Annotated in this window: 37 protein-coding genes, 2 tRNA genes, 3 rRNA genes and 1 other RNA gene (1 of these 43 running past the window's edge); 19 read left to right on the top strand and 24 right to left on the bottom strand. The window is 41.4% G+C overall.

Annotated elements, in window-relative coordinates; translation table 11 throughout:
* Positions 1 to 711, bottom strand: partial view of an A/G-specific adenine glycosylase gene (gene mutY, locus DWW91_RS17325; protein WP_122328437.1) — the 5' portion only. Its footprint begins 429 nt before the window's first position; only the first 711 of its 1,140 coding nucleotides appear in the window; it begins with the start codon at positions 709 to 711; its stop codon lies beyond the left edge, outside the window.
* A 134-nt stretch (positions 712 to 845) separates the two neighbouring features.
* Here mutY and DWW91_RS17320 point away from each other — a divergent pair, with 134 nt between their 5' ends.
* A complete protein-coding gene (locus tag DWW91_RS17320; protein WP_005636204.1) occupies positions 846 to 1,118 on the top strand; it encodes an HU family DNA-binding protein in 273 nt (90 codons plus the stop codon).
* Between the two features lie 224 nt (positions 1,119 to 1,342).
* Positions 1,343 to 2,917 (top strand): Rne/Rng family ribonuclease, encoded by a 1,575-nt coding sequence (locus DWW91_RS17315; RefSeq protein WP_007653739.1) that lies wholly within the window; start codon positions 1,343 to 1,345, stop codon positions 2,915 to 2,917.
* 49 nt (positions 2,918 to 2,966) lie between these two features.
* Here DWW91_RS17315 and DWW91_RS17310 read toward each other — a convergent pair whose 3' ends face one another.
* Complete coding sequence (locus tag DWW91_RS17310) at positions 2,967 to 3,545, bottom strand: RNA polymerase sigma-70 factor (protein ID WP_122328436.1); 579 nt, start codon at positions 3,543 to 3,545, stop codon at positions 2,967 to 2,969.
* Positions 3,546 to 3,843: 298 nt separating this feature from the next.
* Here DWW91_RS17310 and DWW91_RS17305 point away from each other — a divergent pair, with 298 nt between their 5' ends.
* The 5 genes from DWW91_RS17305 (at position 3,844) to DWW91_RS17285 (ending at position 13,083) form a co-directional block, all read left to right on the top strand.
* Positions 3,844 to 4,734: a FecR family protein gene (locus tag DWW91_RS17305; RefSeq protein ID WP_010800332.1), complete on the top strand. Its 891-nt coding sequence runs from the start codon at positions 3,844 to 3,846 to the stop codon at positions 4,732 to 4,734.
* Positions 4,735 to 4,908: 174 nt separating this feature from the next.
* A complete protein-coding gene (locus DWW91_RS17300; RefSeq protein ID WP_122328435.1) occupies positions 4,909 to 8,259 on the top strand; it encodes a SusC/RagA family TonB-linked outer membrane protein in 3,351 nt (1,116 codons plus the stop codon).
* Positions 8,260 to 8,271: 12 nt separating this feature from the next.
* Positions 8,272 to 9,819: a SusD/RagB family nutrient-binding outer membrane lipoprotein gene (locus tag DWW91_RS17295; RefSeq protein WP_046147776.1), complete on the top strand. Its 1,548-nt coding sequence runs from the start codon at positions 8,272 to 8,274 to the stop codon at positions 9,817 to 9,819.
* 58 nt (positions 9,820 to 9,877) lie between these two features.
* Positions 9,878 to 11,047, top strand: coding sequence for an alkaline phosphatase family protein (locus DWW91_RS17290; RefSeq protein WP_233584514.1), 1,170 nt, complete (start codon positions 9,878 to 9,880; stop codon positions 11,045 to 11,047).
* 899 nt (positions 11,048 to 11,946) lie between these two features.
* Positions 11,947 to 13,083, top strand: coding sequence for an ATP-binding protein (locus DWW91_RS17285; RefSeq protein ID WP_122328433.1), 1,137 nt, complete (start codon positions 11,947 to 11,949; stop codon positions 13,081 to 13,083).
* 50 nt (positions 13,084 to 13,133) lie between these two features.
* Here DWW91_RS17285 and DWW91_RS17280 read toward each other — a convergent pair whose 3' ends face one another.
* Positions 13,134 to 14,528, bottom strand: coding sequence for a putative oxidoreductase C-terminal domain-containing protein (locus DWW91_RS17280; RefSeq protein WP_122328432.1), 1,395 nt, complete (start codon positions 14,526 to 14,528; stop codon positions 13,134 to 13,136).
* A gap of 246 nt (positions 14,529 to 14,774) precedes the next feature.
* Between DWW91_RS17280 and dnaK the strand changes: the two genes are divergently transcribed.
* A complete protein-coding gene (gene dnaK, locus DWW91_RS17275) occupies positions 14,775 to 16,691 on the top strand; it encodes a molecular chaperone DnaK (RefSeq protein ID WP_007653744.1) in 1,917 nt (638 codons plus the stop codon).
* Between the two features lie 166 nt (positions 16,692 to 16,857).
* Here the strand turns inward: dnaK and DWW91_RS17270 are convergent, their stop codons facing one another.
* Genes DWW91_RS17270 through DWW91_RS17260 form a run of 3 tightly spaced genes read right to left on the bottom strand, consistent with a single transcriptional unit; the run spans position 16,858 to position 18,485 of the window.
* The gene (locus tag DWW91_RS17270) at positions 16,858 to 17,640 is read right to left on the bottom strand and encodes an amidohydrolase (RefSeq protein WP_007653745.1); all 783 of its coding nucleotides are present in this window, start codon (positions 17,638 to 17,640) and stop codon (positions 16,858 to 16,860) included.
* A gap of 9 nt (positions 17,641 to 17,649) precedes the next feature.
* Complete coding sequence (locus tag DWW91_RS17265) at positions 17,650 to 18,195, bottom strand: lysophospholipid acyltransferase family protein (RefSeq protein ID WP_046147772.1); 546 nt, start codon at positions 18,193 to 18,195, stop codon at positions 17,650 to 17,652.
* Positions 18,195 to 18,485, bottom strand: coding sequence for a hypothetical protein (locus DWW91_RS17260; protein ID WP_007653753.1), 291 nt, complete (start codon positions 18,483 to 18,485; stop codon positions 18,195 to 18,197). Before DWW91_RS17260 ends, DWW91_RS17265 begins: the two co-directional genes overlap by 1 nt.
* Positions 18,486 to 18,611: 126 nt before the next feature.
* On the opposite strand from DWW91_RS17260, the gene DWW91_RS17255 reads away from it, so the two are divergent.
* Both DWW91_RS17255 and glgP read left to right on the top strand, forming a co-directional pair.
* Positions 18,612 to 20,270: a glycosyltransferase gene (locus DWW91_RS17255; RefSeq protein WP_007653756.1), complete on the top strand. Its 1,659-nt coding sequence runs from the start codon at positions 18,612 to 18,614 to the stop codon at positions 20,268 to 20,270.
* 88 nt (positions 20,271 to 20,358) lie between these two features.
* The gene (glgP, locus tag DWW91_RS17250) at positions 20,359 to 22,929 is read left to right on the top strand and encodes an alpha-glucan family phosphorylase (protein WP_010800339.1); all 2,571 of its coding nucleotides are present in this window, start codon (positions 20,359 to 20,361) and stop codon (positions 22,927 to 22,929) included.
* Between the two features lie 66 nt (positions 22,930 to 22,995).
* Here the strand turns inward: glgP and DWW91_RS17245 are convergent, their stop codons facing one another.
* Together DWW91_RS17245 and DWW91_RS17240 are read right to left on the bottom strand one after the other, a co-directional pair.
* Positions 22,996 to 24,621, bottom strand: coding sequence for a RagB/SusD family nutrient uptake outer membrane protein (locus DWW91_RS17245; RefSeq protein WP_122328431.1), 1,626 nt, complete (start codon positions 24,619 to 24,621; stop codon positions 22,996 to 22,998).
* Between the two features lie 12 nt (positions 24,622 to 24,633).
* Positions 24,634 to 27,300 carry a SusC/RagA family TonB-linked outer membrane protein gene (locus DWW91_RS17240; protein WP_233584517.1) on the bottom strand — a complete coding sequence of 889 codons (2,667 nt, stop codon included), beginning with the start codon at positions 27,298 to 27,300 and terminating at the stop codon, positions 24,634 to 24,636.
* 572 nt (positions 27,301 to 27,872) lie between these two features.
* Here DWW91_RS17240 and mdh point away from each other — a divergent pair.
* Positions 27,873 to 28,814: a malate dehydrogenase gene (mdh, locus tag DWW91_RS17235; protein WP_007653761.1), complete on the top strand. Its 942-nt coding sequence runs from the start codon at positions 27,873 to 27,875 to the stop codon at positions 28,812 to 28,814.
* A 189-nt stretch (positions 28,815 to 29,003) separates the two neighbouring features.
* Positions 29,004 to 29,489: a GNAT family N-acetyltransferase gene (locus tag DWW91_RS17230; RefSeq protein WP_007653762.1), complete on the top strand. Its 486-nt coding sequence runs from the start codon at positions 29,004 to 29,006 to the stop codon at positions 29,487 to 29,489.
* Here DWW91_RS17230 and DWW91_RS17225 read toward each other — a convergent pair whose 3' ends face one another.
* Together DWW91_RS17225 and DWW91_RS17220 are read right to left on the bottom strand one after the other, a co-directional pair.
* Positions 29,490 to 30,191 carry a response regulator transcription factor gene (locus DWW91_RS17225; RefSeq protein WP_010800342.1) on the bottom strand — a complete coding sequence of 234 codons (702 nt, stop codon included), beginning with the start codon at positions 30,189 to 30,191 and terminating at the stop codon, positions 29,490 to 29,492.
* A complete protein-coding gene (locus DWW91_RS17220) occupies positions 30,185 to 31,267 on the bottom strand; it encodes a sensor histidine kinase KdpD (RefSeq protein ID WP_224264474.1) in 1,083 nt (360 codons plus the stop codon). The genes DWW91_RS17225 and DWW91_RS17220 overlap by 7 nt, the downstream gene beginning before the upstream one ends.
* Before the next feature lie 197 nt (positions 31,268 to 31,464).
* Between DWW91_RS17220 and DWW91_RS17215 the strand changes: the two genes are divergently transcribed.
* Positions 31,465 to 32,241: a hypothetical protein gene (locus DWW91_RS17215; RefSeq protein ID WP_122328430.1), complete on the top strand. Its 777-nt coding sequence runs from the start codon at positions 31,465 to 31,467 to the stop codon at positions 32,239 to 32,241.
* A gap of 866 nt (positions 32,242 to 33,107) precedes the next feature.
* Positions 33,108 to 35,642: an O-antigen ligase family protein gene (locus DWW91_RS28135; protein WP_370449592.1), complete on the top strand. Its 2,535-nt coding sequence runs from the start codon at positions 33,108 to 33,110 to the stop codon at positions 35,640 to 35,642.
* An 894-nt stretch (positions 35,643 to 36,536) separates the two neighbouring features.
* On the opposite strand, the gene lpxA is transcribed toward DWW91_RS28135, so the two are convergent.
* Genes lpxA through DWW91_RS17175 form a run of 4 tightly spaced genes read right to left on the bottom strand, consistent with a single transcriptional unit; the run spans position 36,537 to position 43,214 of the window.
* Positions 36,537 to 37,307, bottom strand: a complete 771-nt coding sequence (gene lpxA / locus DWW91_RS17190; RefSeq protein WP_007653781.1) for an acyl-ACP--UDP-N-acetylglucosamine O-acyltransferase — start codon at positions 37,305 to 37,307, stop codon at positions 36,537 to 36,539.
* Positions 37,308 to 37,330: 23 nt separating this feature from the next.
* The gene (locus tag DWW91_RS17185) at positions 37,331 to 38,716 is read right to left on the bottom strand and encodes an efflux transporter outer membrane subunit (protein WP_044215243.1); all 1,386 of its coding nucleotides are present in this window, start codon (positions 38,714 to 38,716) and stop codon (positions 37,331 to 37,333) included.
* Positions 38,717 to 38,727: 11 nt separating this feature from the next.
* Positions 38,728 to 41,943, bottom strand: coding sequence for an efflux RND transporter permease subunit (locus DWW91_RS17180; protein WP_007653785.1), 3,216 nt, complete (start codon positions 41,941 to 41,943; stop codon positions 38,728 to 38,730).
* A gap of 59 nt (positions 41,944 to 42,002) precedes the next feature.
* Positions 42,003 to 43,214 carry an efflux RND transporter periplasmic adaptor subunit gene (locus DWW91_RS17175; protein WP_007653786.1) on the bottom strand — a complete coding sequence of 404 codons (1,212 nt, stop codon included), beginning with the start codon at positions 43,212 to 43,214 and terminating at the stop codon, positions 42,003 to 42,005.
* 325 nt (positions 43,215 to 43,539) lie between these two features.
* On the opposite strand from DWW91_RS17175, the gene DWW91_RS17170 reads away from it, so the two are divergent.
* The 5 genes from DWW91_RS17170 to DWW91_RS17150 all read left to right on the top strand — a co-directional run bounded on the left by DWW91_RS17170 (position 43,540) and on the right by DWW91_RS17150 (position 48,586).
* Positions 43,540 to 44,172, top strand: a complete 633-nt coding sequence (locus DWW91_RS17170) for a glycerophosphoryl diester phosphodiesterase membrane domain-containing protein (RefSeq protein WP_007653788.1) — start codon at positions 43,540 to 43,542, stop codon at positions 44,170 to 44,172.
* A gap of 76 nt (positions 44,173 to 44,248) precedes the next feature.
* Positions 44,249 to 45,310: a LacI family DNA-binding transcriptional regulator gene (locus tag DWW91_RS17165; protein WP_007653795.1), complete on the top strand. Its 1,062-nt coding sequence runs from the start codon at positions 44,249 to 44,251 to the stop codon at positions 45,308 to 45,310.
* A 132-nt stretch (positions 45,311 to 45,442) separates the two neighbouring features.
* Complete coding sequence (locus DWW91_RS17160; RefSeq protein WP_007653797.1) at positions 45,443 to 46,255, top strand: SDR family oxidoreductase; 813 nt, start codon at positions 45,443 to 45,445, stop codon at positions 46,253 to 46,255.
* A gap of 103 nt (positions 46,256 to 46,358) precedes the next feature.
* On the top strand, positions 46,359 to 47,534 hold the full coding sequence (gene uxuA / locus DWW91_RS17155; protein WP_007653799.1) for a mannonate dehydratase: 1,176 nt from the start codon (positions 46,359 to 46,361) through the stop codon (positions 47,532 to 47,534).
* Between the two features lie 203 nt (positions 47,535 to 47,737).
* Entirely contained in the window at positions 47,738 to 48,586 is an 849-nt protein-coding gene (locus DWW91_RS17150) for a M23 family metallopeptidase (RefSeq protein ID WP_224265793.1), read from the top strand.
* A 65-nt stretch (positions 48,587 to 48,651) separates the two neighbouring features.
* Here the strand turns inward: DWW91_RS17150 and DWW91_RS17145 are convergent, their stop codons facing one another.
* From DWW91_RS17145 to DWW91_RS17100, 10 genes are all read right to left on the bottom strand, one after another.
* Positions 48,652 to 48,939 (bottom strand): hypothetical protein, encoded by a 288-nt coding sequence (locus DWW91_RS17145; protein ID WP_010800349.1) that lies wholly within the window; start codon positions 48,937 to 48,939, stop codon positions 48,652 to 48,654.
* A gap of 13 nt (positions 48,940 to 48,952) precedes the next feature.
* Entirely contained in the window at positions 48,953 to 49,120 is a 168-nt protein-coding gene (locus DWW91_RS28130) for a hypothetical protein (RefSeq protein ID WP_233584512.1), read from the bottom strand.
* 273 nt (positions 49,121 to 49,393) lie between these two features.
* Positions 49,394 to 49,794: a transfer-messenger RNA gene (gene ssrA / locus DWW91_RS17135) on the bottom strand.
* A 60-nt stretch (positions 49,795 to 49,854) separates the two neighbouring features.
* Complete coding sequence (locus tag DWW91_RS17130; protein WP_010800351.1) at positions 49,855 to 50,736, bottom strand: alpha/beta hydrolase; 882 nt, start codon at positions 50,734 to 50,736, stop codon at positions 49,855 to 49,857.
* Positions 50,737 to 50,769: 33 nt separating this feature from the next.
* The gene (locus DWW91_RS17125) at positions 50,770 to 52,329 is read right to left on the bottom strand and encodes an arylsulfatase (protein WP_007653809.1); all 1,560 of its coding nucleotides are present in this window, start codon (positions 52,327 to 52,329) and stop codon (positions 50,770 to 50,772) included.
* A 160-nt stretch (positions 52,330 to 52,489) separates the two neighbouring features.
* A 5S ribosomal RNA gene (rrf, locus tag DWW91_RS17120) occupies positions 52,490 to 52,600 on the bottom strand.
* A 104-nt stretch (positions 52,601 to 52,704) separates the two neighbouring features.
* A 23S ribosomal RNA gene (locus DWW91_RS17115) occupies positions 52,705 to 55,582 on the bottom strand.
* Positions 55,583 to 55,713: 131 nt separating this feature from the next.
* Positions 55,714 to 55,787: transfer RNA gene (locus DWW91_RS17110), tRNA-Ala, on the bottom strand.
* A 23-nt stretch (positions 55,788 to 55,810) separates the two neighbouring features.
* Positions 55,811 to 55,884 (bottom strand) — tRNA-Ile (locus tag DWW91_RS17105).
* Between the two features lie 147 nt (positions 55,885 to 56,031).
* Positions 56,032 to 57,558, bottom strand: a 16S ribosomal RNA gene (locus tag DWW91_RS17100).
* The 16S, 23S and 5S rRNA genes sit together here with 2 tRNA genes alongside, the layout of an rRNA operon.
* Between the last annotated feature and the right edge of the window lie 113 nt (positions 57,559 to 57,671).

Raw genomic sequence — 57,671 nt, 5'->3', positions numbered from 1 at the left:
CACATTACCCGAAGCATAGGCCATACAACGTTCCTTCAACGGGCAAACTTCACAATCCGGATTCTGAGGAACACATTGCAAGGCCCCGAACTCCATAACCGCCTGGTTATGCGTCCCCGCATATTTGGGATTCATCACAAGAGCGGTCAATTCCGCAAACTGTTTCTTTCCCAGTGTACTATCAATTGGCGTGTCGACCGCATACAGCCGGGATAAGACACGGTACACATTCCCGTCGACAACCGGATAAGGCTTATTCCATACGAAAGACACAATGGCAGCAGCCGTATATTCACCGATACCTTTCAAAGACAATATCTCTTTATATTCCCGAGGGAAAACGCCGCCAAACTGTTCCATGATACTCTTTGCGGCAGCATGCAGGTTACGGGCACGGCTATAATAACCCAACCCCTGCCAATATTTCAGCACCTCGTCCTCTTCCGCCGCTGCCAGGGAAGCGACATCCGGGAAGCGTTCGGTGAACCTGTAAAAATAGTCCATCCCCTGAGCGACACGGGTTTGTTGAAGGATAATTTCCGATATCCAGATTATATACGGGTCGGACGATTCCCGCCAGGGCAGCATCCTCTTATTCGTTTTATACCAGGCCAGCAAAATATGGCTGACTTCCAATTCGTTTTCCATTTGCGTTAAAATGTCCTGTTTTTGTAGTTTTGAAACTCTCAACTCGTTGATTAATGCAAACATACACAGATATAATGAATTGTAAGGAATCTTTTTTATTAAAAAATGGCGGGCAATTCTTTTCCCACTTAAATAAAAAGCTATATATTTGCATTCCAAAAAATTAATAGGTCCAAATCATTAATTAATTTATAGACATGACTAAAGCAGATATTGTTAGCGAGATTTCAAAAAGTACCGGTATCGATAAGCAGACGGTATTGAATAGCGTAGAATCTTTCATGGACATCGTGAAAAGTTCGTTATCTCAGGGTGAAAACGTTTATCTGAGAGGATTCGGAAGTTTCGTTATTAAGAAGAGAGCCCAGAAAACTGCTCGTAATATTTCAAAAAATACTACGATCATCATTCCGGAGCATAACATCCCTTCATTCAAGCCGGCTAAAACTTTCCTGAACGAAGTTAAGTAATTAGTAATTATAGTTTAATTTAAAATTTAGAAACAATGCCTAGCGGAAAGAAAAGAAAAAGACATAAAATGTCTACGCACAAGCGCAAAAAGAGACTGAAAAAGAATAGACATAAAAAGAAATAAGTCTATTGAGAAACTCTAAAGAACAAACTTAATAAGTGACCTTTTAAGTTTGTTCTTTGCGTATTTAGAAAGGTCTGAATTAAAAAACCCTCTTATTAAGTGATAAGTGAATTAGTAGTTGATGTACAACCCAAAGAGGTATCTATTGCCGTATTGGAAGACAAAAACCTTGTGGAACTCCAGAAGGAGGCCCGCAATGTCTCGTTTGCCGTAGGCGATATTTATCTTGGCAAAGTAAAAAAACTGATGCCGGGTTTGAACGCTGCTTTTATCGACGTAGGGTACAAAAAGGACGCATTTCTTCATTATCTGGACTTAGGTCCTAACTTCAACACCCAACAAAAGTTCCTTAAACAAGCACTTGGCGACCCTAAAAAGATGCCCGCCATTTCAAAAGTACAGATACTTCCGGAGATTGAAAAGGACGGAAGCATCAGTAACGTGCTTAAAGTAGGACAAGAGGTGTTGGTACAGATTGCCAAAGAGCCGATCTCAACAAAGGGTCCGCGACTGACTTCCGAGCTGTCATTTGCCGGAAGATACATCGTATTGATACCATTTGCCGATAAGGTCTCTGTCTCCACAAAAATCAAGTCGAGCGAAGAACGTGCCCGTTTGCGGCAGTTGATTCAGAGCATCAAGCCGAAAAATTTCAGCGTGATCGTACGTACTTCTTCCGAAGGAAAACGTGTTGCTGAACTCGACCATGAATTAAAGACATTAGTGAAACGATGGGAAGATAACATCGTCAAAGTTCCCAAACTGAAAGTGCCGTCGATTGTATATGAAGAAACGGCACGTACGGTAGCTTTGCTCCGCGACATCTTCAACCCGTCTTTCCAGAACATTTACGTAAACGATGCGGATGTTTATCATAACATACGCGATTATGTCAGCCTGATCGCTCCCGGAAGGGAAGAGATCGTACAGCGATATACCGGCGAATTACCTATCTTCGACAATTTCGGTATCACGAAACAAGTTAAATCGCTGTTCGGACGTACGGTTACGTATAAAAGTGGAGCTTACCTGATTATCGAGCATACCGAGGCCATGCACGTGATAGATGTGAACAGCGGCAACCGTTCCAAAGGGAGCGACGCCCAGGAGAAAACAGCTATCGACGTAAACACAGCCGCCGCCGACGAAATTGCACGCCAGCTTCGTCTCCGTGATATGGGCGGTATTATTGTGGTCGACTTCATCGACATGGCGGAGGCCGCCAATCGACAGAAGTTGTTTGAACACATGACTAAAGCGATGGCAAGCGACCGGGCCAAACACAACATCCTGCCTTTAAGTAAGTTTGGTCTGATGCAGATTACCCGCCAGAGGGTACGCCCGGCAATGGATGTGGATACAACAGAATCGTGTCCTACCTGTTTCGGCACAGGGACAATCAAACCTTCGATCCTATTTACCGACAATCTGGAAGGTAAGATCGATTGTTTAGTGAATAAGCATAATGTAAAGAAATTCGCCCTGCACGTACATCCCTACGTGGCAGCATTCGTAAACAAGGGGCTTTATCCCCTCAGTATGAAATGGAAACTAAAATACTCAATGGGTATGAAAGTCATTCCTAACCAAAGTCTGGGTTTTCTGGAATACAAGTTTATTGATTCCGACAAGAACGAACTCGACATGATGGAAGAAAAGGAAATGAAAAAATAAAAAATCCCCGGAGCGATACAGGCTTCGGGGATTTTTATGATCTTCCGGATTAAAAGAAAAGAAACAAAAAAAACTTCACCTGTTTATATTGCCGGTTTACATATTCTGCAATACGTTCATAAGCTTTAGCAATATGTATATTCACTGTCTTCTCACTAATTCCTAATACATCGGCAATTTCCCGATTCTTTAATTTATCAGAGAGCACAAGACGAAAAACTTCTCTACATTTGGGGGGCAAAGAATCAATAGCCTGTTGGACTAACACTTGATATTCCTCATCCATCAAACTTTTTTCTGGTGTATCCGAATCCGGGATCAGTTCCATTTCATACAAAGAAAAAGAATCTTTTTCCTGCACATACCCTCTTCTTACATAATGTAAAGCCTGATTTTTTACTGATATATACAAATAACGTTCCGGTTCTTTCACATGGGACAACGTTTCCCGCTTTTGCCAAATAACAGTAAAGACATCCAGAACAGCTTCCTCCGCCAGTTCACGAGAATTCAGATAATAAGCGACATGGAACAGACGCCGGGAATAAGTTTCAAATAATAACCGGAACGCTGTTTCATCCCCTCTCACTACACTTTTAAAAAGAGACATGCCACTCTCCTTCTCCATCTCGAATACAGTCTTTTTACAATATATTAGTCAGTAAATGTAATTAAAAATTCTTCAAGATACTACCTAAAGATAAAAAATGTATCTTTTCATGAAAGTATTTTATATGCCACATATGATATACAATACAAAAATACACAACAACCATAGATGTTAGAGTTAAGAAAAAAATGAGCATGTAAATGACTATTTATCGATGAATTTTGAATGCATCCTAAAAAAGTATATTTTTTTCATATCTTGAGTAGGAGTTTTTTACTTTACCTGTCATCTTTATTTACAAAGGTATCGGAATAAGATGAAAAATGAACAAAATAACAAAGAACTCGAATCACTGACAAAGCGTATACATTTTAAGTCTTTGCCATTTGATGAAAAACATATGTTCGATCGTTTAGTAGATAGAGTCAAACGACCTGTTGTCATATCCTATGCTGATAGAGGAAATTCCGCCTGGAAATATTTATCTATAGCTGCATCCATTGCCCTATTAGTGGTTACCAGTATCTTCCTAATAGATAAAGAACCAGAACGAGCACTTGTTTATTATGAAACAACAGCGGTTCCTGATGCTAAAACAAAAATAACATTACCGGATAGTAGCGTCGTATGGTTAAATGCAAATGCCTGTCTACGTTATCCGAGAGAATTCAGTCAGCAAATCCGTCAAGTTGAAATAATAAAAGGAGAAGCATTCTTCGAAGTCCGGAAAGATGAAAAAAGGCCTTTTATCGTTCAGACCGATGGAGTTGGAATCAAAGTATTAGGCACAACATTTAATGTTGATACAGAATCAGACAAAACATTGATTACCCTTCTTACTGGAAAAATCGGACTATACAAAAGTACAAATCAAAATCAAACAGCAGACCAGATACTACAGCCAGGTGAACAAGCGGTATATTTTAAATCGGATAATGACCTAAAGATTTTGACTATACGTCCGGAAAATACAATATCGTGGGTTACAGGAGTATTTGAATTCAAAGACAATTCATTAGAAGATATCATGCAAGAGCTGCAACGAGCTTTCCATGTGAAAATACATATCGAAAACGAAAATCTGAAAAGACAGACTTTCAATGCGAACTTTACGGAAAAAGAAACACTGGAAGAAATATTATCTGTTTTACAGATCTCCGCCCGATATAAAATAGAAAAAAGGAAAGGAGAAATTTTCCTCAAATAAACACAGAATGTTAAACCACAAAAAACAAACAATTATGGATAGCACATGAAAAACACTACTTAATTCAAAGAAACAGATACAAAAGAATTGGGAATGTTGAGACCATTCCCGAATTCTACATTGTTAATCAGCAGATATATACCTGCTAATTTTTAAATTAATACATACAAAATTATGGATAAAATTTCATTTATCAGGCAAAATCAGAAGGATTTTACCTGTAAGGGGCATTATACCTCATCAAAACAGACTTTTAAACACAAAATCAGTGTTACCGGACTTCTTTTACTATTTCTGTTTATCAATATTTCATTTATACATGCACAGACAGTAAAACTCTCCCTGAATAAGCAAAATGCAACATTTGAAGAGATATTCAATGAGATAGAAGAAAAGACCGGATATAAATTCGTTTATAATACTTCCGACATTGATAAAAATGAAAGGATTTCCATCCAAGAAACCAATCTTGATTTAACAGAAATACTGCGGAGTCTACTCCGCAGCAAAAGAAATATTTCTTTTCGCATATCCAATAAACACATTGCTCTATTCAAAGCACAGATCAAAACTATTTCCGGGATAGTTCTTGATGCTCAAGGCCAACAGATTGTAGGAGCTAACATTCTAGTCAAAGGCACTATAAACGGAACCATCACCGACATCAATGGTAAATTCCAGCTGGAAGTTGTCGAAGGTGACGTCTTACTAATATCCTATATCGGTTACAACACACAGGAAATCACTATTAATAAAAAACAGGATCTCTCCATTACTTTAGTAGATGACACGGAATTGTTAGACGAAGTTGTCGTTACTGCTTTAGGCATCAAACGAGAACAAAAGGCACTGGGATACGCAGTTCAGGAAGTGAAAAGCGATCAATTGACTGTTGCCAAAGGAGCAAACGTTGCAACTTCCCTGACAGGAAAAATTGCAGGCTTGAATATTAAGAACAGTACGGAATTTGCTGCAGCCCCAACTTTGACTTTACGTGGAAGCACGCCTTTACTGGTAGTAGACGGAATCCCTCATTATAATGTCTCCATGTCTGATATACCGGCAGATGATATTGAATCCATCAGTGTCTTGAAAGGTTCTACAGCCTCGGCACTTTATGGCTCGAGAGGTGGAGACGGCGCTATTATGGTGACAACCAAAAAAGCACAAAAAGAAGGACTGGATATTTCCGTGAACTCTAATACAATGTTTCATGCTGGTTTTTTAAAATTACCAAAAGTGCAAAACTCATATAGTTCGGGAGGAAGTGGGAAATACGCCCCTGGAGATTATGTATGGGGAGATAAGTTGGATATAGGCCGGGTAGTCAGTCTATATAATCCATCCACCTATGAATGGGAAGACCAACCTTTAACCTCTAAAGGAAAAGATAATTTCAAAAATTTCCTTGAACAGGCATTAGTCACCAACAACAATATCAGCGTTTCGCAAAAAGGAGAGTTCGGTAGTGTACGTGCATCTTTGAACCATGTGTATAATAAAGGACAATATCCGAATTCCAAACAACAGAAACTGACTTTTTCTGTGGGCGGTGTCATGGATTACAAAAAATTTCATTTAGATGCAGAGATCGCTTACAATAAAAATATATTCTCAAATAATAATGGAGCCGGTTATGGAATGGGGAGTTATATGTATAATCTGCTTATTTGGACAGGGGCGGAATATGATATCCGAGATTATCGTAATTACTGGAGAGAAGGAAAAGTGCAGGAAGAACAAAACTGGATGGATGATTGGTGGTATGACAATCCTTACTTTCTGGCCTATGAACGTACCAATCAACGCCATCAAGATCTAACAAATGGAAGTTTGAATATGAGCCTGGAACTGACCGATTGGTTGAAATTGGTTATGCGTGTAGGAGGTGATGCGTTCAGAAATAAATACGTGTTTAAAGAACCTATCAGCACACGAAGCAACCGCAAAGGAGGATATAGCTTGTCAAACTATTCAGGATACAGTACAACCGATGATGTGATGTTATTGGCAAATAAAAAACTGGGAGATTTTACATTAGATGGTTTTCTGGGAGGATCTTTATATTTCAGAGAAAATAATGAACAAAAATCTGCTACCAGCAACGGCTTGAATATGCCCGGCTTTTTTTCATTGAATGCATCCGTAGATCCGGCAACTACATCTTCTTCCGTGACTAAGGAACAAATAAACAGTCTATATGGAAAAATCGGATTTTCCTGGAAAAGCGCTGTTTTTATAGAAGTTACCGGACGTAATGACTGGGCTTCTACTTTGGCAAAATCAGAACGGTCTTATTTCTATCCTTCCATTTCCGGAAGCCTTGTTATATCTGAACTTGCCCCGCTGCCCGAGATTTTCAATTTTTGGAAGATAAGAGGTTCATGGGCACAAACCAAATATCCGACCGGAGTATATGATATAAATTCGACGTATAGCGTTTCACGTAATTACTGGGGTAATACGACTGCCGCTTTTTATCCTTCTACAATTCGTGACGTCTCATTACGTCCCCGTTCTTCCCGATCTTATGAAATAGGTACGGATTTATATTTCTTCAATAACCGATTAAAATTCGACTTGGCTTATTACCATAAACTTCTTTATGATTTACAACGATACGTCGACATGAGCTATGCCAGCGGTTTCTCAAATACATTGATAAATTACGGGGAAGAACAACTAAGCCAGGGAGTTGAATTTACAATCAGCGGCGACATTATCAAAGAAAAAGATTTTTCATGGAATTCTTCATTCAATTGGGCCGCCGATCGGTACTACTATGCAAAAGTTGACGAAAAATATTCGACCCAAAAACCTTGGGTGGCAGCCGGAAAAGATTGGAACTGGCTGGAAATGTATGATTGGGAAAGAACCCCCGAAGGACAGTTGATCCTCTACAACGGAATGCCAAAGGAAAGCATTTACCCCAGTTATGCAGGCAGTTATAACCCCAAATGGATCTGGGGCTGGACAAATACATTCAATTATAAAGATTTTACGTTGAGCTTCTCGTTTGACGGTCGCGTCGGTGGTCATATGTTTGACTACATGAGTTCTCGTTTATGGCATTCCGGGCGGCATATCGATTCTGATAACGAATATCGGTATGATGAAGTGGTAAACGGAAACCATGAAGGGTATATCGCTGAAGGAGTAAAAGTTATTTCCGGAGATGTCAAGTATGATTCTGACGGAAATATACTTGAAGACACTCGTGTTTTTGCTCCGAATGATGTAGCCGTTTCTTATGAAACTTATATGCGTTCTTATAATGGCAGTTCTTCTAAATCGAACTTTAAGAAGAGTAAAACCTTTTTCAAATTAAGGGAATTATCAATCGGCTATCGGTTACCGAAAAAATATTGTACACATATAGTGAAAGGGGCGGAAGCGGCCTTGGTAGGACAAAATCTATTAATATGGGCGAAAGGTTTTAAATTTTCGGATCCGGATGTCGATACAGAAAATATAAACTCGCCGTCTGTACGTTATGTCGGGGTGAATCTAAAGTTGAACTTTTAAAACAGAAATGACATGAAAAAAATAAAATCATATATCAACTGTTGTCTTTTGGTTGTAGTAATATGCATGACTTATAGCTGCAGCAGATTTGATGAAATTAATACGAATCCGGATTCTGCAACTACCGCAACTCCGGGAATGTTGGCTACCGGACAATTGAAAGAGACCTTGAGAATAGGTGGAAAATCTGATCCTAAAGGATATTTTTACGATATGTTCCTCACCAAAATGATCAGTTGGCATGAGGGAGCGGAAGATAGCCGAAAAGTCCAGTATAACCGGATAAACACAACCGGATTTGGAGTATACAATAGCCTGACAAACTGTCTTAAGATGGTAGAATTGGCGTCGGATGTCGATAAGGAGGCTTATCAAGGACTAGCTCTGTTTATTAAAGTATTCAGGCTTTATGACACAACGATGAGTCTGGGAGATATTCCTTATTCGGATGCATTGAAAGGAGAAGAAGGAAATATCAAACCGAAATATGATACCCAAAAAGAAGTATTCGTACAAATGTTGGATGACCTGGATGCTTCGTACACACATTTTTCCAATGCGACTCGTAATTTCGATGGAGATTTCGTGTATGGCGGAGATCCTGAAAAATGGAAAAGAGCTGTATCTGCTTTGCAGTTAAGGATATTGATGAGCTTGTCTAAAAAAGAGAAAGAGGCAGAACTGAACGTTAAACAACGCTTTACGGCAATCGTCTCTCAACAAGTTTTATTTGAGTCAAACGCCGACAATTTCCAGTTAGTTTACGGAACATTATCTTCTCAACTGTATCCTCTTTATCTTTCACGATTCAATTTTTACTCGGGAGTATCTGTAACAATAATAGATACTCTGAAAAAATATCAGGACAATCGTCTTTTCTTTTACTGCAACCCGGCAAAGGCACAAACCAAAGCGGGTATACCCGACGAAGACTGGGATGCTTATTTAGGAATTGACCCATCCCGGGTGTATAGTGAAATATTGGATTTATACACTGCCGATAGCATATCAAATATAAATTCCCGTTTCTTTGAAATAGACAACTGCCAGCCAACAATCCAAATGGGGTATGCTGAATTAAATTTCGTTTTAGCGGAAGCTTGTCTCAGGGGGTGGATTGATGGAGATGCAAACTCTTATTATCATAAGGGGATTGAAGCCAGTATGAATTTCGCCGCTGCTTACACACCTCTCGCTTACAGGCATAATAGAGAAATAACAGACGATTATATTCAGTCTTTCTTAGACAAACCCGAATTACAATTAGGTGCAAAAGAAAGTACTTTTGAAAACGACTTGAATAAAGTCCTCACACAAAAATATCTGGACCTGTTCATGCATAATACTTATACCTGCTATTATGATTTTCGTCGGACCGGATACCCTAAACTTCCCGTTAATCCGTCAACAAACATGAATACCGTTCCGGACAAGATGCCAATGAGATGGAGATATGAACAGCGGGAGTATGATTTTAACCGCGAAAACCTGGAAGAAGCGATTCAACGTCAATATAATGGTAATGACGATTGGAATGAATTAATGTGGATATTAAAATAAAAACAGACTTATGAAACTCAAATGGATAATACTTTTTTGCAGTCTTTCTTTAATATCTATGGCTGCAAAAACAAAAAAAGCTGTGTTTATTATTGTTGATGGTATTCCTGCCGACATGATAGAGCGTCTAAACACACCAGCTATTGACGAAATCGCATCCAAAGGAGCTTATGCCCGAGCTTATACCGGAGGAGAAATTGGAAGTTATTCGCAAACTCCGACAATTTCAGCAATCGGCTATACCAATTTACTTACAGCTACCTGGATGAATAAACATAATGTAGATGGTAATTCGAATTTGAAGCCTAATTACAATTATTGGACGATTTTCCGGATTGCCAAAGAGCAATCTAAACCGTATAAAACGGCAATTTATTCAAGCTGGACAGATAACCGGACAGTCTTGTTGGGAGAAGGAAAGCCGGAAACTAATTATTTGAAGATAGACTTTATATGCGATGGATATGATTTGGATACACTTCGTTTCCCGAAAAAGGAGAAAGACCTGCGCATTTTCGATATCGATGAGTATGTGACGGAACAGGCTGCCAAAGGTATAAGACAGGATGCCGCAGATTTGAGTTGGGTATATCTATGGTATACGGACGATGCAGGCCATATTGAAGGAAACGGACGTTTCTTTGACGATTACACACAGAAAGCAGATGCACAGATCGGCAAGATTTGGGACGCAGTGAAGTATCGGGAAGCCAATTTTAACGAAGACTGGATGATCGTAGTAACGACCGATCATGGTCGTGGCGAGAATGGTCATGGACATGGCGGCCAGTCGAAACGCGAACGGACTACCTGGATATCGACTAACCAACCTGTCAATGAGCGATTTAACACAGAGGGCTTGGCCATCGTCGACATAACCCCTTCCATTTGCCGTTTTATGGAATTTAATATTCCGCAACATGTACAATGGGAACAGGATGGAATCCCGTTTATAGGTCAAGTAGATATCACACAAATGGGTACTTCCCCTTACGACGACTCTGTCACACTTTCTTGGAATTGCCTCAATCCAGACGCAATGGTGGATATTTATGTTTCTTCAACGAACCAATACAAAGAAGGTGGCAAAGATCAATGGAAGAAAATCGCGAGAGTTCCTGCCAAGAAACAGATGTATGTGGTTTCTACCGATCAATTACCGGATTCTCACTATTACAAATTTTTACTGGAAACCCCCAACAATCATTTGAATCGTTGGGTACAATAAATCGGTAAATAAAAGTAGTAGTTTTTTCACATTGAGACACGCGAAATAACAAATTTAAATCCGTGTCTCAATGTCTCTTTTCCTTTGATCTGATTCCCGGCTCTTCTATTTATCGGAATCAGAAAAAGATTAATTATTCAAAATTATCTACCATATCTACAACTTACACTTCAGTCCATTGTTTATCAACTATCTACATAATTGTTGCAGATAAAAAATCATCTACAATTACCAACCTATATCTACCACTATTTTCCGTTTTTACAACTAACAATCGAAAGATCTTCCTGCTCGCCGGATACATCATAAACATTATTCTTCATCGAATACGCTGTTTGAGAGAATCAACCAACCTGTTTCCATTTGTTTCCTGCTGAAGAAACAAGAGTTTATACGACACAAAACTTTTATTTCACCACATAGAAACTTTAATTTTTCAGGTACAAAACAAAAGTTTTTCATGCAATAAACTATTTATTCGTTCCTTATCCTCCACCCATCGTTGCCTGCCAAGAAACAAACGTAAATTCTACTTTCACTCAATAACTAAGAATAATGATGTATATAAATATCAGTCTTCAGGCGAATACTGGCACTTCTTTTCAGAAAAACAAATAAAAAGTTACAAAATAAGCTTATAGTGGTAGATAACTGATATTAGTTGTAGATATATTTTCACCTGCAACCACTATATAATATATTTATTTTCAATTAAATCATAGCATAGTTGTAGATATTGTAGATAATAAATATAATTTATTAGAATAGAAAAGCTATAAATAATAAATTAATGAAATATAGTAAAATCAATATCCGATAAAGTAACTACGTTCCTAAAATATCCCAAGAACATACTTTTATTATAAACATAATAATTACATTTGCAATAAAAAGAAAATATGGATATAGCAGTGACGAATCCTTTTGTCGTAGGAAGGTATATTTCCGACAAGTATTTCTGTGATCGTGAACAAGAAACGGACTTTTTGATTAAACAGATTGAGAATGGCCGCAATGTAGCTCTGATTTCTCCTCGTCGCCTAGGGAAAACAGGGCTGATAAATCACTGTTTCCGTCAGAAACAAATCAAGGAAAGTTATTATACTTTTTTTATTGATATCTATGCAACGACCTCACTGGCTGAATTTGTCTATTTATTGGGAAAATCTATTTATGACGAACTAAAACCTTTGAAAACGTCTTGGAGCGAAAAGTTCTTTCAAATAATAACTTCATTACGCGTTGGATTTAAACTGGATGCATTGACGGGAGAACCCGGCTTCGATATCGGATTGGGAGATATTCAGACGCCACAAATCACACTGGATGAGATTTTCAACTATTTAGAATCAGCAGACAAACCTTGTATTGTGGCGATAGACGAATTTCAGCAAATAGCCGGTTACGAAGAGAAAAATGTCGAGGCTCTGCTACGTACGAAAATTCAGCAATGCAGCCATACCATGTTTATTTTTGCCGGTAGTAAACAACATCTTATGAATAATATGTTCAATTCGCCCTCAAAACCATTCTATCAAAGTTCCATAGGTATGGGATTGAAAGCTATCCCACAAGAAACTTATATCAAGTTTGCAAATCGTATGTTTGAGGAACGTGGGAAACATATTGAAAGGACGGTTACTGAGAAAGTTTATTCGATGTTTGCCGGTTATACCTGGTTCGTTCAAATGATGATGAACGAATTATTTGCCCTGACTGCTCATGGAGAATGGTGTAAAACAGATAAGATCGAAACAGCACGAAAAAATGTTATCCAAACACAAGACAGCCTTTACCGGGAAATATTAGCAAACCTTGCAACCAAGCAAAAACAGGTACTGCAGGCCATAGCTAAAGAACAGGAGGCACAAGGCATAACATCTTCTGCCTTTATTAAGAAATACAATTTACCTTCTGCCAGTTCCGTACAAGCGGCAGTCAAAGGATTGATGGAGAAAAACCTTATCACGCAAACAGATGGTGTTTATCGTGTATACGACTATTTCTTTGCCGATTGGTTGGCTACCGAATATTAAGGAGCGCTGATGACCAAAACAATCTACGCTCCCTAATAGCCTGCCTTCCTTTACTTCTTCGCCTTCGCCATCTCCAACGCATGCGTTGTCACATAATACTTGGCGATCATGTTCGGGACTTCCCAGTCCGGCAATTTTCCGTCCTGCAAATATTGCAGATAATTTTCCATCACCTGTCCGAAATGGGCTTCATGCCCTACCCTGTATGTTGCAGGGATCTGAACTTGCCATACATTATCCGAAACCTTATCCAAAGCAACTCCCGGATATTTATCCGCCACGGTCGACATGGCAGCAGCCAGTTCCTTTTCATAAGCAGCCAGATCGATATCAGGCAATGCCTCGATATATAATTCCGGTTTATATCCCTGCTCCTGTCCCTGACGGATAATCAAGTCGGCCTTACTTCCCTTCATGACAGAGAAATGAGTATCACCACCTCCTTCAGGGAAAGTATAATTCCAGATAACTGAAACTTTGGCCGTTACCCCTTTGATCTTATATACGATATCACCATTACAATATACTTTCAATGTATCGTTCTCCACATCCTTTTTCAGGAAATCAGGATAAGCATCCGTGCCTGTCACCTGCTTAAATTCCTCCGGACTGATTGAAGTTGTCCAACGGTTCGCATCGACCAATTCGATATCTTTTTTATAATCGATGATCTGTTCAGGAAAAGCCTCCCACTGAACGAGATCTACCAGGTGAGTTGTTACATCCACAATACCTTCCCCCTGCTGAGTTACATCAAAATACCACACTGGACGGGTCAGTGGTTTGTTATCCACCAGCTTAAACAAATGATGCACACTTTCCTTTACGATAGCCGGCTCGTCGGGAGAACCTTTCAGCTGTTCACCATATATCGCCGGAATTGTTGAAAGCTCACGCTGTAACATCGTTGTAATCTCATTCCTTTCAGTCATAATGTCATACAACAGGACGTTCTTTTGCCTAGCAATATCAAAACACTCTTCCAGTAATTTAAAATTCTGGCTATTGATTGCCATAGGCTTGTCAGACAGCACATTGATACCGGCTTCCAGTGTCTTCTTTATATATTCTGTCTTCTTACCGTTGTTACCGGCCTGAATCATGACATTACCCTTCTTCTCGGCAAGCATTTTTTCAAGATAATCGGTACCTGTATAAACAATTTCATTCCACAGTGTCGGATTCTCCGCACGAGTGTTAAATCCTTCGATACGCTTCAGGTGTTCGTTTACATCGAAACCTGTGGGAGCGTACACATAAACATCCTTGGAAACTTGTGGATAAGAGACTTTTTGTACCAGTGCTGCATGAAAATGTCCGGGATCGAGCGTTATCAGTTTCACCTCGCCCGGTGCGCCGGTAAACCCTTCTGCGTGTTCCTTCTTAGAGGAACACGCCGTTCCCAATAAAAGTGTAGCCATGGTAAAAACAAGATAGTTTTTCATTTTATATACGATTTAATTAATAATATTCTCCACCTTCGGTCTAAAATTATACAAGAATCACTTCTATGCCACAAAGATAAAAATATATCGTTTTAACATCTGCCGTATTGTCATTATTTCTGACAGCAAAAACAATTCGGAACCGTTCATTGTTACTTTGGCATACGTTTTGTATACTAATTGGTGCAACTCGACAAGAGAAAAAGCAAAGACGAAAAATAATAACAATTAAAATAGTAGAAAATTATGGGAAAAATTATTGGTATCGACTTAGGAACAACCAACTCATGTGTTGCCGTACTGGAAGGTAACGAACCGGTTGTTATTGCAAACAGCGAAGGTAAAAGAACGACTCCTTCAATCGTTGCATTCGTTGAAGGCGGCGAACGTAAAGTTGGTGATCCCGCAAAACGTCAGGCTATCACCAATCCGGAAAAAACTATATTTTCTATCAAACGTTTCATGGGTGAAACTTACGACCAGGTTCAGAAAGAAATCAACCGCGTACCTTATAAGGTAGTACGTGGCGATAACAACACTCCGCGTGTGGATATCGAAGGCCGTCTGTACACTCCGCAGGAAATTTCAGCAATGGTTCTTCAGAAGATGAAGAAGACTGCTGAAGATTATTTAGGACAGGAAGTAACAGATGCAGTTATCACTGTTCCGGCTTACTTTAGCGATGCTCAGCGTCAGGCTACAAAAGAAGCCGGTGAAATTGCCGGTCTGAATGTTCGCCGTATCGTGAACGAACCGACTGCCGCATCTCTGGCTTATGGTCTTGACAAGACCAACAAAGATATGAAGATCGCCGTATTCGACCTTGGTGGCGGTACATTCGATATTTCAATCCTTGAATTGGGTGACGGTGTATTTGAAGTAAAATCAACAAACGGTGATACTCACCTGGGTGGTGATGACTTCGACCACGTGATTATCGACTGGCTGGCAGAAGAATTCCTTCGTGAAGAAGGCGTTGACCTGCGCAAAGACCCGATGGCTTTGCAACGTTTGAAAGAAGCTGCTGAAAAAGCTAAGATCGAATTGTCAAGCACAACAAGCACAGAAATCAACCTGCCGTATATCATGCCGGTTAACGGTATTCCAAAGCACTTGGTTAAAACATTGACACGTGCTAAATTCGAACAGTTGGCAGACAGCCTGATCCAGGCTTGTATCGAACCGTGCCGTCAGTCATTGAAAGATGCAGGTTTGAGTACTTCCGATATCGACGAAGTAATCCTGGTAGGTGGTTCTACACGTATCCCGGCTGTACAGGCTATCGTTGAAAAATTCTTCGGCAAAGCTCCTTCCAAAGGTGTTAACCCGGATGAAGTAGTAGCTGTAGGTGCTGCAATTCAGGGTGGTGTATTGACCGGTGAAGTAAAAGACGTATTGTTGTTGGATGTTACTCCGCTGTCTCTGGGTATCGAAACAATGGGTGGCGTGATGACTAAGCTGATCGAAGCCAACACAACAATCCCGACTAAGAAATCGGAAACATTTACAACAGCTGTCGACAACCAGCCGTCTGTAGAAATCCATATCCTGCAGGGCGAACGTTCTCTGGCTAAGGATAACAAATCAATCGGCCGTTTCCATCTGGACGGAATACCTGCTGCACAGCGTGGTGTACCTCAGATTGAAGTTACTTTCGATATCGACGCAAACGGTATCCTGAACGTATCTGCAAAAGATAAAGGAACCGGTAAAGTACAGAGCATCCGTATCGAAGCATCCAGTGGTTTGAGCGACGACGAAGTAAAACGCATGAAAGACGAAGCTGCAGCCAATGCTGAAGCCGACAAGAAAGAAAAAGAACGTATCGACAAGCTGAACCAGGCTGACAGTATGATCTTCCAGACTGAAAAACAGTTGAAAGACCTGGGTGACAAACTTCCGGCTGATAAGAAAGCTCCTATCGAAGCGGCATTGAATAAGCTGAAAGAAGCTCACAAGGCTCAGGATATTGCAGGTGTCGATGCTGCCATGACTGAACTGAATACAGTATTCCAGGCTGCAAGCCAGGAAATGTACAATGCTCAGAATGCTCAGGGCGGTGCACAACCGGGACCTGATTTCGGACAGCAACAGGCCAACAACAATGCTGGCGGAGCTAAGGACGGTGGCGTAACAGATGTTGACTTCGAAGAAGTGAAGTAAGATAGATTACATTTTCCACATAAGATGAAGAGCGATTGTCGGATTAATTTCTGGCAGTCGCTTTTTTTTACCAAAACACAACTCACACCCTCTACGTATTTCCTAAAAAGAACGGCTACCAGGTTTCTTCCTGATAGCCGCTCTTTTTTTTCAATAACTCTATGACTCAGAGAATCGAAAAAGCATCTGCATCCTTCCACGCCGGGAATTTAGCACGCAATTCCTCCAAATCACTCTTATTTAATGTACAGGTACGAGTTATTTCCTCCCGTTTGCCGGCATCTGCCAGTTTCTTTCCTTTCGGAGAGAAGATCATGGAATCGCCCCGGTAAGTAAACCCTTTACCATCGATACCCACCCGGTTCACACCGCACACATACGCCATATTTTCAATGGCCCTGGCAGGCAACAATGCTTTCCATACCTTTTTACGGGGTTCAGGCCAGTTTGCTACATATATTAATAGATCATACTCATTATCCACGTTGCGGCTCCACACCGGGAAACGGAGATCATAACAAACCTGCAAACAGATATTCCAGTCTTTATACTTTATTACCGTACGTTTATCGCCAGCGGTGAAATGCTTATCTTCAGCAGCCATCCGGAATAAATGACGTTTATCATAATAATATTCGTCCCCTTCCGGCGTGATAAAGAAAGCACGGTTAAAATATTTTCCGTCTTCTTTCGCAATAAAACTACCGGCGACAGCCAGATTATATTTAGCGGCCCATCCCTTTATAGTCGGGACAGTCGGGCCATCCATCGTATCTGCCAGCTTTTCCACCTCCATGGAAAAACCGGTTGTAAAGGTTTCGGGAAGTACGGCAATATCCGTTTTCCCACTCACACGCCGGAGTAATTCTCCGTAATAACCAAGATTCTCGTCTCTGTCTTCCCAAATGATATGGGATTGAATCATACTGATACGTAAGCTGTCTGCCATAATAGTAAATTAAACTTTTACGAAATTTTCCGGATGACAAGCTGTCACATCCCGGTAACTTTCACGAATTGTACGAATATCCTTTTCTGCATCCCCGGTCGGATAAAACAATCCTTTAAACCCGGCTTCCTTCTTTGCATAATCAAAATAAGCGATCATGATAGGAACCTGTGCCTTTTCAGCAATATAATAAAACCCTTTCTTCCATTCTTCCACCTTTTTACGTGTACCTTCCGGTGTCACAGCCAGCTGAAAAATTTTGCGTTTATTAAACACCTCAACCATCTGGTCGGTTACCGAAGTCCGTTGATGACGGTCGACAGGCACACCACCCAGCCACGAAAACAATATATTGAACGGAAAAAAGAACCATTCTTTTTTGATTAGAAAACTGGCGTTACGCCCTAATGCCGTATAAAACAACTTTCCGACAATAAAATCCCAATTGCTGGTATGCGGGGCAACGCATATCACACATTTAGGCACATCTTCGCCAACTGGTCCCAGTTTCCATCCGGCCATGCGAAGAAGTGCCTTACAGATCGCTTTCTTCATTATTTTTCTTTACTTAGCTCTCCTATTTCGTTAGCAATAGCGTCGACTTCTGTCTGCAAATCAACTCTAAGTTTACGATAATACTCTTTTACCAGTGTTTTGTTGTCTTTGGCATCCGGAGTTCCGGCACGACGGATAAATTCATCCTGCATATCCAGTATCCTTGTCAACAGAACATCAGCTTTATCTCCCTCTACTCCAGGAATAAATAGCTTACAAACTAATACTTCAGAAAACAGTTCACCTGCTACATAGCTGATTTCTTTCTTTAAAATTCTTCTTTTAGCCATAATTTTCGCATTAAAATATCTACAAATCTACAAAATCCTTTATTAAATAACTCACACCGCAGGAAAAAAGATAAAAATAATGTATCTTTGCAGCTTCAAATTCTCTGATTATAAACAAAATCGTTTATGGATACAAAGACAACAACGCCAGAATATCTCTTTGAAAGCAGTTGGGAAGTCTGTAATAAAGTGGGAGGGATCTACACAGTGCTGTCTACAAAAGCGCACACCCTGCAACAGATGTTTAACGATAAAGTGGTATTTATCGGACCTGATGTGTGGGGACCCGCTAACGCTCCGGACTTTATCGAAGATGATGCTCTGTTTGCTGATTGGAAAAAACATGCAAGAACCACTGACAAACTAAAAATGAAAGTCGGACGCTGGAACGTACCTGGTACTCCTCCGGTGGTATTAATCGACTTCAAGCCTTTTTTCAGTGATCGGGACGCTTTCTTTTACTCCATGTGGGAAAACTTCAGGGTAGATTCGATGCACGCTTATGGCGACTATGACGAATCCTGTATTTTTGCCTATGCAGTAGGAAAAGTGATTGAAAGTTTCTACAACTTCTATAATCTTTCCGATAAGAAAGTTACAGCACTGTTCAATGAATGGATGCTGGGTATGGGAGCGCTTTATATCAAAAAGCAAATCCCCGCCATTGCAACCCTGTTCACTACTCATGCTACATCTATCGGCCGTTCCATTGCCGGCAACAACAAAGCATTATATGCTTATATGGACGGATACAACGGCGACCAGATGGCGAAGGAACTGAATATGGAGGCCAAACATTCGCTGGAAAAGCAAACCGCTCACCATGTGGACTGTTTCACGACAGTCAGCGATATCACTGCCCGGGAGTGTAAGCAATTACTGGACAAGGCTCCGGATATTGTTACCCCGAACGGTTTTGAGCCCAACTTCGTTCCCGAAGGAAAAGAATATACCAAGAAACGTGCAGAAGCTCGCAAGACATTGATCAATGTAGCCGAGAAATTACTGGGATGTCCCATCTCTCCGGATGCATTGCTCGTATCGACCAGCGGACGGTATGAATACCGCAACAAAGGGATCGATGTCTTCATCGAAGCCATGAACCGTGTACGCAATTCAGGAGAATTGCAACGTGAAGTCGTTGCCTTCCTGATGGTTCCGGCCTGGGTCCGCGACGCACGCGCCGACCTGAAAGAGGTGATTGAAAAAAATATTCAGACCACCTCTCCCATGCAAATGCCTTTTATTACCCACTGGCTGAATCTGATGGATCAGGACAAGGTATTAAATTATATCTCACACGCAGGATTCACAAATCAGGCTTCCGAAAAACTGAAAATAATATTTGTGCCCTGTTACCTGGACGGACGCGACGGAATCTTTAACAAGCCCTATTACGATCTGCTGATCGGTATGGACGCAACTGTATATCCGTCATACTACGAACCCTGGGGATACACTCCACTGGAAAGTGTTGCCTTTGGCATACCGACAGTAACGACCAATCTGGCCGGCTTCGGCCTTTGGGCGGAAAAAAGTGTCTCCGGCAAAAACATCAGCGAAGGTGTGGCTGTTATTGAACGGACAGACTTCAACTATTTCGATGTTGCTGATGCTATCACTGCTTCAATCCTCTCACTCGTCAAGAAAGACAAAAAAGAAGTTGAAGAAATACGCAAACGCTGTTTTAAACTGGCAAAGCAGGCTGAATGGAGTAAATTCATTGTTTTCTATCAAAAAGCTTTCAGCGACGCATTGGAAGCTGCAACTAAAAGAAACAGTTAAACATAGCTCATAATTAGCAAGATAATTCTATCTTTGCCACAGTTTTTTACATCTTATTAAAAGTTGAATCATTTTAAATCTCACAATAATGAAAATCAAGGCGAATAACGCAAACAGTCCGATCTGGAAGGACGTTTATTCACATTCGATGCTTCCCGAAGCATTACAACCCTTACACGAAATGGCTACTAATTTGTGGTGGGTATGGAATCATGAAGGAGCTAAATTATTTGGAAAAATCGACAAAGACCTTTGGGTATCTACGGAAGGTAACCCGGTGCTTTTACTCCAAAGCTTATCATTCAAACGTATTGAAGAAATCCAGGCCGACAAAGTATTGATGGCCGAAATCCAGGAAGTTTACGCCAGCTACAGAAAATATGTGGACGTAAAACCGGATGCTACTAAACCGTCTGTTGCATATTTCAGTATGGAATACGGACTCACCAACGTGTTGAAAATATACTCCGGTGGTCTGGGTGTTCTGGCAGGTGACTACCTGAAAGAAGCCAGCGACAGTAACATCGATCTGACAGCTGTAGGTTTCCTGTATCGTTACGGATACTTTACACAATCACTGTCTATGGACGGACAGCAGATTGCAAACTACGAACCGCAGAACTTCAACTCTTTACCTCTTTCTCAGGTAATGCAGTCAAACGGCGAACCAATGGTATTGGAAGTACCTTACCCAGGCAGAACCGTATATGCTCATATCTGGAAAGTAAGCGTAGGACGTGTTCCTTTGTATCTGATGGATACAGACATTCCTCAGAACAGTGAATGGGACCGTTCAATCACTCACCAGTTATATGGCGGCGACTGGGAAAACCGTATGAAACAGGAATATCTGTTAGGTATCGGCGGTATCCTGATGCTGGATAAACTGGGTATCAAAAAACAGATCTATCATTGTAACGAAGGCCACGCAGCATTGATCAATGCTCAGCGTCTGGTTAACTATATCCAGAACGACGGACTTACTTTCAATCAGGCATTGGAAGTTGTACGCGCTTCTGCTCTTTATACAGTACATACTCCGGTTCCTGCCGGACACGACTATTTTGACGAAGGCCTGTTCGGTCGCTACATGGGTGAATTCCCCGGTAAGCTGGGTATCAGCTGGCAGGAATTTATCGATATGGGACGCGAAAACCCGGGTTCTAACGAAAAGTTCTCTATGAGTGTATTCGCTTTGAATACTTGCCAGGAAGCAAACGGCGTAAGCTGGTTGCACGGAAAAGTATCACAACGCATGTTTGCTCCGGTATGGAAAGGATATTTCCCGGATGAACTGCATGTAGGATATGTAACTAACGGCGTACACATGCCGACATGGGCTTCTACAGAGTGGAAACGTTTCTTCCACCAGCGTTTCGGTGAAAAATTCTTTGAAGACCAATCCAACAAAAAACTTTGGGAAGCTATCCAGAACGTCAACGATGACGATATCTGGGAACTGCGCAAAACTCTGAAGAATAAACTGATCGAATACATCAAAGGCCAGTACAAACAGAGCTGGTTGAAGAATCAGGGAGACCCTGTAAAGGTTGTTTCTATCCTTGAAAAGATCAACCCGAATGCGTTGCTGATCGGTTTCGGCCGTCGTTTCGCCACTTATAAACGTGCACACTTATTGTTCACAGACCTTGACCGTTTGGCTAAGATCGTAAACAATGAAAAATATCCGATCCAGTTCGTATTTACCGGAAAAGCCCACCCGGCTGACGGCGGCGGACAGGGATTGATCAAACATATCGTAGAAATCTCACGTCGTCCGGAATTCCTGGGTAAGATCATCTTCCTCGAAAACTACGACATGCGTCTGGCACGTCACCTGGTTGCCGGTGTCGACGTTTGGTTGAACACTCCGACTCGTCCGCTGGAAGCATCAGGTACATCCGGTGAAAAAGCAGAGATGAACGGTGTACTGAACTTCTCCGTACTTGACGGATGGTGGTACGAAGGTTATAAAGAAGGCGCTGGTTGGGCATTGACCGACAAGCGTACTTACGAAAACCAGCAGTATCAGGATCAGTTGGATGCCGCTACGATCTACCATATATTGGAAACAGAGATCATCCCGACTTACTATGCTAAAAACAGCAAGGGATACTCTCCCGAATGGATCCAGTATATCAAGAACTCAATGTCTCAGATCGCTCCTGACTATACAATGAAACGTATGTTGGACGACTATATCAGCCGTTTCTACAGCAAACTGGCTAACCGTTCCGCTCATTTGCGTGAAGGTAACTACGCTGAAGCCAAAGCTATCGCAGCATGGAAAGAAGAAGTGGCAGAACATTGGGACAGCTTCCAGGTTGAATCATTCACTTGCAGCAAGGATCTGGCTATCGACGGACCGGTTGTCGGCAAAGAATATTCATTCAATCTGGTAATCGACCGCAAAGACCTTCAGGGAATGCTTGGAGCTGAAGTGGTTGTGACCAAAGAAAACTCGGAAAATCATCAGCTTGAATTGCTTTATACAAAACCGTTCGTGCTGAAGAAAGAAGAAGGTTCTAAACTGTTCTTTGAATTGAAAACAACTCCGAGCGAAGCTGGTGTTCATAAAATGGGCTTCCGTGTTTACCCTGTAAACAAAGAATTGCCTCACCGTATGGACTTTGCTTATGTTCGTTGGATTCAGTTATAATAAACAGTTATAGCAAATATGAAAAAGGATGCTTCCATAACGGGGGCATCCTTTTTTCATATTTATTTAATATCCAGGATTCTGTGTCAGATTTCTATTCAGGGAAAGTATATTTTCGGGAATCGGAAAGACAGTCGTATAACCACTGCTTTCTCCCGGTAACTGCGGACGGCTGCTATAGGTCCGTGTAAAAAGACCAAAACGGACCAGGTCCTGCCTCCTCCACCCTTCCCAGGCAAATTCCAGTTGACGTTCGGCCAGTATATTATTTAAAGTAGCCTGACGGTCCGGCATTCCGACACGGGAACGGACCTGATTCAACTCTGCATCCCCGTTTCCCCCGTTACGGACCAATGCTTCACTTTTCATCAGCAAAACATCGGCATAACGGAACAGCACAATATCATTATCCATCAGCTTCCCGTCTTTAGTCGCCGTTTTATCGATTGCATATTTCTTCATACGGGCACCCGCCACCTTCTCAAACGGTTTGCCGGATATATCCACATCGACCTTCCAGGGCAGATATTCCAACACCTGCCCGGTATCGAGCCGAACGGTATCCCCATTCAGATCAAGCACAACACCGGCAAAATAGCATTTACTGAAACGGACATCGACCGAATCTGTATCATAACCGAAAGTCCGGAGCGCTTCAATTGTAGCGGCAGAGCCATTCTCACCGGATAATCCGTAAGCCTTCGCATGATTATAATGACGGGAGCGAAACAGGTATTGCATCTGGTTCGTATAAAAATTCTTATCCATCGGAATCGTAAAGATATTCTCTACAGAGGTTTCGTTAAATACGGAAAAGTTCTCTTCATAAGTACGTGACAACTGATAACCAAGCGCTGTTATGGAATCGCAATAAGCGATCACGGTTTCCCACGCATTCAACCGTTGACCGCCGACTTCAAAAAACACACTTTTTCCATCCGGCTGACTTCCGGCCGTCCAGTTATTATTTGTGTAAACTTCGGCATTCAAAGCCAGTTTAGCCAACAGAAAATAAGCAACCGGACGTGTCAAACGCCCGTAATAGTCACCGAGCTGGTTACTACGCTCCGCACTTAGCAACGGTGCTGCTTCCTGCAATTCTTTTACCACAAGTTCAAACACTTCCTGCCGGGTACTCTGCTTTACATCTTTCATCGGAGTGGATGACGACAATACAAGCGGAACACGTCCGAACATATCCACCAGGTAATAATAATACATGGCCCGGAAAGCACGCACCTCAGCCATATAAGCCGGGATATACCGGTTGTTCGTCTGCTTATAAAATTCGTCCAGACGTTCCAAAGACTTATTGCTCAACACAATCACCTTATACAAATACTCCCAGGTCGCCCGTATGGCATCACTGCTGACACCCCATTTATGCAGAAACAAACCTTGCCAGAAACCACCGTCATACCAGTCACCGCCACGGGTCGGAAGGATCGCCTCATCCGTCGTAAAGGTATTCAGGTCATATACTCCCCGGTAAGTTCCCTGTAATCCCTGGCTATCGCTGTAACCACCTACATAATTATAAAGCGTTGCAACCGTGTTCAGGTAGACCGAAGTGGCATTATCATAGGCTTCCTCTTCCGAAATTTGATCTCGCGGATTCTCTTCCAGGAACTTACTACAGGAAAGAAAAGTAAAACCGCACAAAATATAGGATAGTAAAACTAACTTCTTCATCACTACTAATTATTAAAATTGAAAACTCAAACCGACCGTATAAGAACGGTAAACCGGATAATTCCGCTTATCGTCTATCCCCAGCGTATTATTCACAATATAACTATTGATCATAGGAGTCAGGCCGGAATAGCCGGTGATCGTTGCCAGATTATTGACAGAACAGGACAACCGCAGGTTCTGCACATATTTCTTCCACTTGCCCAGCGGGACATTCCATCCCACGGTCAGATAGTCAAAGTTGATGTAATCACCTTTCTCCAACCAGTAATCCGTTGCCGTCTGATCCTTTATATTCTGTTCCGGAGCACCTTGCATCACATTGTAATCGGGGAAACTGCCCATATTCATATAAGTAAGGGAAGTCCCGTTGTATATCTTATGCCCGAAGGCTCCGTTTATCTGTAAAGAGACATCGAACTGCTTGTAGCGGAAACTGATATTCGATCCCAGCATCGTCTTGGGAGTCGCCTGTCCGGCAATGTAACGGTCTTCGCCATCTTCCAGATTCACACCATCGCCATTCAGGTCGGCAATCTCATATCTGTAACTACCATCCTCCTGCTGTGTCAGCCCGGTACAATGAGGAAGATAAAAGACACCTAAAGGCTGTCCGACAATCTGATAGACGATATGGTTATAACCTCCGTGGAAACCTGCGCCATTCAGATCGGAGATACTGGTATATTCCGGTGCCGACATCTGTTCGCCTTTGTACATACCGCTCAGGGACAGGAGTTTGTTCTGCTGGAAAGTAACGTTGACATTGATGCTCAATTCCATATCTTTCGTTTGCAAGGGAGTAACGCCGAAACCCAGTTCGACACCGCTATTCCGCATCGAACCGAGGTTTGCCAACAGTTTATTGTAGGCAAAAGGCGGAACGCTCACATCATAAAGATAAAGCATATCGCTGGTCTTCGAATGATAATAATCGACAGTCATCAACAGACGGTTACGGAAGAAACCGACATCTATACCTGCATTCACGGTACGTTTTACTTCCCACTTCAGGTCGGGGTTGGCATTCCGGATTACGCCCATCGTTACCGTCGGACTGCCTCCTACCGATACCACGCCATTGGGTTTCACCAGTTGCAGGGAGTTATAAGAATCGATCGCATCCTGATTACCGGAAAGACCGTAGCCGGCACGCAGTTTCAGATTATTCAGAAAAGTGAACTGTTTCATAAAATCCTCCTCCGTGATTATCCAGGCAGCCGAGACAGAAGGAAAGAACCCCCATTTATTATTCTTGCCGACTTTGGAGGAAGCATCCGCACGGGCATTGACCGTCGCCACATATTTTCCGGCATACATATAGTTGACACGTCCCAGAAAAGAGCTCAACCGTGGGTCTTCATAATAAGAGTTCGTTCCCTCCCAAAGACGTACGGCCCCTGCCTGCAAATTATTATATCCGAATTTATCCGTTGAGAAATTCGTAACAGTCGTATAAAATCCGGTCAGGATATTCTTCTGAGCTTCCGCCAGTCCAAGTGCATCCAGGTGATGCTTTCCCCAATCATTCGAATAACTCAGCAACAGATTACCCAGCAGGTCTTCCATTTTCCTCTCTCCTTTATAGGCTTGTCCGTGCGCCCATACCGTGGTCGGCAGATACTGGGAGTTATCTATTATATTATATGTATAGGAACCGAAGGCTGAAAACTTAACCTGTTTGCTCAGATTGACCGTAAACTTCAGATGGGTATTGAAATGGGCATTCGAATCATCATCTTTCACCTCCAGCCAGGCAAGCGGATTGGTAATCTGACTGGCATTGGTTACCCCGTTCCATGCTCCGGTCTGCTCGTCCCGATGGTTCGGGAATGTCGGATTAAACGCGGCAGCCGAATAGAAAGTCTTCTGGATATCATTCAGATAACGGTTCTTTTGCAGGGAACCGAAGACACCCAGGTCTATCTTCAACCGATCATTGAAAGCACGCTGGGCGATATCCAGTTTAACGGTAAAGTTCTGGAAATCGTTTGTCCGTACCACGCCATCCCGGTCCATAACACCGAGGGAAGCACGATAGTTGGACGTTTCAGAGCCTCCTCCCAAAGCTATATGATGATTCTGCACAATCCCGGTCCGGGTTATTTCATCCGGGAAATTCGTATTATAACCCAGATCCAGTATGTCGATATTACGTTCGGAAGCCACCGCCCGGAAATCGTCTCCCGACAGCATCTTCATATTCTTATAGACAGCCTCCACCCCGAAACTACCATCGTAACTGATACTGAAAGCGCCGCCTTTCCCTTTCTTCGTCGCCACCTCGATCACCCCCGAAGCACCACGCGAACCGTACTGTGCCGTCTCGGAAGCATCTTTCAGGATAGTGAAACTCTCGATATCCGCCGGATAAATGGAACTAAGCGTATTCAGGTCGGAAGAAACGCCATCGATAATGACCAGCGGGTCGTTCCCTCCGGTCAGCGAAGTCGTTCCCCTCACCCGGACAGCACTCAGTGCAGCCGCCCTGTTTGCTCCGGTAGAGATACTGACCCCCGCCGCCTGTCCGCTCAAAGCGTTCAGCGAACTGGAGACAAATCCCTTGTTCATACGTTTTTCGGAAACTTTATCAACAGAACCGGACATGGTCCGCTGATTCCCCGTTGCATATCCAACGGCTATCTCATCATCCAGCCGTATGGAATCAGGCACAACCATCCTGAATGTATCCGTCGGTAACGGAGCGACCTGCGCCTGCCCTTCAATCCCCCGGACAGCTAATAAAAATATCGGAAATATGAATAAAGAAGAATAGAACTTAACCATATGCATATCGATTTAAGATTGTGAACCCCTTTTCAATAAAAACTACCGACCGCAAGCGATTGTTCATAAATATAATAAATGTTTTTAAATCAATGCTTATTTCTGTAATATTACTTGTATTGGCAGGTTCAGAATTAATCAGATATGAATTTAAACTATAACATATCCCCACTGCTATGGGGATATTCCCCCATTGTAATGGGGATTATTCCCCTCCTATAGGGGGAAAATTCCCCACACAAATAAAAAAAGTGGGGAATTTCTTACGATGACTCAAATAGTATCAGAAGCGAGTCCATTCTTTCTAAACAAGCCTTCCCCCTGTCCCCCATTTAGTGATAATTAATAGTCCTCGCAAATAAATTATTTACGGAAATATTTCTTTATTCAGCAATACATTGTACCTTTGTCCTCGTTAAAAAAGAAAGTATTATTATAAGTAATAACATATAAAACTTATTATTATGTCTAAAGTAACAGTTGTTGGCGCCGGTAATGTAGGTGCTACTTGCGCAAATGTTCTTGCCTTCAATGAAGTGGCAGACGAAGTTGTAATGCTTGATGTTAAGGAAGGCGTTTCCGAAGGCAAAGCAATGGATATGATGCAGACAGCTCAGCTGCTGGGTTTCGATACTACAGTTGTAGGTTGCACAAACGACTATGCTCAAACAGCAAATTCTGATGTTGTTGTTATCACTTCAGGTATTCCCCGTAAACCGGGTATGACTCGTGAAGAGTTGATCGGTGTAAACGCTGGTATCGTGAAGAGTGTAGCTCAGAACATCCTGAAATATTCTCCGAATGCAATTATCGTAGTTATCTCTAACCCGATGGATACAATGACTTACCTGTCATTGAAATCTCTGGGCTTGCCGAAAAACCGTATCATCGGTATGGGTGGCGCATTGGATAGCTCTCGTTTCAAATATTTCCTGTCTCAGGCATTAGGATGCAATGCTAACGAAGTAGAAGGTATGGTAATCGGTGGTCACGGTGATACTACAATGATTCCGTTGGCTCGTCTGGCTACTTACAAAGGTATCCCTGTAAGCAAACTGCTGAGTGCTGAAAAATTGCAGGAAGTTGTTGCTTCTACTATGGTTGGTGGTGCTACACTGACAAAACTGTTGGGTACTTCTGCATGGTATGCACCGGGTGCAGCAGGAGCATTCGTTGTTGAATCTATCATCCACAATCAGTGCAAAATGGTTCCTTGTTCAGTTTATCTGGAAGGAGAATACGGCGAATCAGATCTTTGTATCGGCGTTCCTGTTATCCTGGGTAAAAACGGTATCGAAAAGATCGTTGAACTGGAACTGACAGCTGAAGAAAAAGAATTGTTCGCTAAGAGCGCTGCCGCTGTTAAGGGAACAAACGCTGCACTGAAAGAAGTAGGTGCTTTATAATCAAGAAACAAACTCGTTGATTATATAGTAAAGAGGATAGCTCCATAGAGGTTATCCTCTTTTTTTATGAGAATATATATAACTTTGATTTTACCTTTTTTACAGATACATAATACATATCTTTTCCATACCGGAAAAATATGGAGGAGCCTTTATTATTTTATCATTATCTTTACCTCAAAAAGTATTATGATCCGTCCAATGACATTGCATGATATCGCCGAGATCGTTGCGATCTATGCCCACTACGTGAATAACACGGTAATCACCTTCGATACGGAAGTTCCATCCGAAGCGGAAATGCGTCAGCGGCTGGCTCCCGTCATAGAAAACTTTCCGGCATGGGTCTGCGTTGAAGACGGGAAAGTTATCGGTTACTGCTATGCCCACGAATGGAAAACCAAAAAAGCCTACAACACAACCGTAGAAACGACTATCTACCTGCATCCCGACTATCCCGGCAGAGGATACGGCCGGTCATTAATGAACCAACTGATCGAAGACTGCCGCAACCGCTCATTTCATGTGCTGGTTGCCTGCATCACCATCCCCAATGCCCCCAGTGTAAAACTACACGAAAAGCTACACTTCAAACAAGTCTCCAGCTTCCATGAAGTAGGCCGCAAATTCGACCGTTGGCTGGATGTGGCCGACTATGAGCTGATTATTGAGTAATCACTCAACAATTTCTCTTTTGGCAATAGAAAGCATATATCCTATATCCGGCAATGTTTTAATAGCCAGGCTATCATCCACTAGCAAAAGAGTTCTCAATTTCGATATAAAATTATTCAAGCTAGCTTCATAAAGATCACAATCATTCCAAATTTCCTTATAAAAACAATTACGGGAAACCACTTCGCCTTGTTTTTCTATTAACAATAACAATATTTGATATTCAGTTTTACTAAGCTTCTTTATCAGTCTATTGTCAACAAGCAAATCGCGAGTCTCCTTATTCAATTGCAACCTGCCAAAAGGAACCAAGCATGAAGGTCCTGGAAAACAGGCATATTGCCGGATGTAGACAATCAGTTCTTCCATATCAAACGGCTTTTTAATATATACTTTTCCACCAGCCTCTATACCTTGAGCAATCTCATATCCTCTAACATGCGACGAAACAAATAAAATAGGAATTGTAATACCACGGGACTGTATCTCAGAAGCAAACTCAATCCCATTATCTTCCCCCATTTCAACATCCAACACTATTATATCGGGTTCAAAAGAAAGAACTGCATTTACTGCTCCATATAAAGACGATTGAAAAATGGCCTCCATCTCTTCCTCTTTTAAAAAAGACACGATCATATTTCCTAACAAAATATCATCATCGAAAACTATTACTTTTATTTTTTTGTCTGTATTTAGCATGGCAACGTTATAAAAAATGTACAACCTTTCCCCTCTACACTTTGAAAAGCGAGAGAGCCCCCCATATCCTTTATCACCCGAGCTGTATATAACAATCCCAAACCATGCCCCCTAGGCTGATTGTGGTGATCGCCTCTGCAAGATTGGATAAAAAGTTTTTTTGTAAGTTTGGCAGGTATCCCCCATCCCGTGTCTTTTATTGTAATAGTATATTCATCAGAACTGTTTTCAAGAAAAATCTCAATCGCCACATTTTCATCGGAATACTTTAATGAGTTATCCAATAGATTTGTAATGCAATTTCCCAAGTAAAAAGGATCTACATTAACCCATTCGGTTGTCAACTCATTTTCTATTGATAATACAAAATGCTTATCAGAGTAGAGTCTAGATAAATTACCTACGACGGAATTTATCAATCCTACCAAATCAACATATTCTTTTTTATATGAAATTGGTAGATCTCTCATTTTCAAAACTGATAATAAAGTTTCAATCGCATTACTCAATGTATACAATTGTGCTTTACAATTCAAAAAAGACTGTTTCTTCGCCTCATCGCATTCTTTACCTGCAAATCTGGAAATGAGCAGATAAGTTAAATTCAAAGGAGATTTCAAATCATGTATGGTTCCATATATAGCCAACATATTCGATTTCAACATCTTTTCTCTTTTCAATATATTAAGCAACAAATAAATCAGACATCCGATACTAATCACCATTGCCCAACATGAGATATCATTAATTCTTTTCATTTTCCCTATAATAAAAGAGGAGGGAATAACTGTCGAACATTGCAAAGATAAAGCATCAGAAATTTTTATACACGGAGAGATATAAACATAATCATCTTCTTTTTTCACATCGCATCCGATAGTATTGACCATCCGCCCATTTTCATATAGCTCTAATTTATAGATGAACATAAGATTGAGCGCATCCAAACGCTTTTGCAAATATTTATCCATTTCAAACAGATCAAAAGGCAAAGAGCCGACTCTCTCCTGTTGGACATAGATATTCAACAGGTTGTTGAAAAACAGGGAGTAATCTTCATAATAAGTTTTCTTCATATTATAAATCCAGATCCCCTGATTTATAATGATTGACAGGAAACCTACTATAAGGATGATGCTCGCAACTTTCATATACTACAAAATAGATACAAATATAACCAAAAAAACATCTTTGATTACTCATTTATGATATAATGGTTAGATCGCATAATACCAATGAATAGTAATTTTGCCTCAATTTAAAATTCAACAATATGAAAAAAAATTATTATTTATCTATTTTAGTGCTAATTGGCACAGTGTTATTTTCTTGTCAGTCCATATTCGACGAAGAAAGTAAAGTTTCAAACAATCCTCAAGATTATATCGGACAACTCCACAATGAAGGTATGGATTACATTTTAGATGAAATAACCCAGTTACCTAAAACAAAATCAGGAATAAGACCTGTTGACATCTCATATATCAAGCAAGCAACTATTTCTTTTATGAAGAAGAAAGAACTACTTAATAATAAAATCACGAAATCGACAGACAACTATAATCTCCCTGATTCCATTAATTTCTCCGATGTAACTATGACTAATATTCAAAAAGATTATCTCATACGTTTGATCGATATCCTATCGGTTCCCAAAGAAGCTGATTTCAAAAAAATAACCAATAATATAATTGAATTTGAAAACGAAATATTACAAAATGAAGCTATTAGCGATAATGAAAGTTTTCCTATCTTATGTGGATGTTCTGTTGCTCGTTATTCTGCAATATATTGGACTGAAAATCTAGAAAAATGGAAAGTCGAAATCATAGGGATAAAAAATTCCCAACAAAAAATCATTACAACGAAAAGCGGAGATCCTGAAGAAGGTTTTTGGGATGGCGTATGGGATATAGCGAAAGAAGATGCGATAGGTACTGCTTTGGGAGCTCTGGGAGGAGCAGGCATAGGCGGAGTAGGAGCTGTACCAGGAGCCATAGGTGGGGGATGTATCGCTTCTGGTACAGAAGCTGCTCACAAAATATTTTAAATTACAACAAGATGAAAAATATAATAAAATGGACTCTATTCGCATTATTTATCTATGCGTTCTTTTTTCTATCAAACATAATAATAGAAAGAGGAGATAACAATCTTAGCTATCTTCTTTATAGGAGCCTTATGTTCTCTTTTCCCTGTTGTTTCTTTTTCATAAATGTCACAAGATATATACAGAAGAAAAAAATAATACTCAAAGAATTATATATTAATTCTTTTTTATTTCACATCATACAATCATTAATATTCTATAAATTAAGTATTATAAATGATCTAAAATCGAACTATCTATTATCCAATATAGAAGCATTAATTCTAACTTTCATAATTCTATTAATTATAATAGGTACTGTAAAGTATAAAACAAACAAGTAACTTTAATCTAAATTAGTCTATTCTGTTTTATAAGAATAGACTAATTATTTTATCTAACAATTACTAATAAAAAGCAGATTGTACATTTCAAATAAATGGGAAACAAATCTATTACCAAGCACTTTATTAACCTGTTTATTATTTTTCTACCCCTTGATAACAAATAATATTAATTATGGATATCTAAAAGAAATATTTGTTTTCAGTATTAGTATAATATTCATTTTACATTATCTACTATTCAAAAACCGAATATTCATATACATATATGATATTTATATAGCTATAGGGATAATATACATTATTTTTAATATTAAGAACTGGGATAATGACACTTATGTAATCATCTGTTACATTATTCTGTTTTTCTGCATATCAAAGACACGATGGAATATTAATATCCTACTCATTATTATTTCAATAAGTACAATACATGCTCTCATATCAATATACAACAATTATACATCACCTTTAATTGGCATAATGAGAAACTCCGGCATAACGGGTATATATCTGGCCATAACTTATCCGATTGGATTCTATTTCTTATTGAATACCAAGGATATTATGCAGAAAATCATATATGGATCAAACTCAGTACTGATTATTATCAGCATATATCTAACAGATTCAAGAAGTGCTATTCTATCCATATCAATATGTACTATTTACATTTATATAAAGAGCAGTAACACAATAATTAATCATATAAGGAAGATTAATATAAAACAAACAACTATTTGCATTTTATTATTTACATCACTAGGTATATTATTTCTATACAATTTAATCAATCACAGAAAAGACTCTGTAGATGGTCGAATCCTTATATACAAGATAACTACAAAAATGATATTCGACAAACCCATTCTCGGTTTCGGCTATAACACTTTCTATTCTGTATATCCAGATTACCAGGCATCTTATTTCAGTACAAATCCAGATAGCAAATATAAAATATTCGCTGATAATACTAAATATGGATTTAACGAAGTTCTACAAATAGGAGCTGAGTATGGAATAATAGGAATAATACTTACATTAATATTCATAATATATTTGCTTACAATCAAAACGAATGAAAATAAGTTCATTATATCTCCTTTAAAATATTCAGTTCTATCTATATTAATAGTTTCACTATCAAGTTATCCATTAAGAAGGGTTGAAACATTATTAACAATAACAATCCTTATTGGAATACTTGCGTCATTTGAAAAAAGGATTCTTTTTTCTTTCAATAAAATACAATGCAAATTATTAATTATACTATTTTCTTTTTTCAGCTTTAGCTTCATTGGATCTATAATAAACAGAAAAAACCCATACACTATTTGGCAAAATACAAAAAACACATCAATATCGGATAAAGAAAAAATGACAATTTACAATTCTATTAAAGACAAGTTAAAATATGACACACAGTTTCTATACAATTATGCTGTCATACTATCTAAATGTCAAAAAAATGAAGAAAGCAATATTTATTTAGACAAAATATTAACGCACATGAACACATCATCTATCTGGATATTAAAAGGGAACAACTATAAAAACATCAACAATCTTCACGAAGCCATAAAATGTTATACCTACGCTTCTAAAATAGTCCCAAATAGAATCTTCCCTTTATATCAATTAATGCTTATATATATACTTTCTTATAAATCAGACAACGATAATCTGTATAAAGTTTTAAAACATTATAAAAACGACAAAGAAAAATATAACGCAGCATTATTTTTAATTAAAAATATGGCAAACAAATATACCCATAAAGTAATAATAAAAGATTTATCAGACACAAATACACATTTCTCTTTATTTGACAAACACATAAATAAAAACAATTATAAATTCATATTGGACTCTTTAAATCTGCATATCAAAACAGATCTTATGTATGACACACAATATATTGATCCTCAATATTTAATAGAAAATTGTAACAAAGCATTTTATGCATGGAAAAACTATCCTTGGTCTAAAGGATATACAAAAAGTATATTTTACGAGTATATCCTACCATATAGAATAAATAAGGAAAATCTAACAGACTGGAGATCATTCTTCATGAAACGCTATAAACCATTGATTGATACTATGAAAAATGAAAAGACAATAAAAAATATTGCGCAATTAATAATCAAAGACATTAACAATCAAATATCTTACTCCAACAATTCACTCAATATTAAACCTTCTTTAGATTACAAAGAAGCTTTTTTATCTTCAAAAGGAAACTGTTCTGTCATAGCAGATATTATAGTACTGGCATTACGATCTATGGGCATTGCATCAACGAAAGACTATATTCCCTTATGGGGGAATACAAATAATGGACATGTCGAAGTCGTTTATTTTGATGAAGATTGTAATCCAGTAATGTTGCAAACAGGAAATTGGCTAGCCGCCCATCCTCCGAAAATATTCCGACAAGTATACTCTAACACAGAATTGACTAATATTGAAATGTTTGATAATAATTACTATCTAGATGTAACAAATGAATATATAGCGACATCAAATATCAAGATTTCAATTAAATCAACACAAAAAGATATTTACTTAGCTGTATTCAATAATAATAAATGGAAAGAGATCACTAAAGGAGAAAGGATTGATGATAAATCATATAAATTTCACAATATTGGAAGATCCATTATGTATTTACCAATCTCTAAAACAGATTATGGTGGCATAAAAACAATGGGAGTCCCTCTTTCTGTTGATTTTCTTGGCAATATAAAAAAATACAAAATCAACAACAAGAACACATTACATATTAATCTCACCCAATACCTAGCTAGCCTTCACATAACAGACAATATCAATAACTATGAATTAGCTTACTGGAATATTAGTCATTGGAGTTCAATAAGTATCTCCGGAGATCAATATAAAACTCTCTATGCACAGGATGTCCCTTCAAATACAATATATATAATTCTAGACAAAAGGGACTTAAAGTTCAAAGGAAGAATTTTCACATACGATAATGATATCAAAATATGGTAATAATCTTCTTGTCATTTTTGATATTCCATTAATTTGTTTACATTAGAGACCTCTACGGAAAACCAGAAAACAAATGTCTATATACAAATATATATTATTTACAGCTATATTCTTTATTGGAATGTTAATTATAAGTTCCGTTAAAAACTTATTTTTTGGATTTGGAACTCAATTACTCTATGCTATTGAGTGTTCTTCATATTGGTTCTTTTTTACTATCATCTATACACAATGTAAAAGAAAAAATAAAATACGCTATTCCCGATATATACTTTTACTATGCTTGTCATTTATCTCTAGTACAGTGATTTGTAACCTGGCAAATGTATACACGGGAAAAATTGAAAGCCTAATAATATTACGACCATTAGTTATGAATATTTTCCTGGCCATTATTATACAGTTGTTATTGATATACCATAAGGATAACGCCTAAACAACTAACAAAAGTTCCTTATTTTGTATTCTAAATACAGTTGTCTCCTAAAGCAAATACTACTTGTTCCTAATCTGAACATACTTATCTGCTAATTTTTTGACCTGGGTAAAAAACGTTTAGCACCTAGGTCGAAAACGTTTACTACCCAGGTCAAAAAATCAACGGATAGGTATCTTTATATTAGCATACAGTTATTTTAAGATCAGAAAGAAGTAGTATTTGGGTTATAAAGAAGTAGTCGGATGGCTATACAACAGATACCTATATGAAACTGTTGCATGAAAAAATAAGAGAGTGTCAAAACAGACACATTTACCTCTTAAAAGTATTGGTTTTTCTTTGATTAACCCATAAGAGACAGGTTTTAGGTATCCATCAATTCCCGGAGTGGATAGTTATAAAAAAAGAGGACACCGCCCAAGCAATATCCTCTCTTCTTTTCTATAATAAACGTCTTACCTTCCGATAATACCCAGCTTCGAATCATTGATAAAGTCAATGATATGCTGTATTTCATCACTCATCGGCACCTGATCCTTAATCATCAGCAAGGCATCGAAAATACTGGTCTTTCCCTGGTAAACGATACGGTATGCATGACTGATATGCTTGATCACCTTTTCACTCACCCCCTGGTGGGAAAGGATTACGGAGTTGACCCCGTAGTAGGAAATCGGTTCCTGAGCCGCCACGATATAAGGAGGTACATCCTTACGGAAGCGGCAACCGGTCTGTGTCATCGACCAGGTACCGACACGGCTGCCCTGACTTGCCAATATATTACCTCCGAAGATCGCATAATCTTCAAAGAAACAATTACCGGAGACCTTGCTACCGTAACCCAATACGCAATGGTTTCCGATATGTGTATCGTGTGAAATATGCACCCCTTCATGTAGGAAATTACCATTACCGATAAAAGTCTGCCCATCCGGAGTCGTGGCACGGTTGATCACTACGTTCTCACGGATCACGTTATCATCGCCTATAACGGCTAATGTCGTGTCGCCTTTATATTTGAAATCCTGGGGTTCTGCCGCAATAACAGCCCCATTGAATACACGGTTACCTTTTCCCAGACGTGCACCACCCATGATACTGGCATGAGGCATAATCACGCAATTATCGCCAATTTCTACATTCTTATCGATGTATGCAAACGGATGAACAGTAACATTCGCTCCCAGTTTTGCACCGGCATCTACATAAGCTAACGGACTAATCATAATAATCTAAGTTTTAATGGTTATTACTCTCTTCCTCCACCAACAGCACTGTACAAGTTGATAACAGCCTGCATACGCTGAACGTTGTCGGATACTTCTGTCAATTGCGCACTAAGAAGGCTCTGCTGAGCTGACAGGATTTCCAGATAAGTTGACTGGGCTGACTGGAACAAGGCTTTCGTATAGGTTACGGCCTTTTCCAATTGCTCGATCTGTTGTCTGTCCTGAATCAACATCTTGTTGGTTGCATCGTAAAGATGCAGGGCATCGCTTACTTCCTTACCAGCTTCAAGAATTGCTTGCTGATAATTCATCTGGGCGATCTTCTCCTCTGCTTTCGATACCTTCAGGTTAGCGATCAGCTTACCATTGTTGAAGATAGGCTGTGCCAGTGAAGCCAGAGCCTGGAACATGAACTGTCCCGGATTAGCAACAGTAATACCCGAACCGTTCGTCCAACCGGCTGTTGCCGTAATATTCAAACCGGGATAGAAAGCGGCACGTGCCTTGTTTGTCGTATAGTAAGCACTGGCAAGCGACATTTCCGCAATCTTCACATCCGGACGGTTTTCCAGCAACTGCAAAGGTACGCCGGCCATGATCTCGTCGGGGATCACCTGATCTTCCAATCTGCCGCGGTCGATACGTTGCGGTGCTTTAGCCAACAGTACGGACAAAGAGTTTTCCACTTCGCGAACCTGGCGTTGCAGATTGATTAACGAAGACGAAACCTGATGGTATACGGCTTTCATCTGAACGACTGCAGCCTCGGTTGTCATACCGGCCGTCTTCATTGCTTCCATCGCGCGTACATTTTCTTTATAGATAGCAACCGTTTCGGTTGTAATCTCTACCTGACGGTCGAGCATCAGCAGGGTAAAGTAAGTATTGGCAATACCACCTATCAACTGTGAACGGACAGCCTGTTGTGAATACTGGCTCTGCAAATAGATTGCTTTCTGGTCGCGGCTTGCATTGAGCAGCTTACCAAACAGGTCGACTTCCCAATTAGCAGCAGCCGGCAAAGTATAGGCTTTTGCATAGCTGGATCCTCCCATGGTGGTCAGCGAGCCTTGCGGAGCCAGGTTCAAAGACGGAAGGAAAGATAAACGGGCAGCAGTCAGCAACGTTTTCGCTTCTTCCACACGGAGAACGGCAGCCTGCATATCCACGTTATTCGCCAGTCCTTCTTCAATCAGAGCCTGCAATTTAGGATCACGGAAAACTTCCTTCCAGGAAAGGTTTCCCATATTGGTCGTATCGGCAGCCAATGTATCCGTTACCGATACCGGATCACGATACAGACCGGACGTATCTATCGTTTCAGGACGATCATAAGCCTTGTAGATGTGGCAACTACTCAGCAGGGCAGTTGCACACATCATATATATTATTTGATTTTTCTTCATTGTCTTCTCACTTATTTTTTAGCGTACTGTTCTATTTCCGTATTCAAATCGCTGTTGTCAAGGTCTTCCCATTCGATCGGTTTCACCTTTTCCTGCAAGTACTGGAATACCACGAACAAGGCAGGAACGATCAGGATCTGGAAGATCATACCGACAAACATACCACCAATAGCGGCAGTACCCAGCGTACGGTTACCGTGAGCACCTACACCAAAGGCGAACATCATCGGCAACAAACCGACTACCATTGCCAGAGAGGTCATCAGGATAGGACGCAGACGGGCAGCGGCACCCAATACGGCAGCCCAGGTAATACTCATACCCATACGGCGACGTTCGAGGGCAAACTCTACGATCAAAATAGCATTCTTTGCCAACAGACCCATCAACATGATCAACGCGATCTGCATATAAATGTTATTCGACATTGTGCCCAATATCATCTTCAATGCCGGGATGCTACCTAACGCAGCCCAACCCTGTACAAACAGGAAGCTACCCATCAGACCGAACGGAATTGAAAGCAATACAGCCAACGGCAATACGTAACTTTCATACTGTGCACTCAGCAACAGATAAACGAACACGAAACACAAGATAAAGATCAAGCCGGTAGTACTTCCACTCGTTTCCGCCTCTTCACGTGCCATACCTCCCAACTCATAACCGAAACCGGCAGGAAGGGTGGTACTTGCCACTTCTTCCAGTGCTTTCAGTGCCTGACCGCTGGTAAATCCGTCAGCCGGGGCAACCATCAGTTTCATTGATGTATACATGTTAAAACGGCTGATGATATCCGGACCATATACTTTCTCTATTGTAATAAACTGGGAGATCGGTGCCATTTCGTTACCGTTTCTGACCTTGATATTCTTCAACGATTCCATATTCGCTCTCATAGAAGGATCGGCCTGCACCATTACACGGTACATCTTACCGAAGCGGTTGAAGTTGGAAGCATACAGACCACCATAATATCCCTGCAAAGTCATAAGGATATCGCTCGGACTGATGCCTACTTTCTTACAGGCTGCCGCATCGATATCGATCATATATTGCGGGAAGTTCGGGTTGAAAGTAGTCTGGGCCGACTTGATTTCCGGACGGGCCGTCAATGCTGCCATATAGTCTTTGGAAACATCAAAGAATTTCTCCAGGCTACCACCGGTCTTATCCTGCATATTCAACTCGATATCACTGGAAGCGGAATAACCCGGAATCATAGGCGGAGTAAAGAACAATACCTGTGCATCCTTCACCACTTTCTGGGCACGCATAAATAAACTACCGTAAACTACTTCCGCACTCTGCGTCATAGAACGTTCTTCCCAGTCTTTCAACTTGATGATGAATGAACCGTAAGAAGGTCCCTGACCACCGATAAAACTGAAACCGGTAATAGCCGTACGTGATTTCACAGCCGGGTCGGAAGCGATCAGACTATCTACACGTTCCATGATTTCCAATGTACGTTCCTGAGAAGCTCCGGGAGGTAATGTTACAGCTCCCATGATAGTACCCATATCTTCATTCGGCACCATACCGGTCGGCGTTACCTGCATGAAGAAGATCAACAGGGCAATAGAGGCAGCTACAGTTCCGAATGCCAGCCATTTCTTCTGGATAAAGAACAATACACGCTTCTTGTAACTCTTTAATAAAGAATCGTAAGCCACATTGAAAGAGGTATGGAAACGGGATACGAATGTCGTCTTCTTTTCACCGTGTTCATCATGAGGTTTCAGGAAAATAGCACAAAGTGCCGGACTCAATGTCAAGGCATTCAATGCCGACAAACCGATAGCAATAGCCATTGTCACACCGAACTGACGATAGAATATACCGGCTGTACCTCCCATGAAACTTACAGGGATAAACACGGACATCATCACCAATGTAATAGAAACAATCGCTCCGCCAAGTTCACTCATCGCATCGATAGATGCCTGTTTCGCCGATTTATATCCCTGGTCCAACTTGGCATGGACCCCCTCGACGACGACTATCGCATCATCGACCACAATCGCAATGGCAAGTACCATCGCACAAAGTGTCAACAAGTTGATACTGAATCCGATCAGTGACAACAGGAAGAATGTACCGATCAAGGCTACCGGAATCGCAATAGCAGGAATCAAGGTTGAACGTAAATCCTGCAAGAACACATATACCACAATAAACACCAGGATAAAGGCTTCCAGCAAAGTTTTGAGAACCTCATGGATAGAAGCATAAAGGAAGTCGTTGGCATTCATGGATACTTCAACCTTCATTCCCGGAGGCATAGTCGCCTCTGATCTCACCAGCAAATCCTGGATATTATTGATCGTTTCTGTTGCATTCGTTCCCGGCATCTGGTAAACGATACATGCTACTGCATTATGGCCGTTTACTTTATTTACATAGTTGTAAGTCAAACGTCCCAATTCGATATCGGCAATGTCCTTCAGACGAAGCACTTCACCGTCGGGCAATGCTTTTACTACAATATTATCAAATTCTTCTGCTGTTTGCAGACGTCCTTTATAACGGATCGTATACTGGAACGACTGGTTTCCCTGTTCACCGAAAGAACCCGGAGCAGCCTCCACGTTCTGTTCAGCCAACACGTTCGATACATCGTTAGGCACCAGCTTATATTGTGCCATTACATCCGGCTTCAACCAGATACGCATAGAATAATCGGTACCCAATACGTTGGCATCACCGACCCCCGGTACACGCTGTACTTCAGGAATCAGGTTGATCTTTGCATAGTTTTCCAGAAATTTCTGGTCGTAACGGTCTTCCGCATCATAAACGGCAAAAACAACCAGCATGGAGTTCTGACGTTTCTGGGTAGTCACACCGATCTTCGTTACTTCGGCAGGCAACAGACCTTGTGCCATCGACACACGGTTCTGAACGTTTACTGCTGCCATATCCGGATCGGTTCCCTGTTTGAAATATATGGAAATATCGGCAGAACCGTTATTGGAAGCATTTGATGTCATATACATCATGTTCTCTACCCCGTTGATCTGGTCTTCCAGCGGTGCAATCACACTATTCAATACAGTCTGCGCATTGGCACCTGTATAAGTGGCCCTTACCGAAACAGTAGGAGGCGCAATGTCCGGATATTGGGTAATAGGCAATGTGAACAAACCTAATATACCCAGGATGACAATCAGGATGGAAATCACCGTTGAAAGCACCGGACGGTTAATAAATCTATCTAATTTCATATGTTACTTTTTTATAAACGAATATCACCGGGAAAGCCCGGGTTATCCTATACCTTTAATTAATTAAAAGCTGTTTTTAAATTTCCTTCGTTCTGGTCTTTCATGGCCTGCTGGAACTTTGCAGCCTGCTCAGCCTGTGTAATCGGCGTGATTTCCTGACCGTCTCTTAAACTCTGAACGCCTTCAACAACGATCTTATCACCGGATTTCAAACCTTTAGTAACCAGATAATTCTGACCATCATCCAAAGAGGAAATCTGAATTTCAACATTTTTAATTTTATTATCGGGTTGCAGTACATATACGAATTTTTTGTCCTGGATTTCAACCGTAGCTGACTGCGGAATCATAATAATACCTTCCATGGTGTAAGGGAATACCACGTTTCCTGTTCCCCCGCTTCGCAGGATTCTTTTGTCATTCGGGAAAACGGCACGCATACTAACCGAACCGGTCGACTGGTCGATAACGCCACTGACAGCATCGATCTTACCGGTTTCTTCCAGCATCGTTCCGTCTGCCAACTGTAACTGAACGGCCGGCATCTTATCCAATTGTTCTTTCAGTGTGCCTCCGGCTTTTGTGAGCTGCAACAATTCCTTTTCCGTCATTGAGAAATAAACATATACTTCTCCGATCTCGGAAACAGTTGTCAACGGACTCGAGATAGAAGGGCTCACCAAACTTCCGATACGGTAAGGGAAAGTTCCGACAACGCCATTGGAAGGACTGGTCACTTTACAAAAAGATAAATTCTGTTCCGCACTAACCAAAGAGGCTTCTGCCTGTGCCAAGGATGCCTTTGCAGACATCAATTGGTTGACGGCTGTCTCATATTCAAAAGAACTGATAATAGCATTATTATACAGGTCTTTCTTATTCTTTTCTGTCAATGTCAACGTTTTTACGTTTGCATCTGCCATAGCAACAGCTGCTTTGGCCTGGTTCACTGCCGCCTTATACTGCGTGGGATCAATTTCAAACAAGGGCTGATCTTTACGGACCGTAGCTCCTTCATCGACACATAACTTAACAATAAAACCCGACACCTGGGGACGGACTTCAATATCCTGCGTACCTCTGATAGTCGCCGGATAGGAAGTTGTCTGATTGCTGGAAGATGAATTCACGGTCAAAACAGCATATTCACTGTCACCTAACTTCATGCCGCTCTGGCTGTTACCACAGGCGGTTAATAAAGACACTCCCAGCGCAAATAATGCAATTTGTCTACATTGGGTAATAGTAGTTCTCAACATTTGTTTATCCATAATTATAATTTAATATATTTCTGCCTTTTATTTTTTCGTACATTTATTCCTGAAGGCTTGTATTATCAGACTCGACAACAAAGGGACTCATATCCTAAAAAACGTACAAATGTAGAATCTTTTTATTGCACTTTTACCGTTTATACATTCTTTTATACTAAAAAAATAGCTTTATTTATATGTAGAGATCAAACAGATAGCTATTTTTTGCCGGATCGAAAGTAAATTAGTCCAAAATTGCATACATTCCGTTGTTGTTGTTTGTTTATTCAATAATTTAGTTTAAATTTACAGCTATCTATAAACATAATTAATCTACAATCTGATGGGACCAAAGTTTTCTATTTCGGAAGTATGCAGTACTTCATGGCAACGTACTAAAACTCAGATATGGGTTTTAGCCGGCTTATTGATAGGTATGACAATAATTTCTTTTACGCTGAGCGCTTTTGCCATGCCTATGCAAAAATCCATAGTGGGTACAATCGTTATTAATTTGATCAGTTGCATTATCTCCTGCATTTTTGCATTAGGATACATGAAAAACATATTCCAAGCCCTGGATGGAGAGGAGCCGCAATTCTCGGCCTACGGACAACAGGCCCGTAAAATCATCACTTATTTTGTGGCTAATCTTTTTATGGGGATCATCGTGGTGTTCGGTATCTGCCTGTTCATTATTCCAGGCATTTATCTGGCTCTCCGATTGCAATTTTTCACCGCTTTCATTGTTGAAGAAGATACAGGTATCATCGAATCTCTGAAACGCAGTTGGGAAATAACCCGCGGACAGGGCATGCCGTTATTTATGCTTATGCTGGCTATGATCGGTATTTTCATATTGGGACTTATCCTGCTGGGTATAGGAATTTTTGTAGCAATGCCTCTTATATATATGATGTATGGCTATGTTTTTCGTAAATTAAATGCACCTTTGCAGATTATTGAGGAATTATAATTTTTATAACACAAAACAAACAGTCCGCAGAATCTTTTCATGTTCTGCGGATTATTTATGATAACAGAATTGCCCTATGGGGAAAACGTATAGAATAAAAGATATAGCAGAATTATCCGGAGTTTCTACCGGAACCGTCGATCGTATTTTGCACAACCGTGGCAAAGTGTCGGAAGAAGCACAGAAGAAGGTCGAAAAAGTATTAAAAGAGATAGACTATCATCCGAATCTGATAGCCCGTTCGTTAGCCCTCAAGAAAAAGTATAAATTCGTTACATTGATACCCTCTTTCGGACAGGGGGAATACTGGGCAAAGCTGTCCGAAGGGATCAACAAGGCCGAACAGGAATTATTCAGTTACAATATTGAGGTCGAGCGGATGTACTTCAACCAGTATGACAGAAGTAGTTTCGATAATTTGATTCCCAAAATAGAAGAGGCGGATTGCCAGGGAGTAATCATAGCAACCCTTTTTAAGGAGAGCGTTATCCAACTCACGCAACAACTCGATAAACTCGAAATCCCCTATGTGCTGATCGATGCCTTTATCGAAAATACCAATTGTATCGCTTATTACGGAACAAACTCCTATGATTCCGGATATATCGCCGGGCGGTTACTTTTTGAACAGATACATCCGGAGGACAACATCGCTATTTTCCGCTTTATCCGTAAAGGCGATATGCATTCAACTCAGGTTATGAAACGTGAGGAAGGTTTCCGCGATTATCTGTACGGTCACGATTTTCTGGGAAAAATATACCCTGTACATATTCATGCCGATGAATCAGTAGAAAACAAAGAGATACTCGACTCTTTCTTCGCAACGCATGAAGAGATCAAGGCTGGTATAATCTTCAACTCCAGAGCACATGTCCTGGGTGATTATTTCCAGCATCAGGACATCGACAAACATTTTAAACTGATCGGTTACGACGTGATCGAATCGAATCTGAGCCATCTGAACAACGGATACATCACCCATCTGATCGCCCAACGTCCGGAAGTGCAGGGATTCAATTGTGTCCGCGCTTTATTCCGACACCTGGTATTAAAAGAAAAAGTCGAACAAATCAATTATATGCCTATTGATATACTTATCAAAGAGAACATTAAGTACTACAATAACTATATTTAAAGGCATAAATTAATTATTTTTCTTCTATATTTTTTTTGTTTGACAAATAAATACCATACATTTGCACCCAACGTGTGCTCGCGCACATATTGAACATAAAATGGAAATATCACAATAAAAATCATCTATAAAATGGCTAATTTATTTTGTATTAAAGACAGAGTTGTCATCATTACCGGAGGAGCCGGTATTCTGGGTAGCGGAATCGCAGGCCATCTGGCTGAAGAAGGTGCTAAAGTTGTAATCCTTGACCGTGCAGTGGAAATCGGAGAAAAAATCGTTGCCGATATCAAAGCAAAAGGTGGCGAAGCCTGTTTCTTCCAGACTGACGTTCTGAATAAAGAGATCCTCGAACAGAATAAAAAAGATATCCTTGCCAAATATGGCCGCATCGATGCATTATTGAATGCTGCCGGTGGTAATATGGCCGGTGCTACAATCGGTCCGGACAACAACATCTTTGACCTGCAGGTCGATGCTTTCAAAAAAGTGGTAGACCTGAACCTGTTCGGCACAGTGCTTCCTACTATGGTTTTTGCAGAAGTAATGGCTCAACAGAAAGAAGGTGCTATCGTAAACTTCTCTTCTGAATCCGCTCTTCGTCCGTTGACACGTGTGGTCGGATACGGCGCAGCAAAAGCTGCCATCTCCAACCTGACCAAATATATGGCCGGTGAACTGGCTATCAAATTCGGTGAAGGCTTACGTGTAAATGCTATCGCTCCGGGATTCTTCCTGACAGAACAAAACAGGACATTGATGACTAATCCGGATGGTTCTTATACGGAACGTGCCAAATCTGTCATTGCCCACACACCGTTCAGACGTTTGGGAACACCGGAAGAATTATTCGGTACGATTCAGTACCTGATCAGTGACGCATCCAAATTTGTAACCGGAACAATTGCAATTGTCGACGGCGGTTTCGATGCTTTCTCAATCTAAATGCCTAATAATATGCCAATAGGTTTATGTGCCAATATGCCAATTACTTTAAAGCATATGCCGTAGCCAATTGGCACATTGACAAATTAATAAATTATTTTCTATGTATTTATGCGAACAAACTTGGCGTTGGTACGGGCCGAATGATCCTGTCAGCCTTTGGGATATTAAACAAGCCGGAGCAACCGGTATCGTAAATGCTTTACACCATATCCCTAACGGGGAAACATGGACAGTAGAGGAAATCATGAAACGGAAAGAAATGATCGAAGAGGTAGGCTTGAGATGGTCTGTTGTCGAAAGTGTTCCCGTTCATGAACATATCAAAACACAAACCGGAGATTTCCAGAAATATATCGACAACTACAAGGAAAGTCTGCGTAACCTCGGAAAGTGCGGTGTTAATGTTGTGACATATAATTTTATGCCGGTACTTGACTGGACACGTACTGATCTGGCTTATACGATGCCGGACGGTTCAAAGGCTCTTCGCTTTGAACGTGCAGCTTTCGTTGCTTTCGACCTTTTCATCCTGAAACGTCCGGGAGCTGAAAACGATTACTCGGCAGAAGAGAAGGCTAAAGCGAAAGCTCGCTTCGATATAATGACCGAAGATGACCGTAAACTACTTACCCGTAATATGATTGCCGGTCTGCCCGGATCGGAAGAAAGTTTTACGATCGAACAGTTCCAGGAAGCACTGGACCGCTACAAAGATATCGATGCCGAAAAACTGCGTTCCAACCTGATCTACTTCCTGCAGGAAATTGCTCCGGTAGCCGACGAAGCGGGTGTTAAACTGGTGATCCATCCGGATGATCCTCCCTACTCCATCCTCGGTTTACCACGTATCCTGAGTACGGAAGACGATTTCAAAAAATTGATCGAAGCTGTTCCGAATCCAAGTAACGGTCTGTGCTTGTGTACCGGTTCATTCGGTGTTCGTAGCGACAATGATCTTGCCGGTATTATGGAACGCTATGGCGACCGCATCGACTTCGTTCACTTCCGCAGCACACAACGGGATGCAGAAGGAAACTTCTTCGAAGCAAACCACCTGGAAGGTGACGTGGATATGTACGGTGTAATGAAAGCGTTACTCGAGTTACAACAAAGACGTGGTTGCTCGATCGCTATGCGTCCGGACCATGGCCATCAGATGATCGATGACTTGAAAAAGAAGACAAATCCGGGTTATTCCTGCATCGGACGCCTGAGAGGTTTAGCTGAACTTCGCGGCCTGGAGATGGGTATAGCCAAATCTCTTTTCAATAAATAACAGAGACTGAAATTTCATTTCTTATTGATTTATAATGAAAAAAGCGTTCAACTCCGGTTGGCGCTTTTTTCTGTTTTATGGCTTTCCGATACATTCACCAGACCATTGAAAAGCATAAACAAATGAAAAAGAACTATAAAGTATTTCTGATTAGAACTTTAGACTGGATTGTTTTTTCTATTTTTGTCCAGCTAAAAAATTTCATAATGCCTAAGATCTACAGTTATATATTATTATTTATTACACTAATAACACTAAGTACCTGTTCTTCGGTACTATCAGTGCAATCACCACCATCCGTTTCCGATCAGGAATTTAACATGCTGTCTCCGTCAACAGAAATCCCTCTTCCCCAGATAGATATATTCCTTCCTCCTACACCGGAATTGGGAAAAACAGAATATGCACGTAAAGATATTACTGAGGATTTTTCTCCACGGGAAAAAGCCGATATAGCTGTTCCGGATCCAAAACTTCTGGCTGACGAAAACTCTCTTGTTATCGACCTGGCTCTCATGACAGATGAAGATTATGCTTTTCCACTCCCCGGAGCAAAAGTCATATCGCCCTATGCCGGTCGCAGAAGACATCATTCCGGTGTTGATCTGAAAACATGTGCTAATGATACCATCGTTGCAGCCTTCGATGGAATTGTCCGCATGGCAAAACCTTATGCTGCTTATGGTAATGTTGTAGTCATCCGTCATTATAACGGGCTGGAAACAGTTTACAGCCATAATTCCAAAAATCTGGTTAAAGTAGGTGACCGCGTAAAAGCCGGTGAACCGATCGGACTAACAGGAAGGACAGGCAGAGCTACTACGGAACATCTGCATTTTGAAGTGCGTATCAACGGGCAGCACTTTAATCCTGATAAAGTATTCGACCTGGGAAAACGAAAATTGCAAAACACTTGCCTGGTCGCTACCAAAACAGGAAAAAATATTGCTGTAAAAGCTATCGATATACTCCCGCAACAGCGTACCAATGAATACCAATACTCTTATTTAGGAATCCCTGTTCCGAATAATAATAAAAAGCTGGATTTGTAGAATAAAAAAGACAGAGCTTGAGAATGCAAACTCTGTCTTTTTATAAGATCATCTTCTTTTCTAATCTACTTAGGAAGTTGAGGAAGTTTCTCAAATAATACCTTAATCCTTTTCTGCAAATCTACCGGCAGTTGAGAGAGATATTCTTCCGGAGCTCCAAGCTGAACAAAATCCATCATCGTATAAACATCTTCATTTACATTTTTCCAATAATTCGGATTATTTTGCATGGCAAAAAATGTAGGTGACTTAAGAAGTTCCAAGCCTCCTTCCACAACCTTTTTCAATGATTCTTTTAATTCCTTTTCCGATTCTTTTATTTTCTCTGTAGTTTCATGTGTCCCTTCATTCAACAAGGAAAATACTTTAACTTTCCATGACCAGGTTCACAATACAATCCTGCTTTTGATCCAGAAAGGCCAGTACATCCGTTACTGCCTTTTCATGAAATTCCAAAAGGCCATGAGCAAAATAAGGTGTTGCCTTTTCATCAAAAACGAATACGAAGATCAAAAAATCTGACGCCAAATTCATACTGTTCTTCAAGAGACAGGTTCTGACATTTTCCGGTATTCCAAGCTAATATCTGGACCAGTCCGGTTGGCTTAAGATTAGTCATCGAGTTGTGAGTTCCTAATTTAAGCATAATATGGTTATTTAAGTGATTAGTAGAAGCTGATTTTCAAAGGGAGCTTCATTCTGCAAATATAAACATTTATCCATACCTGATGTAAAAAACAACTGATATTCTTATTTATTTTCTAATTTGGTCCATAAACAAAAAAGACCACTGATTTTCAGTGGCCTTCGTGGAGATGGAGAGATTCGAACTCTCGTCCAAACGAGGAATTAATCTGCTTTCTACATGTTTATCTTCGCCTTCGATTGTCGGGACCAAGCAAGACCGAAGCCACCCACTTAATCCTTATCCTCTAAATTTTCGCCTGAAACCCGAGGCTCATTTCAGACTATCTCCGATATTGCTGCACCACCTGATCGGAAAGCTTCGGAGCCACAGCATCCGGGTGATGTCACGTCCCCGCAACTTTTGCAGGGATTAAGCTTGAATCTACTATACTTCGATTAAGCAGCGTAAGCGTAATTGTTTTCGCCAGTTAATTGTTCGTTGTCTGAGATTTAAGTGCAAGCCAACCACGCACTACATGCTTACAAACCACTTCTGCCCGCTGTCAAAACCGGTCATCCCCATGATTTGTGAGTACAAAGATACAAAGATTCTGCGTATCTCTGTACTCCATTTAGTTTTTTTATTCTATTACCCCTATTTCACGGAACCAGTCTTCGGCTCTGTCAGGCCATTCATTCACGGCTGCGCCGGTATCTCTAAGTCCATAACCGTGTCCCCCCTTACTATACAGGTGCATCCAGGCAGGAACATCTGCTTCTTTTAATGCATAATAATAGAAAAGGCTGCTGTTTATATATGACTTATCGTCTTCCGCCTGAATCAGCATAGTCGGAGGTGTTGCCGACGTTACTTTGATCTCTGGTGCCAATTGGAAGTTTTCACCGTCCAGATACGCAGGATACACCAAAAGACAGAAATCAGGACGACAACTTACCTTATCCGCAGCATCCACTGCCGGATATGTCCGTTTCTCAAAATTATTACTAACCATCGCAGAAAGGTGACCTCCTGCCGAAAATCCCATCACACCGATACGCTGCGGATCTACATTCATCTCTTCTGCATGGGCTCTGACATAACCGATCGCACGCTGCAAGTCCTGCAAAGGAGCTTCATGCTTCTCGCGACCTTCCCGACGCGGGACACGGTATTTTACCAACACAGCTGTTATTCCCAAATTGTTCAGCCATTCGCAAACTTCGTCTCCTTCCAGGTCGTAAGCCAGAATATTATACCCTCCACCGGGACAGACTACCATTGCCGCCCCTGTAGCAACTTCATCAGGAGCCGGATAAACAGTGATTGTCGGTTCACTTACATTAGTAACCCGTAAGACGGTTTCACCACCTGTCTTACCGCCATCAGTATCTGCTTTTTCTATCAGCTTGGTTGTTTCTCCCGGTGCTCCTTTCGGGAACAACAGGATCGGATTATCTTGTGCCATAGCTGAACCTATTAAACAACTTGCTCCGACAAGCAGGAGCATCCATTTTCTGACCATACACTACACTGTTTAAAGAATTTATAAGAACCATTATTTTTGAGGGAAATTCGGACTATACAGCATTGTTTTCTCTAATGTCATTAGTTTGCCATCTTTCACAAAAGCCTCTCCACGCTCTGAAAGATGTTTAACCATTTCTCCACGGAGTTCTTTCAACTGTTTTGCATATTCCGCCTTGGCAGAACAATCGGTCAACTCACCCGGGTCTTTTACCAAATCGAACAGTTGCTCTTTTCCATTATGAAGATTCCAGACATATTTTAGTTTGCCATCTGTTAAAGCACACCAATAATTATCCGCACTATAACAAGTAGCATGCTCCATATCAATATATTTACGCCATTCATCTCCATGTCCCTGCACTAATTTCAGCAGTGAACTACCATCCATATCGGGAGGAACCGCCCCCCCAGCCAAATCAATAAAGGTCGGCAGAAAATCGCGTAATTCAACCGGCTGTTCAATCTTTATACCATTTGGAACTGATTTCTTGACATAAGACGGCCATTTTACAATATAAGGGATATGAGCAGAACCCTCATACGGATAAGTCTTTCTCCAATGATAATGGTCGCCCAACATATCGCCATGATCGGCAGTAAAACAGATCACGGCATCATCATACATATCTTTTTCTTTCAACGTTTCAATAATCTGCCCTATCTGGTCATCGATAAAAGTGACATTTGCATAATAATGCCTTCTGGATTTAACGGCATACTCATCCCCAAAATTACCAAACGGAGCATCAGAAGCAGCCTTTTCCGGATCCAGACGTTCCGCATATTTGCCACACCAATCTCCGATAACTGGCTTAGGTATATCCGCATTCTTATACATATCCAAATAACGCTTCGGCGGATCATAAGGACTATGCGGACGTGCAAAAGAGACTTTAAGGAACAATGGCTGATCATTATTATAATTACGAATCAGTTCACAAGCGGTTTGCCCTGTCCAGGTTGTCGGATGTAAACGTTCATCCAATTTATAAACTCCTGCGCCATGGTCATTCCAGCCTATACCAGTTAAATCCGGATTCTGTCCCGGAGCATTTAACTGGAACCATTCCCGGTAATCACTGATGAAATCTTTTGACTCAATCCGGCCGCTCTCATCAATTAAAGTTGCATGGAATCCATGAAGTGCCTTCTGCGGGAACCAATGCATCTTTCCGATACCAAAAGTGAAATAACCCAGATTACGCAACATCTGAGGCATTTCATATTTATATTGCTCAGCCATTCTTCCGTATCCCAGCATGCCATGATGCCAGGGAGATAAACCAGTCAGCAAGCCGGCACGTCCGGGCGTACTGCTTGGAGCCGAAGAATAACCATTTACAAACAGTGTTCCTTCTGCTGCAAGTTTATCTATATTAGGAGAAATAACAGCTTTGTTACCCATACATCCCAAAGCATCCCCACGATGCTGGTCTGTCATGATAAAAATTACATGAGGTTTCTTTTTCTTTTCCTCTTGCCCATTATTCTGTTCATTCAAGGAAGAAGTGATAGATTGTGCAGAATGATTGACTCCAACTCCTGCACCTGCTAATAGTGACGATTTAAGAAAGGCTCTTCTTTTCATTATATGTTTTTCTATGAATACTAATTTAGATAGCGAAGATAAATATCTTATTTGATTCGTGCAAAGAGAAGACGACTAATATTATCGGTAAGAATAAAAACGAAAAGAAGCTATAAACGCAAAAAGGAGTCCACTCTATCGAATGAACTCCTTTTATCTAAAACGGCGGCTATCTACTCTCCCACTTTTACGCAGTACCATCGACGTGGTTGGGCTTAACTTCTCTGTTCGGAATGGGAAGAGGTGGATCCCCAACGCTATAACCACCTTAATACCTTTTAAGATGTTTGACCTGGACAACGCTACTCTTTCAGTAACCTTCGCTTTGTCAGTATCTCTACTAACCCTGCTGATATATCAATCCTTCCTCTCGGAAATAGAAAGTCTCGGGCTATTAGTACTACTCGGCTTCGACATTACTGCCCTTACACCTGTAGCCTATCAACGTCGTAGTCTACAACGACCCTTGAGGGAGATCTTATCTTGAGGCTGGCTTCGTACTTAGATGCTTTCAGCACTTATCCAATCCAGACTTAGATACCCGGCGGTGCACCTGGCGGTACAACCGGTAAACCAGAGGTCTGTCCAACACGGTCCTCTCGTACTAGTGTCAGAGCCACTCAAATCTCCTACGCCCACGATAGATAGAGACCGAACTGTCTCACGACGTTCTGAACCCAGCTCGCGTGCCACTTTAATGGGCGAACAGCCCAACCCTTGGGACCTTCTCCAGCCCCAGGATGTGACGAGCCGACATCGAGGTGCCAAACCGCTCCGTCGATATGAGCTCTTGGGAGCGATCAGCCTGTTATCCCCGGAGTACCTTTTATCCTTTGAGCGATGGCCCTTCCATGCGGAACCACCGGATCACTATGCTCTAGTTTCCTACCTGATCGAGTTGTCTCTCTCCCAGTCAAGCACCCTTATGCCATTACACTCTACGACCGGTTACCAATCGGTCTGAGGGTACCTTTAGAAGCCTCCGTTACTCTTTTGGAGGCGACCACCCCAGTCAAACTACCCACCATACAGTGTCCTCATTTCCACGAGTTAGAACTCAAACAACCAAAGGGCCGTATTTCAACGGTGACTCCACCGACACTGGCGTGCCTGCTTCGCAGTCTCCGGCCTATCCTACACATTAGTTGCCCAAATTCAATGTAAAGCTATAGTAAAGGTTCACGGGGTCTTTTCGTCCCATCGCGGGTAATCGGCATCTTCACCGATACTACAATTTCACCGAGCTCACGGTTGAGACAGTGTCCAGATCATTACACCATTCGTGCAGGTCGGAACTTACCCGACAAGGAATTTCGCTACCTTAGGACCGTTATAGTTACGGCCGCCGTTTACTGGGGCTTCAATTCAAACCTTCTCTTGCGATGAGCTCTCCTCTTAACCTTCCAGCACCGGGCAGGTGTCAGGCTGTATACTTCATATTTCTATTTCGCACAGCCATGTGTTTTTGTTAAACAGTTGCCTGGACCTATTCTCTGCGCCCTGCCATCGCTGACAGGGACCCTTTATCCCGAAGTTACAGGGTCAATTTGCCTAGTTCCTTAACCGTGAATCACTCGAGCGCCTCAGTATTCTCAACCCAACTACGTGTGTCCGTTTACGGTACGGGTACTCTATAGATATGCTTAGCGGATTTTCTAGGGAGCCTGTTTACATCCATATTGCCTTGTACAAGTACTCGGCATACTCTCAGGTTCGACTCTCACGGCGGATTTGCCTACCGCGATCAACGTCTACACCCTTTAACCAACTATTCCGTCAGTTGGCAGGACTGTCACTTCTCCGTCTCCACATCGCTCTATAAAGTAGTATGGGAATATTAAACCATTCTTCCATCGGAATCGCCGTTCGGCTTATCCTTAGGTCCCGACTTACCCTGATCCGATTAACGTTGATCAGGAAACCTTAGTCTTTCGGCGAGGAAGTTTCTCACTTCCTTTATCGTTACTTATACCTACATTTGCTTTTCCAGCTACTCCAGCAAGGGTTATCCCTCACCTTCAACGCCACTGGAATGCTCCCCTACCATGTCTTACGACATCCATAGCTTCGGTAAACAGTTTATGCCCGAGTATTATCCACGCCAAACTCCTCGACTAGTGAGCTGTTACGCACTCTTTAAATGAATGGCTGCTTCCAAGCCAACATCCTAGCTGTCTCTGCAGTCTGACTTCGTTAGTTCAACTTAACTGTTATTTGGGGACCTTAGCTGATGGTCTGGATTCTTCTCCTCTCGGACGCGGACCTTAGCACCCGCGCCCTCACTCCTTATCAATATATAGCACGCATTCGGAGTTTATCTGGACTTGATAGGCGGTGAAGCCCTCGCATCCAATCAGTCGCTCTACCTCATGCTATACTAAATAAAGGCTGCACCTAAATGCATTTCGGGGAGTACGAGCTATCTCCAAGTTTGATTAGCCTTTCACCCCTACCCACAGTTCATCCGAAAGCTTTTCAACGCTTACCGGTTCGGTCCTCCAGTTAGTGTTACCTAACCTTCAACCTGACCATGGGTAGATCACTTGGTTTCGCGTCTACTCCCTCCGACTATGTCGCCCTATTCAGACTCGCTTTCGCTTCGGCTCCGTATCTGAAATACTTAACCTTGCCGGAGAAAGTAACTCGTAGGTTCATTATGCAAAAGGCACGCCGTCACAACTTACGTTGCTCCGACCGCTTGTAGGCAGACGGGTTCAGGGTCTATTTCACTCCTCTGTTCGAGGTTCTTTTCACCTTTCCCTCACGGTACTGGTTCGCTATCGGTCTCTCGGGAGTATTTAGCCTTACGGGATGGGCCCCGCTAATTCACACAGAATTTCTCGTGCTCCGCGCTACTCAGGATACCACTAGGCTTCGTTAGAAAGTCGTGTACGGGATTTTCACCCTCTATGATCACTTTTTCCAAAGTGTTCCACTTTCCTAAGTTCTTGCCACAACGTGGTCCTACAACCCCGGTATTGCCTAAACAATACCGGTTTGGGCTCTTCCGCGTTCGCTCGCCACTACTTGCGGAATCATTTTTATTTTCTCCTCCTATGGGTACTTAGATGTTTCAGTTCCCCACGTTCGCCTCCCTTACGGGATGACAGGCCTTCAACCTGCCGGGTTGCCCCATTCGGAAATCTGAGGATCAAAGATTATTTGCATCTCCCCCCAGCTTATCGCAGCTTATCACGTCCTTCGTCGCCTCCGAGAGCCAAGGCATCCACCGTCTGCCCTTGCTTACTTTCTTATTTCCGGTTACCACAGGGGTAAATCGGATTGATATATCTTCAGCTTGCTCTTGTTACTTTATTTTACGTTGTCCATCATGTCAAAGATCTTGTCGTTACTTTACGTTTCTGATGTCTCGGTAACTTTTTGTGGAGAATAACGGATTCGAACCGTTGACCCTCTGCGTGCAAGGCAGATGCTCTAGCCAGCTGAGCTAATCCCCCAAAATTCTCTCTCAGAGATTCTGTAGTCCCAGGCAGAGTTGAACTGCCGACCTCTACATTATCAGTGTAGCGCTCTAACCAACTGAGCTATAGGACTGTCAACTTTGCCTTGGTTTCCCTCAGCATCATTTTTCTCTCTTGCCGACATTTTATTGCCGGTAGATCTATATTTTATACATATTCAACCGTAGTACAAGTTAACTAATACCTCTGAGTCAACTTGATAACGAACTCTTCGCTCCAGAAAGGAGGTGTTCCAGCCGCACCTTCCGGTACGGCTACCTTGTTACGACTTAGCCCCAGTCATCGGTTTTACCCTAGGCCGATCCTTGCGGTTACGGACTTTAGGTACCCCCAACTCCCATGGCTTGACGGGCGGTGTGTACAAGGCCCGGGAACGTATTCACCGCGCCATGGCTGATGCGCGATTACTAGCGAATCCAGCTTCACGAAGTCGGGTTGCAGACTTCGATCCGAACTGAGATGGGGTTTGGAGATTAGCATCCGCTCGCACGGTAGCTGCCCTTTGTCCCCACCATTGTAACACGTGTGTCGCCCCGGATGTAAGGGCCGTGCTGATTTGACGTCATCCCCACCTTCCTCACAGCTTACGCTGGCAGTCTCACTAGAGTCCTCAGCATGACCTGTTAGTAACTAGTGATAAGGGTTGCGCTCGTTATGGCACTTAAGCCGACACCTCACGGCACGAGCTGACGACAACCATGCAGCACCTCGCAAATTGCTATTACTAGAGACTCTGTTTCCAGAGCTGTCAATATGCGTTCAAACCCGGGTAAGGTTCCTCGCGTATCATCGAATTAAACCACATGTTCCTCCGCTTGTGCGGGCCCCCGTCAATTCCTTTGAGTTTCACCGTTGCCGGCGTACTCCCCAGGTGGATTACTTAACGCTTTCGCTGTGCCGCTTACTGTGTATCGCAAACAGCTAGTAATCATCGTTTACTGCGTGGACTACCAGGGTATCTAATCCTGTTTGATCCCCACGCTTTCGTGCTTCAGTGTCAGTTATAGTTTAGTAAGCTGCCTTCGCAATCGGAGTTCTGCGTGATATCTATGCATTTCACCGCTACACCACGCATTCCGCCTACCTCAAATATACTCAAGTCAACCAGTTTCAACGGCAATTTTATGGTTGAGCCACAAACTTTCACCGCTGACTTAATTAACCACCTACGCACCCTTTAAACCCAATAAATCCGGATAACGCTCGCATCCTCCGTATTACCGCGGCTGCTGGCACGGAGTTAGCCGATGCTTATTCATATGGTACATACAAAAAGGAACACGTTCCTCACTTTATTCCCATATAAAAGAAGTTTACAAACCATAGATCCTTCATCCTTCACGCGACTTGGCTGGTTCAGGCTCTCGCCCATTGACCAATATTCCTCACTGCTGCCTCCCGTAGGAGTCTGGTCCGTGTCTCAGTACCAGTGTGGGGGACCTTCCTCTCAGAACCCCTATCCATCGTGGACTTGGTGAGCCGTTACCTCACCAACTATCTAATGGAACGCATGCCCATCTATCAGCGATAATTCTTTAACAAATATTTCCATGTGGAACCCCTGTTTTATGCGGTATTAGTCCGACTTTCGCCGGGTTATTCCCCTCTGATAGGTAGGTTGCATACGCGTTACTCACCCGTGCGCCGGTCGCCACCAATGTATTGCTACATCGTGCTGCCCCTCGACTTGCATGTGTTAAGCCTGTCGCTAGCGTTCATCCTGAGCCAGGATCAAACTCTTCGTTGTTTAAATTGTTTTTATATCTCTATGCTCAGAATTCGTATTTATTTTCAAGTTTTTGACGGTATTAATTTTTAATACTTGTACTACTTGTTGATATGTAAATCTTTCAAAGAACT

Origin of the sequence: Parabacteroides sp. AF17-3 (genome assembly GCF_003635445.1) — a bacterium.
Lineage (GTDB): Bacteria > Bacteroidota > Bacteroidia > Bacteroidales > Tannerellaceae > Parabacteroides > Parabacteroides goldsteinii.
This window is presented reverse-complemented; position numbering and strand designations above follow the sequence as displayed.

Excerpts from the sequence above, each read along its gene's own strand:
- DWW91_RS17320 (WP_005636204.1), top strand. The coding sequence starts at position 846 with ATGACTAAAGCAGATATTGTTAGCGAGATTTCAAAAAGTACCGGTATC.
- DWW91_RS17310 (WP_122328436.1), bottom strand. The coding sequence starts at position 3,545 with ATGGAGAAGGAGAGTGGCATGTCTCTTTTTAAAAGTGTAGTGAGAGGG.
- DWW91_RS17305 (WP_010800332.1), top strand. The coding sequence starts at position 3,844 with ATGAAAAATGAACAAAATAACAAAGAACTCGAATCACTGACAAAGCGT.
- DWW91_RS17300 (WP_122328435.1), top strand. The coding sequence starts at position 4,909 with ATGGATAAAATTTCATTTATCAGGCAAAATCAGAAGGATTTTACCTGT.
- DWW91_RS17295 (WP_046147776.1), top strand. The coding sequence starts at position 8,272 with ATGAAAAAAATAAAATCATATATCAACTGTTGTCTTTTGGTTGTAGTA.
- DWW91_RS17290 (WP_233584514.1), top strand. The coding sequence starts at position 9,878 with ATGGCTGCAAAAACAAAAAAAGCTGTGTTTATTATTGTTGATGGTATT.
- DWW91_RS17285 (WP_122328433.1), top strand. The coding sequence starts at position 11,947 with ATGGATATAGCAGTGACGAATCCTTTTGTCGTAGGAAGGTATATTTCC.
- DWW91_RS17280 (WP_122328432.1), bottom strand. The coding sequence starts at position 14,528 with ATGAAAAACTATCTTGTTTTTACCATGGCTACACTTTTATTGGGAACG.
- dnaK (WP_007653744.1), top strand. The coding sequence starts at position 14,775 with ATGGGAAAAATTATTGGTATCGACTTAGGAACAACCAACTCATGTGTT.
- DWW91_RS17270 (WP_007653745.1), bottom strand. The coding sequence starts at position 17,640 with ATGGCAGACAGCTTACGTATCAGTATGATTCAATCCCATATCATTTGG.
- DWW91_RS17265 (WP_046147772.1), bottom strand. The coding sequence starts at position 18,195 with ATGAAGAAAGCGATCTGTAAGGCACTTCTTCGCATGGCCGGATGGAAA.
- DWW91_RS17260 (WP_007653753.1), bottom strand. The coding sequence starts at position 18,485 with ATGGCTAAAAGAAGAATTTTAAAGAAAGAAATCAGCTATGTAGCAGGT.
- DWW91_RS17255 (WP_007653756.1), top strand. The coding sequence starts at position 18,612 with ATGGATACAAAGACAACAACGCCAGAATATCTCTTTGAAAGCAGTTGG.
- glgP (WP_010800339.1), top strand. The coding sequence starts at position 20,359 with ATGAAAATCAAGGCGAATAACGCAAACAGTCCGATCTGGAAGGACGTT.
- DWW91_RS17245 (WP_122328431.1), bottom strand. The coding sequence starts at position 24,621 with ATGAAGAAGTTAGTTTTACTATCCTATATTTTGTGCGGTTTTACTTTT.
- DWW91_RS17240 (WP_233584517.1), bottom strand. The coding sequence starts at position 27,300 with ATGGTTGTGCCTGATTCCATACGGCTGGATGATGAGATAGCCGTTGGA.
- mdh (WP_007653761.1), top strand. The coding sequence starts at position 27,873 with ATGTCTAAAGTAACAGTTGTTGGCGCCGGTAATGTAGGTGCTACTTGC.
- DWW91_RS17230 (WP_007653762.1), top strand. The coding sequence starts at position 29,004 with ATGATCCGTCCAATGACATTGCATGATATCGCCGAGATCGTTGCGATC.
- DWW91_RS17225 (WP_010800342.1), bottom strand. The coding sequence starts at position 30,191 with ATGCTAAATACAGACAAAAAAATAAAAGTAATAGTTTTCGATGATGAT.
- DWW91_RS17220 (WP_224264474.1), bottom strand. The coding sequence starts at position 31,267 with ATGAAGAAAACTTATTATGAAGATTACTCCCTGTTTTTCAACAACCTG.
- DWW91_RS17215 (WP_122328430.1), top strand. The coding sequence starts at position 31,465 with ATGAAAAAAAATTATTATTTATCTATTTTAGTGCTAATTGGCACAGTG.
- DWW91_RS28135 (WP_370449592.1), top strand. The coding sequence starts at position 33,108 with ATGAGAAACTCCGGCATAACGGGTATATATCTGGCCATAACTTATCCG.
- lpxA (WP_007653781.1), bottom strand. The coding sequence starts at position 37,307 with ATGATTAGTCCGTTAGCTTATGTAGATGCCGGTGCAAAACTGGGAGCG.
- DWW91_RS17185 (WP_044215243.1), bottom strand. The coding sequence starts at position 38,716 with ATGAAGAAAAATCAAATAATATATATGATGTGTGCAACTGCCCTGCTG.
- DWW91_RS17180 (WP_007653785.1), bottom strand. The coding sequence starts at position 41,943 with ATGAAATTAGATAGATTTATTAACCGTCCGGTGCTTTCAACGGTGATT.
- DWW91_RS17175 (WP_007653786.1), bottom strand. The coding sequence starts at position 43,214 with ATGGATAAACAAATGTTGAGAACTACTATTACCCAATGTAGACAAATT.
- DWW91_RS17170 (WP_007653788.1), top strand. The coding sequence starts at position 43,540 with ATGGGACCAAAGTTTTCTATTTCGGAAGTATGCAGTACTTCATGGCAA.
- DWW91_RS17165 (WP_007653795.1), top strand. The coding sequence starts at position 44,249 with ATGGGGAAAACGTATAGAATAAAAGATATAGCAGAATTATCCGGAGTT.
- DWW91_RS17160 (WP_007653797.1), top strand. The coding sequence starts at position 45,443 with ATGGCTAATTTATTTTGTATTAAAGACAGAGTTGTCATCATTACCGGA.
- uxuA (WP_007653799.1), top strand. The coding sequence starts at position 46,359 with ATGTATTTATGCGAACAAACTTGGCGTTGGTACGGGCCGAATGATCCT.
- DWW91_RS28130 (WP_233584512.1), bottom strand. The coding sequence starts at position 49,120 with ATGAATTTGGCGTCAGATTTTTTGATCTTCGTATTCGTTTTTGATGAA.
- DWW91_RS17130 (WP_010800351.1), bottom strand. The coding sequence starts at position 50,736 with ATGGTCAGAAAATGGATGCTCCTGCTTGTCGGAGCAAGTTGTTTAATA.
- DWW91_RS17125 (WP_007653809.1), bottom strand. The coding sequence starts at position 52,329 with ATGAAAAGAAGAGCCTTTCTTAAATCGTCACTATTAGCAGGTGCAGGA.